Annotated in this window: 50 protein-coding genes, 1 tRNA gene, 1 other RNA gene and 1 pseudogene (1 of these 53 running past the window's edge); 27 read left to right on the top strand and 26 right to left on the bottom strand. The window is 64.0% G+C overall.

Going from position 1 to position 56,093, the window contains the following annotated elements:
* Positions 1-224 (top strand): annotated as a pseudogene (locus tag A3AU_RS1000000139490) (IS481 family transposase); the annotation flags it as partial.
* Positions 225-311: 87 nt separating this feature from the next.
* Here A3AU_RS1000000139490 and A3AU_RS0109085 read toward each other — a convergent pair.
* Together A3AU_RS0109085 and A3AU_RS1000000139770 are read right to left on the bottom strand one after the other, a co-directional pair.
* A complete protein-coding gene (locus A3AU_RS0109085; RefSeq protein ID WP_027052516.1) occupies positions 312-1,589 on the bottom strand; it encodes a 4-aminobutyrate--2-oxoglutarate transaminase in 1,278 nt (425 codons plus the stop codon).
* A 69-nt stretch (positions 1,590-1,658) separates the two neighbouring features.
* Complete coding sequence (locus tag A3AU_RS1000000139770) at positions 1,659-1,907, bottom strand: hypothetical protein (RefSeq protein ID WP_167335224.1); 249 nt, start codon at positions 1,905-1,907, stop codon at positions 1,659-1,661.
* On the opposite strand from A3AU_RS1000000139770, the gene A3AU_RS0109090 reads away from it, so the two are divergent.
* The 3 genes from A3AU_RS0109090 to A3AU_RS0109100 are packed head-to-tail and all read left to right on the top strand — an operon-like array spanning position 1,906 to position 7,120.
* Complete coding sequence (locus tag A3AU_RS0109090) at positions 1,906-2,952, top strand: efflux RND transporter periplasmic adaptor subunit (protein WP_245235447.1); 1,047 nt, start codon at positions 1,906-1,908, stop codon at positions 2,950-2,952. The two genes, A3AU_RS1000000139770 and A3AU_RS0109090, sit on opposite strands and share 2 nt — an antisense overlap.
* Positions 2,949-4,025 carry an efflux RND transporter periplasmic adaptor subunit gene (locus tag A3AU_RS0109095; RefSeq protein ID WP_027052518.1) on the top strand — a complete coding sequence of 359 codons (1,077 nt, stop codon included), beginning with the start codon at positions 2,949-2,951 and terminating at the stop codon, positions 4,023-4,025. The genes A3AU_RS0109090 and A3AU_RS0109095 overlap by 4 nt, the downstream gene beginning before the upstream one ends.
* Complete coding sequence (locus A3AU_RS0109100) at positions 4,025-7,120, top strand: efflux RND transporter permease subunit (protein WP_081709478.1); 3,096 nt, start codon at positions 4,025-4,027, stop codon at positions 7,118-7,120. Before A3AU_RS0109095 ends, A3AU_RS0109100 begins: the two co-directional genes overlap by 1 nt.
* 67 nt (positions 7,121-7,187) lie before the next feature.
* Here A3AU_RS0109100 and A3AU_RS0109105 read toward each other — a convergent pair whose 3' ends face one another.
* The 12 genes from A3AU_RS0109105 to ffs all read right to left on the bottom strand — a co-directional run bounded on the left by A3AU_RS0109105 (position 7,188) and on the right by ffs (position 18,701).
* The gene (locus A3AU_RS0109105) at positions 7,188-7,934 is read right to left on the bottom strand and encodes an ABC transporter ATP-binding protein (RefSeq protein WP_027052520.1); all 747 of its coding nucleotides are present in this window, start codon (positions 7,932-7,934) and stop codon (positions 7,188-7,190) included.
* The gene (locus A3AU_RS0109110; protein ID WP_027052521.1) at positions 7,931-8,764 is read right to left on the bottom strand and encodes an ABC transporter ATP-binding protein; all 834 of its coding nucleotides are present in this window, start codon (positions 8,762-8,764) and stop codon (positions 7,931-7,933) included. The genes A3AU_RS0109105 and A3AU_RS0109110 overlap by 4 nt, the downstream gene beginning before the upstream one ends.
* The gene (gene nikC, locus A3AU_RS0109115) at positions 8,761-9,681 is read right to left on the bottom strand and encodes a nickel transporter permease (RefSeq protein ID WP_027052522.1); all 921 of its coding nucleotides are present in this window, start codon (positions 9,679-9,681) and stop codon (positions 8,761-8,763) included. The genes A3AU_RS0109110 and nikC overlap by 4 nt, the downstream gene beginning before the upstream one ends.
* Entirely contained in the window at positions 9,678-10,739 is a 1,062-nt protein-coding gene (locus A3AU_RS0109120) for an ABC transporter permease (protein WP_027052523.1), read from the bottom strand. The genes nikC and A3AU_RS0109120 overlap by 4 nt, the downstream gene beginning before the upstream one ends.
* An 18-nt stretch (positions 10,740-10,757) precedes the next feature.
* The gene (locus A3AU_RS0109125) at positions 10,758-12,401 is read right to left on the bottom strand and encodes an ABC transporter substrate-binding protein (protein ID WP_027052524.1); all 1,644 of its coding nucleotides are present in this window, start codon (positions 12,399-12,401) and stop codon (positions 10,758-10,760) included.
* Positions 12,402-12,661: 260 nt separating this feature from the next.
* On the bottom strand, positions 12,662-13,909 hold the full coding sequence (locus A3AU_RS0109130) for a lytic murein transglycosylase (RefSeq protein WP_027052525.1): 1,248 nt from the start codon (positions 13,907-13,909) through the stop codon (positions 12,662-12,664).
* 26 nt (positions 13,910-13,935) lie between these two features.
* Entirely contained in the window at positions 13,936-14,541 is a 606-nt protein-coding gene (gene recR, locus A3AU_RS0109135) for a recombination mediator RecR (RefSeq protein WP_027052526.1), read from the bottom strand.
* 81 nt (positions 14,542-14,622) lie between these two features.
* Positions 14,623-15,624 (bottom strand): cell wall hydrolase, encoded by a 1,002-nt coding sequence (locus A3AU_RS0109140; RefSeq protein WP_027052527.1) that lies wholly within the window; start codon positions 15,622-15,624, stop codon positions 14,623-14,625.
* 222 nt (positions 15,625-15,846) lie between these two features.
* Positions 15,847-16,254 carry a hypothetical protein gene (locus A3AU_RS0109145; protein ID WP_027052528.1) on the bottom strand — a complete coding sequence of 136 codons (408 nt, stop codon included), beginning with the start codon at positions 16,252-16,254 and terminating at the stop codon, positions 15,847-15,849.
* 75 nt (positions 16,255-16,329) lie between these two features.
* Positions 16,330-16,653: a YbaB/EbfC family nucleoid-associated protein gene (locus tag A3AU_RS0109150; RefSeq protein ID WP_027052529.1), complete on the bottom strand. Its 324-nt coding sequence runs from the start codon at positions 16,651-16,653 to the stop codon at positions 16,330-16,332.
* Positions 16,654-16,676: 23 nt separating this feature from the next.
* Positions 16,677-18,500: a DNA polymerase III subunit gamma/tau gene (locus A3AU_RS0109155; protein ID WP_027052530.1), complete on the bottom strand. Its 1,824-nt coding sequence runs from the start codon at positions 18,498-18,500 to the stop codon at positions 16,677-16,679.
* Between the two features lie 104 nt (positions 18,501-18,604).
* Positions 18,605-18,701: signal recognition particle sRNA small type (ffs, locus tag A3AU_RS1000000137715), an RNA gene on the bottom strand.
* 155 nt (positions 18,702-18,856) lie between these two features.
* Between ffs and A3AU_RS0109160 the strand changes: the two genes are divergently transcribed.
* The 3 genes from A3AU_RS0109160 to A3AU_RS0109170 all read left to right on the top strand — a co-directional run bounded on the left by A3AU_RS0109160 (position 18,857) and on the right by A3AU_RS0109170 (position 20,643).
* Positions 18,857-19,276, top strand: coding sequence for an HIT domain-containing protein (locus tag A3AU_RS0109160; protein WP_027052531.1), 420 nt, complete (start codon positions 18,857-18,859; stop codon positions 19,274-19,276).
* 85 nt (positions 19,277-19,361) lie between these two features.
* Positions 19,362-20,306 (top strand): NAD(+) diphosphatase, encoded by a 945-nt coding sequence (gene nudC / locus A3AU_RS0109165; RefSeq protein ID WP_027052532.1) that lies wholly within the window; start codon positions 19,362-19,364, stop codon positions 20,304-20,306.
* Positions 20,307-20,337: 31 nt separating this feature from the next.
* Entirely contained in the window at positions 20,338-20,643 is a 306-nt protein-coding gene (locus A3AU_RS0109170; protein WP_027052533.1) for a Dabb family protein, read from the top strand.
* On the opposite strand, the gene A3AU_RS0109175 is transcribed toward A3AU_RS0109170, so the two are convergent.
* On the bottom strand, positions 20,640-21,503 hold the full coding sequence (locus A3AU_RS0109175; RefSeq protein ID WP_027052534.1) for a prephenate dehydratase: 864 nt from the start codon (positions 21,501-21,503) through the stop codon (positions 20,640-20,642). The genes A3AU_RS0109170 and A3AU_RS0109175 overlap by 4 nt on opposite strands.
* 39 nt (positions 21,504-21,542) lie before the next feature.
* Complete coding sequence (locus tag A3AU_RS0109180) at positions 21,543-22,271, bottom strand: 3-deoxy-manno-octulosonate cytidylyltransferase (protein WP_027052535.1); 729 nt, start codon at positions 22,269-22,271, stop codon at positions 21,543-21,545.
* Between the two features lie 193 nt (positions 22,272-22,464).
* On the opposite strand from A3AU_RS0109180, the gene A3AU_RS0109185 reads away from it, so the two are divergent.
* From A3AU_RS0109185 to A3AU_RS0109215, 7 genes are all read left to right on the top strand, one after another.
* Positions 22,465-23,112, top strand: coding sequence for a c-type cytochrome (locus tag A3AU_RS0109185; RefSeq protein WP_027052536.1), 648 nt, complete (start codon positions 22,465-22,467; stop codon positions 23,110-23,112).
* Positions 23,113-23,279: 167 nt separating this feature from the next.
* Entirely contained in the window at positions 23,280-25,157 is a 1,878-nt protein-coding gene (locus A3AU_RS0109190) for an extracellular solute-binding protein (RefSeq protein ID WP_027052537.1), read from the top strand.
* Positions 25,157-27,025, top strand: a complete 1,869-nt coding sequence (locus A3AU_RS0109195) for an extracellular solute-binding protein (protein WP_027052538.1) — start codon at positions 25,157-25,159, stop codon at positions 27,023-27,025. Before A3AU_RS0109190 ends, A3AU_RS0109195 begins: the two co-directional genes overlap by 1 nt.
* A 30-nt stretch (positions 27,026-27,055) precedes the next feature.
* Entirely contained in the window at positions 27,056-28,150 is a 1,095-nt protein-coding gene (locus A3AU_RS0109200; protein ID WP_027052539.1) for a microcin C ABC transporter permease YejB, read from the top strand.
* Positions 28,150-29,295 carry an ABC transporter permease gene (locus A3AU_RS0109205; RefSeq protein WP_027052540.1) on the top strand — a complete coding sequence of 382 codons (1,146 nt, stop codon included), beginning with the start codon at positions 28,150-28,152 and terminating at the stop codon, positions 29,293-29,295. The genes A3AU_RS0109200 and A3AU_RS0109205 overlap by 1 nt, the downstream gene beginning before the upstream one ends.
* The gene (locus A3AU_RS0109210) at positions 29,292-30,923 is read left to right on the top strand and encodes an ABC transporter ATP-binding protein (RefSeq protein ID WP_027052541.1); all 1,632 of its coding nucleotides are present in this window, start codon (positions 29,292-29,294) and stop codon (positions 30,921-30,923) included. Before A3AU_RS0109205 ends, A3AU_RS0109210 begins: the two co-directional genes overlap by 4 nt.
* A gap of 25 nt (positions 30,924-30,948) precedes the next feature.
* Positions 30,949-31,890, top strand: a complete 942-nt coding sequence (locus A3AU_RS0109215; protein ID WP_027052542.1) for a 2-hydroxyacid dehydrogenase — start codon at positions 30,949-30,951, stop codon at positions 31,888-31,890.
* Positions 31,891-31,911: 21 nt separating this feature from the next.
* On the opposite strand, the gene A3AU_RS0109220 is transcribed toward A3AU_RS0109215, so the two are convergent.
* The 3 genes from A3AU_RS0109220 to A3AU_RS0109230 form a co-directional block, all read right to left on the bottom strand.
* Positions 31,912-32,439, bottom strand: a complete 528-nt coding sequence (locus A3AU_RS0109220; protein WP_027052543.1) for a P-loop NTPase family protein — start codon at positions 32,437-32,439, stop codon at positions 31,912-31,914.
* 68 nt (positions 32,440-32,507) lie between these two features.
* Positions 32,508-32,870 carry a hypothetical protein gene (locus A3AU_RS0109225; protein ID WP_027052544.1) on the bottom strand — a complete coding sequence of 121 codons (363 nt, stop codon included), beginning with the start codon at positions 32,868-32,870 and terminating at the stop codon, positions 32,508-32,510.
* A 128-nt stretch (positions 32,871-32,998) separates the two neighbouring features.
* Complete coding sequence (locus A3AU_RS0109230) at positions 32,999-33,913, bottom strand: methyltransferase domain-containing protein (RefSeq protein ID WP_027052545.1); 915 nt, start codon at positions 33,911-33,913, stop codon at positions 32,999-33,001.
* Between the two features lie 151 nt (positions 33,914-34,064).
* Here A3AU_RS0109230 and A3AU_RS0109235 point away from each other — a divergent pair, with 151 nt between their 5' ends.
* Genes A3AU_RS0109235 through A3AU_RS01000000135215 form a run of 3 tightly spaced genes read left to right on the top strand, consistent with a single transcriptional unit; the run spans position 34,065 to position 37,541 of the window.
* A complete protein-coding gene (locus A3AU_RS0109235) occupies positions 34,065-35,072 on the top strand; it encodes a ligase-associated DNA damage response exonuclease (protein ID WP_027052546.1) in 1,008 nt (335 codons plus the stop codon).
* Positions 35,073-35,076: 4 nt separating this feature from the next.
* The gene (locus tag A3AU_RS0109240) at positions 35,077-36,678 is read left to right on the top strand and encodes a cisplatin damage response ATP-dependent DNA ligase (RefSeq protein ID WP_027052547.1); all 1,602 of its coding nucleotides are present in this window, start codon (positions 35,077-35,079) and stop codon (positions 36,676-36,678) included.
* Between the two features lie 44 nt (positions 36,679-36,722).
* Positions 36,723-37,541 carry an isocitrate lyase/PEP mutase family protein gene (locus A3AU_RS01000000135215; protein ID WP_032917101.1) on the top strand — a complete coding sequence of 273 codons (819 nt, stop codon included), beginning with the start codon at positions 36,723-36,725 and terminating at the stop codon, positions 37,539-37,541.
* A gap of 42 nt (positions 37,542-37,583) precedes the next feature.
* Here the strand turns inward: A3AU_RS01000000135215 and A3AU_RS0109250 are convergent, their stop codons facing one another.
* The gene (locus A3AU_RS0109250) at positions 37,584-38,720 is read right to left on the bottom strand and encodes a hypothetical protein (protein ID WP_027052548.1); all 1,137 of its coding nucleotides are present in this window, start codon (positions 38,718-38,720) and stop codon (positions 37,584-37,586) included.
* A gap of 288 nt (positions 38,721-39,008) precedes the next feature.
* Between A3AU_RS0109250 and A3AU_RS0109255 the strand changes: the two genes are divergently transcribed.
* The 10 genes from A3AU_RS0109255 to A3AU_RS0109305 all read left to right on the top strand — a co-directional run bounded on the left by A3AU_RS0109255 (position 39,009) and on the right by A3AU_RS0109305 (position 46,532).
* Positions 39,009-39,084: transfer RNA gene (locus A3AU_RS0109255), tRNA-Thr, on the top strand.
* 526 nt (positions 39,085-39,610) lie between these two features.
* Entirely contained in the window at positions 39,611-39,832 is a 222-nt protein-coding gene (locus tag A3AU_RS1000000139775) for a hypothetical protein (protein ID WP_027052549.1), read from the top strand.
* Between the two features lie 955 nt (positions 39,833-40,787).
* On the top strand, positions 40,788-40,976 hold the full coding sequence (locus tag A3AU_RS0109270) for a YodC family protein (RefSeq protein WP_019863018.1): 189 nt from the start codon (positions 40,788-40,790) through the stop codon (positions 40,974-40,976).
* A gap of 202 nt (positions 40,977-41,178) precedes the next feature.
* On the top strand, positions 41,179-41,607 hold the full coding sequence (locus A3AU_RS0109275) for an EF-hand domain-containing protein (RefSeq protein ID WP_032917133.1): 429 nt from the start codon (positions 41,179-41,181) through the stop codon (positions 41,605-41,607).
* Between the two features lie 45 nt (positions 41,608-41,652).
* Positions 41,653-42,189, top strand: a complete 537-nt coding sequence (locus A3AU_RS0109280) for an RNA polymerase sigma factor (protein ID WP_081709481.1) — start codon at positions 41,653-41,655, stop codon at positions 42,187-42,189.
* A 113-nt stretch (positions 42,190-42,302) separates the two neighbouring features.
* The gene (locus A3AU_RS0109285; protein ID WP_027052552.1) at positions 42,303-42,749 is read left to right on the top strand and encodes a hypothetical protein; all 447 of its coding nucleotides are present in this window, start codon (positions 42,303-42,305) and stop codon (positions 42,747-42,749) included.
* Positions 42,746-43,201, top strand: a complete 456-nt coding sequence (locus A3AU_RS0109290) for a periplasmic heavy metal sensor (RefSeq protein WP_027052553.1) — start codon at positions 42,746-42,748, stop codon at positions 43,199-43,201. The genes A3AU_RS0109285 and A3AU_RS0109290 overlap by 4 nt, the downstream gene beginning before the upstream one ends.
* 109 nt (positions 43,202-43,310) lie before the next feature.
* Entirely contained in the window at positions 43,311-43,589 is a 279-nt protein-coding gene (locus tag A3AU_RS0109295; RefSeq protein ID WP_032917103.1) for a GCG_CRPN prefix-to-repeats domain-containing protein, read from the top strand.
* A gap of 101 nt (positions 43,590-43,690) precedes the next feature.
* On the top strand, positions 43,691-45,205 hold the full coding sequence (locus A3AU_RS0109300) for a DUF1800 domain-containing protein (RefSeq protein ID WP_027052555.1): 1,515 nt from the start codon (positions 43,691-43,693) through the stop codon (positions 45,203-45,205).
* 46 nt (positions 45,206-45,251) lie between these two features.
* Positions 45,252-46,532: a DUF1501 domain-containing protein gene (locus tag A3AU_RS0109305; protein WP_027052556.1), complete on the top strand. Its 1,281-nt coding sequence runs from the start codon at positions 45,252-45,254 to the stop codon at positions 46,530-46,532.
* A gap of 87 nt (positions 46,533-46,619) precedes the next feature.
* On the opposite strand, the gene A3AU_RS1000000140940 is transcribed toward A3AU_RS0109305, so the two are convergent.
* The 6 genes from A3AU_RS1000000140940 to A3AU_RS0109330 all read right to left on the bottom strand — a co-directional run.
* A complete protein-coding gene (locus tag A3AU_RS1000000140940; RefSeq protein ID WP_418001065.1) occupies positions 46,620-46,832 on the bottom strand; it encodes a GCG_CRPN prefix-to-repeats domain-containing protein in 213 nt (70 codons plus the stop codon).
* A 154-nt stretch (positions 46,833-46,986) separates the two neighbouring features.
* On the bottom strand, positions 46,987-50,394 hold the full coding sequence (locus A3AU_RS0109310; protein ID WP_027052557.1) for an acyl-[ACP]--phospholipid O-acyltransferase: 3,408 nt from the start codon (positions 50,392-50,394) through the stop codon (positions 46,987-46,989).
* 270 nt (positions 50,395-50,664) lie between these two features.
* Positions 50,665-52,254 carry an indolepyruvate oxidoreductase subunit beta family protein gene (locus A3AU_RS0109315; protein WP_027052558.1) on the bottom strand — a complete coding sequence of 530 codons (1,590 nt, stop codon included), beginning with the start codon at positions 52,252-52,254 and terminating at the stop codon, positions 50,665-50,667.
* A complete protein-coding gene (locus A3AU_RS0109320; RefSeq protein ID WP_027052559.1) occupies positions 52,247-54,400 on the bottom strand; it encodes a thiamine pyrophosphate-dependent enzyme in 2,154 nt (717 codons plus the stop codon). Before A3AU_RS0109320 ends, A3AU_RS0109315 begins: the two co-directional genes overlap by 8 nt.
* A 107-nt stretch (positions 54,401-54,507) precedes the next feature.
* Complete coding sequence (locus A3AU_RS0109325; protein ID WP_023772620.1) at positions 54,508-54,990, bottom strand: MarR family winged helix-turn-helix transcriptional regulator; 483 nt, start codon at positions 54,988-54,990, stop codon at positions 54,508-54,510.
* A protein-coding gene (locus A3AU_RS0109330) for a phytoene desaturase family protein (RefSeq protein ID WP_027052560.1) crosses the window boundary here: on the bottom strand, positions 54,990-56,093 show its 3' portion. 468 nt of this gene lie beyond the right edge of the window; 1,104 of the gene's 1,572 nt are visible here — the last part of the coding sequence; its start codon lies beyond the right edge, outside the window; the stop codon is at positions 54,990-54,992. Before A3AU_RS0109330 ends, A3AU_RS0109325 begins: the two co-directional genes overlap by 1 nt.

Consider the following 56,093-nt stretch of genomic DNA (forward strand, 5'->3'; position numbering starts at 1 on the left):
AATATCGCGAAGCCATCGAGCCGTTCGACTATGCAACGGACGATCTTGTCCGCCGCGTCCAGCAGACCGGGGTTGTCAGCCTCCTCGGATGCGCCTTCAAGCTTGGCAAGGCATTTGCCAGGAAGGTCGTCGCCTTCCGGCCAACCGCAACAGACGGCGTCTTCGATGCTTTCTTCCGACACCAGAAAATAGAAACAATCGACCTCAATGCTCTCAAGCGATAACATCAAAAACTGTTCGCGATGTCTCCGAACACCTGTTCGCGATGTCTCCGGTCCAAACAATAGTGACGGGGAGAAGGCAAGCACTGCTCAGGCGGCGCAAACTTCGCGGATCGAGCTTTCCAGTATGTCGAGCGCCTCGTTCATCACCTCGTCCTGGATGGTGATCGGTGCCAGGAAGCGGATGACGTTGCCGTAGACGCCGCAGGTCAAAAGGATCAGGCCCTTGTCGAGCGCCTTCAGCCGGATGGCATTGGCGATCTCGGCCGAGGGCAGGCCCTTCTTGACGTCGTTGAACTCGACCGCATTCATGAAGCCGAGGCCCCTTATGTCGACGATCTCGGGCACGTCGTCGCGGATCGACTGCAGGCGCTGCTTCAGCCGCGCGCCCAGCGTGTTGGCGCGGTCGCAGAGCTTTTCGTCGTCTATCACGTCGAGCACGGCGTGTGCCGCGGCAACGCCGATGGGGCTGCCGCCATAGGTGCCGCCGAGGCCGCCGGGGCCGGGCGCATCCATGATCTCGGCACGGCCGGTCACCGCCGAGAGCGGGAAGCCGCCGGCGAGACTCTTGGCCATCGTGGTGATGTCGGCGGCGACCTCATGGTGGTCCATCGCGAACATCTTGCCGGTGCGGGCAAAGCCGGTCTGCACCTCGTCGGCGATCAAAAGCATGCCGTGCTGGTCGCAGAGCTTGCGCAGCGCCGTCAGGAATTCGCGCGGCGCCTCGTAGAAACCGCCCTCGCCCTGAACCGGCTCGACGATGATGGCGGCGACGCGGGCCGGATCGACATCGGCCTTGAACAGTCGGTCGAGCGCGGCCAGCGAATCGGCAACCGACACGCCGTGCAGCGGCACCGGGAACGGTGCGTGATAGACGTCGCCCGGCATGGCGCCGAAGCCGACCTTGTAGGGCACGACCTTACCGGTCAGCGCCATGCCCATGAAGGTGCGGCCGTGGAAGCCGCCGGCAAAGGCGATGACGGCCTGGCGGCCGGTGGCGTTGCGCGCGATCTTGATGGCGTTTTCGACCGCCTCGGCCCCGGTGGTGACGAAGATGGTCTTCTTCTCGAACTTGCCGGGCAGCATGGCGTTCAACCGTTCAGCCAGCCGCACATAGCTCTCATAGGGCACAACCTGGTGGCAGGTGTGGGTGAAGCGGTCGAGCTGCGCCTTGACCGCCTCGATCACCCTGGGATGGCGATGGCCGGTGTTGACGACGGCGATGCCCGAGGAGAAGTCGATGTAGCGGCGGCCCTCGACATCCCAGATCTCCGAATTCTCAGCCCGGTCGGCATAGATCTGCGTGGTCATGCCGACGCCGCGCGAGATCGACTGGTTCTTGCGTTCGGAAATGGCTGAATTCTTCATGATATCCCTCATCGGGCCGGCGCCCGTTCTCGTTGATCAGATGTCTTCTGACCTTATTTCACGTTTTCCTCAAGTCGGCACCACCGGCTGGCGATTGGGCCTGAATATCGGGGTCCCCCTTAACCAATCATGCGATACGCGTACGAGACCGGTTTCCTTTTTCCGGGGATTGATTATCCTCCTGGCATCCGCGAGGCATCGCGACCGGCGGCTGAGGGAGCCCATGAGCAGGAACGCGACATCGTCCGTCTCGCCGCCATCCGTCAAAACCTCCAGCCTTTTGTCTTTTCCAATCGCCTCGGCAATGTCAGTGTTCATGGCCGCGATCCTGCTGACCGGCTGCCAGAAGCAGGAGGCCGCGGACAAGAAACTGCCGGTCATGGTGCGCACCGAAACGGTGGCGATGGCCGACTATGCGCCGCGAACCTCACTGACCGGGGTGATCGCGGCGCGCACGCTGAACAATCTGTCGTTCCGGGTCGGCGGCCGCGTCGCCGAACGGCTTGTCGATATCGGCCAGCATGTCGACCAGGGCGCGGTGCTTGCCCGCATCGATCCGCAGGAGCAGGAATCCGACCTGCGCTCGGCACAGGCCGATCTCGACGCGGCACAAGCGCAGCTGACCCAGTCCGCCGCTGCCTTCGAGCGACAGAAGACGCTGCTTTCCCAGGGCTTCACCACCAGGCGCGACTATGATGCCGCCGACCAGGCGCTGAAGGTGGCGCAAGGCAGCGTCGATGCCGCGCAGAGCGCGTTCGCCAACGCCCGGCAAAACCTGTCCTTCACCGAACTCAAGGCGGGCGCCCCCGGCGTCATCACCGCCCGCCAGGTCGAAGCCGGCCAGGTGGTGCAGGCGGCGCAAACCATATTCACGGTCGCCGAGGACGGCGACCGCGATGCCGTCTTCAACGTGCAGGAGACCTTGGTCGCCAAGACGCCGCCATCGCCGGCGGTGACGATCACGCTGTTGTCCGATCCGCAGGTCCGGGCGACAGGCAAGGTGCGAGAAATCTCGCCGGCGGTCGACCAGGCCTCCGGTTCGATCCGGGTCAAGATCGGCATTCCCGACACGCCCGCCGGCATGCCGCTGGGGGCAGCCGTCATCGGCTCGGTCAGCGCCAAGCCGGAAAAGGCGGTCCTGCTGCCCTGGCAGGCGCTGACGTCCAGCGCCGGCAAACCGGCGGTCTGGATCGTCGACCCCTCGACCAAGGCGGTGGCGGCGGCGCCGGTCGAGGTCCTGGCCTTCAGTTCGGGTACGGTCGTCATCGCCAGCGGATTGACCGAAGGCCAAAGCGTCGTGACCGCGGGCGGACAGTTGCTCAGTCCCGGGCAGACGGTCGAGATATCGGGAGCGGGCCAATGAGACGCCTGCCGTACCTCATTCCTGGCCTGTTCGTACTCGGCGCGCTCGCCGCTTGCTCGAAATCCGAGGAAAAGCCACCGGAGATCATCCGGCCCGTACTGTCGGTGGTCATCGAGCCGCGCACCACGCAAACCTATGGTTTTGCCGGCTCGGTCGAGCCGCAGGTCAGCGCCGACCTCGCCTTCCGCCTGCTCGGCCGGGTCGTTTCACGCGACGTCAAGGTCGGCGACATCGTCAGCAAGGGCACGACGATTGCCGCGCTCGACCCGACCGCGCTGGAGCTGGCCGCGCAGGCCGCCAAGGCGGAACTCTCCAATGCCGAGGCACAGTTCGCCAACGCCGCCGCCAGCGAGGAGCGGCAGCGCCAGCTGCTCGCCTCGGCCAACGCCTCGCAGGCCGTCTTCGATGCCGCGCAGCAGGCAAGGAAGGCGGCCGAGGCCAATGTCGAGCGGGCCCGGGCGTCGCTTGCCAAATCGCAGGAGCAGCTTGGCTATGCCAGGCTGTTCTCGGATTTCGACGGCGTCGTCACCGCGGTCGGTGCCGAGGTCGGCCAGACCGTCTCGGCCGGCCAGACTGTCGTCACTGTGGCGCGCTCGGATCTGCGCGAGGCGGTGGTCGATATTCCCGATCAGTTGACCGGCGATCTCACGGCCGGCACACCGTTCCAGGTTATCCTGCAATCGCTGCCCACCATCCAGACCGAGGCCAAACTGCGCGAGATCGCGCCACAGGCCGAGGGCTCGACACGCACCCGGCGCGTCAAGCTGACGCTTACCGATCCGCCGCAGGCCTTCCGGCTCGGCTCGACGGTGACGGCGACCCGCATGACCAAGGTAGCGCCGACGATCGAACTGCCCCTCTCGGCGCTGCTCGAAAAGAACGGTGCCGATGAGGTGTGGATCGTCGATCCGCGGACCTCGAGCGTGAGCGCGAAAGAGATAAAGGTGGCCGCCAAGGGTGCCGCCACCTTCACCGTCGCCGAAGGGCTCGAAGCCGGCATGCGCGTGGTCACGGCGGGCGTCCACAGCCTGAGCGAAGGCCAGAAGGTCAAAGTGCCGGAGGGCGGCGTCTGATGAAGGGCTTCAACCTCTCCGACTGGGCGCTCAGCCACCGCTCCATGGTCTGGTATTTCATGCTGGTCTTCGTGGTGGCAGGCATCTTCTCCTACCTCAATCTCGGCCGTGAGGAAGACCCCAATTTCACCATCAAGACGATGATCATCCAGGCCAACTGGCCGGGCGCGTCTGTCAAGGAGACCGTGCAGCAGGTGACCGACCGCATCGAGAAGAAGCTCGAGGAGCTCGACAGTCTCGACTACACCAAATCCGTCACCACCGCCGGCCAGACCGTCATCTTCGTCAACCTGAAGGACACCACCAAGGCGCGCGATGTCGTGCCGAACTGGATTCAGGTGCGCAACATGGTCAACGACATCAAGGCGCAGTTTCCGCAAGGCGTTCAGGGACCGTTCTTCAACGACCGCTTCGGCGATGTCTACGGCAACATCTACGCCTTCACATCGGACGGGCTGACGCCGCGCCAATTGCGCGATTATGTCGAGGATGTCCGCACCAAGATCCTGACTGTGCCCAATGCCGGCAAGGTCGATCTGGTCGGCGCGCAGGACGAAGCCATCTATCTCGAATTCTCGACCCGCCAGATCGCCGCCCTTGGCCTCAACCAGCAGGCGATCGTGGCTAGCCTGCAGGCGCAGAACGCGATCACGCCGTCAGGCGTCATCCAGTCCGGGCCGGAGCGCATCAGCGTGCGCGTCGGCGGCCAGTTCACCTCCGAGGACAGCCTGCGCGCCATCAATCTGCGTGTCAACGATCGCTTCTTCCGGCTGAGCGACGTGGCGACGATCACGCGCGGCTATGTCGATCCGCCGACGGCGCTGTTCCGCTTCAATGGCCAGGACGCCATCGGGCTTGCCATCGGCATGAAGCCCAACGCCAACCTGCTCGAATTCGGCAAGGCGCTGCACGTGGAGATGAACAAGGTGCTGGCCGACCTGCCGGTCGGCGTCGGCGTGCATCTGGTCGCCGACCAGCCGGTCATCGTCGAGGAGGCCGTCTCGGGCTTCACGCGCGCGCTGTTCGAGGCGGTGGCCATCGTGCTCGCCGTGTCGTTCATCAGCCTTGGCATGCGCGCCGGTTTCGTCGTGGCGCTGTCGATCCCGCTGGTGCTGGCCATCACCTTCACGGTCATGGAATATCTCGGCATTTCGCTGCAGCGCATTTCGCTCGGCGCACTGATCATCGCGCTCGGGCTGCTGGTCGACGACGCCATGATCGCCGTCGAGATGATGGTGGCGCGGCTGGAGGTCGGCGACAATCTGCGCAAGGCAGCGACCTATGTCTACACATCGACCGCCTTTCCGATGCTGACCGGCACGCTGGTGACCGTCGCCGGCTTCATCCCGATCGGCCTCAATTCGAGTGCGGCCGGCGAATACACCTTCACCCTGTTCGTCGTCATCGCCGTGTCGCTGCTGGTGTCATGGATCGTGGCGGTGCTGTTCGCGCCGCTGCTCGGCGTCACCATCCTGCCGGCGACGATGAAGGCCAAGCATCACGACCAGCCGGGACGCTTCACAGCGCTGTTCCGGCGCGTGCTTGTCGGCTCGGTGCGCCATCACTGGCTGACCATCATCGTCACGGTGCTGCTGTTCGCCGGCTCGATCGCCGGCTTCGGCCTGGTGCAGCAGCAGTTCTTCCCCCCGTCCGACCGGCCGGAGCTGATTGTCGACTGGAACCTGCCGCAAAATTCCTCGATCGCCGACACGCGCGACCAGATGCAGCGCTTCGAGCAGCGGGCGCTGGTCGGCAATCCCGACATCGACCATTTCTCGTCCTATATCGGCCAGGGCGCCGTGCGCTTCGTGCTGGCCTATGACGTGCAGCCGGCCAACCCCTATTTCGGCCAGACGGTCATCGTCACCAAGAGCATCGAGGCCCGGAACCGGGTAAAGCCGGCTTTGGAAAAGCTGCTGCGCGCGGAGTTCGTCGGCACCGACGCTTTCGTCAAGCCGCTGGAACTCGGGCCGCCGGTCGGCCGCCCGGTGCAGTACCGAGTCGGCGGACCCGACATCCAGATGGTACGCGAGTTGGCCCAGCAATTCGCCGGCGTGATCTCGGCCAACCCAAGGTTGGCAGCACCCACCTTCGACTGGAACGAGCCGCAGCGCGTGCTGAGGGTCGACGTGCTGCAGGACAAGGCGCGCCAACTCGGCATCACCTCCTCCGATATCGCCAGCGCGCTGAACAGCACGGTCGGCGGCGCCACGATCACGCAGGTGCGCGACGCCACCTATCTGATCGATGTCGTGGCGCGCTCACGCGATGCCGAACGCGGCTCGATCGGGACGCTGCAGAACATGCAGCTGCCGACCAGCACCGGCGAAGCGATCCCGCTCGCGGCCGTGGCCAACTTCCGCTACGAGCTCGAGCAGCCGACAGTGTGGCGGCGTGACCGCATTCCGACGATCACCGTGCGCGCCGGCTTGGTCGGCGACGTACTGCCAGCCACGGTCGTCAACGAACTGAAGCCGTCGGTCGAAGCCTTCATCGCCAAGCTGCCGCCGGGCTATTCGGTCGAGACCGCCGGCTCGGTGGAGGAAAGTGCCAAGAGCCAGGGGCCGATCGCCGCCGTGGTGCCGTTGATGCTGTTCGTCATGGCGACCATCCTGATGATCCAGTTGCAGAGCTTCCAGCGCCTGTTCCTGGTCGTGGCGGTGGCGCCGCTCGGGCTGATCGGCGTGGTGGCGGCCCTGGTGCCGAGCGGCGCGCCGCTCGGTTTCGTCGCCATCCTCGGCGTGCTGGCGCTGATCGGCATCCTGATCCGCAACTCGGTCATCCTGATCGTGCAGATCGAGGATCTCGTCCGGGAGGGCAAGGACCGCTGGGCGGCGGTCATCGAGGCGACCGAGCACCGCATGCGGCCGATAGCGCTGACCGCGGCCGCAGCCAGCCTGGCACTGATCCCGATCGCCCGCGAAGTGTTCTGGGGCCCAATGGCCTATGCGATGATGGGCGGTATCATCGCGGGCACCGCGATCACGCTGCTGTTCCTGCCGGCGCTGTATGTCACGTGGTTCAGGATCAAGGAGCCGGGTGGGAATGGCGAGGCCGCAGACAGCGAAGCGGTGGCGGAAGCCAGTACAGCCTGAGCCTATTGAGATCGGAAAGGCTGGCGGGACAGAGGGGGGCGCCAGGGAACTCGACGCTGGCAGCCTTCTACACCCGCACAAATCCTTCGCTCGCCCTGAGCAGATTGCGCGTATAATCCTCTGTCACGCGGTGCGCGACAAGTTGGGCCGCCGTCAGATTTTCCACCGCCTCGCCGCCCTGCATCACCATCAGCCGCTCGCACATATGGGTGACGATGGCGAGGTCGTGGCTGACCATCAGGAAGGTCAGCTTGCGCCGCCGGCGGACCTCTTCCAGGAGGTTGAGCACTTCCGCCTGCACCGAGGCATCGAGCGCCGAGGTTGGCTCGTCGAGCAGCAGGATCGACGGTTCGAGGATGAGCGCACGCGCGATCGCCACGCGCTGGCGCTGGCCGCCCGACAATTGGTGCGCGTAGCGGAAGCGGAAGCCATTGCCGAGGCCGACCTCGTCCAGCGCGCGTTCGATGCGCTTTTCGCCATCGGCGAAGCCATGGATGGCGAGCGGCTCCTGCAGCAGGCGGTCGACAGTCTGGCGCGGATGCAGCGAGCCATACGGGTCCTGGAAGACCATCTGCACTTCGCGGTAGAAAGCCTTGTCGCGGCGCGCGCCGAGCGTCTTGCCATTGACGGTGATGCTGCCCGAGGCGACGGACGCAAGGCCGGCGATCGCCCTGAGAAGCGTCGATTTGCCAGAACCGGATTCGCCGACCAGGCCGAAGGATTCGCCTGACCTGACTTCGAGGCTGACGCCTTTCAGCGCCCGAAACCGGTCGAAGATCACTTCCAGCCCGTCGACGGTGATCGCAGAAGTCATGCCGCCCACTCCGGCTTGCGGTCGAGCACCGGCAACGGATGGCGCTCGAAGCCGATTCTGGGCATGCAGTTGAGCAAGCCGCGCGTATAGGGATGCTGTGCCTGGCCGAGTTCGGAGGCCTTGAGTTGCTCGACCACCTTGCCGGCATACATGACGATGACGCGGTCGCAGAAGGATGAGACCAGGCGCAGATCGTGCGAGATGAAGATCAGCCCCATGCCGCGCTCGCTGACGAGCCGGTCGAGAATGCCGAGCACGTCGAGTTGCACGGTGACGTCGAGCGCCGAGGTCGGCTCGTCGGCGATCATCATCTCCGGTCCGGCGATCAGCATCATGGCGATCATGGCGCGCTGGCCCATGCCGCCTGAGACTTCATGCGGATGCAGGTCGAAGACGCGTTTGGGATCACGTATCTGCACCGCTTCCAGCATGGCCAGCGCGCGCTCGCGCGCCTCGGCCTTGGAGACCTTCTCATGCGTGCGCAGCGTTTCGACGATCTGCCGGCCGATGCTCATCACCGGGTCGAGCGAGTATTTCGGATCCTGCAGGATCATGGCGATGCGATTGCCCCGCAGCGACCGGCGTTCACGCGGCGAGATGCCGAGCAGGTCGATACCATCGAAGGCCAATTTCCGGGCCGATATCCGGGCCTGCGGGGGCGTCAGCCCCATGATGGCGCGGCCGGTCTGCGACTTACCCGAGCCGGATTCGCCGACGATGCCGAGCCGTTCGCGCCCAAGTGAGAAGGAGACACCGCGCACCGCCTCGATCAGCCCGGTGCGGGTCGGGAAGGTGACACGCAGATCCTCGACGTCGAGAAGCGCGCTCATTGGTCACCACTGCGGGGATCGAGGGCGTCGCGCAGGCCGTCGCCGAGCAGGTTGAAACCGAGGCTGACGATAAGGATGGCGAAGCCCGGGGCGCCGGCCACCCACCATTGGTCGAGGATGAAGCGGCGGCCCGATGCTATCATGGTGCCCCATTCGGGCAGCGGCGGCTGTGCGCCGAGGCCGAGGAAACCGAGGCCGGCGGCGGTCAGGATGATGCCTGCCATGTCGAGCGTCACGCGGACAATCAGCGAGGAGATGCAGAGCGGCATGATGTGGCGCAGCACGATGCGGGCGGGCGAAGCGCCCATCAATTGCACGGCCTTGATGTAATCGGAATTGCGCACCGTCAACGTTTCGGCGCGGGCAATTCGAGCGTAAGGCGGCCAGGAGGTGATGGCTATCGCCAGCACCGCGTTTTCGATGCCGGGCCCGAGCGCCGCGACGAAAGCCAGCGCCAGGACCAGCTTGGGGAAGGCAAGGAAGATGTCGGTGACGCGCATCAGGATGGCATCGGTCCAGCCGCCGGCGTAGCCGGCAACGGTGCCGACCAGCAAGCCGATCGGGGCCGCGATGATGGCGACCAGGATGACGACATAGAGAGTCCAGCGCGAGCCGTAGAGGATGCGCGAATAGATGTCGCGGCCAAGGTCGTCGGTGCCGAACCAGTGCTCGGCGCTCGGCGCCAGCAGCCGCGCGTTCTTCAGGTCGCCGAAGGTCGGCGAATACGGCGCCAGCACGCCGGCAAGGGCGGCGATGACCAGCAGCGCGATGATGATGAGCAGGCCAACCAAAGCCAGCCTGTTGGCGGAAAAGCGCCGCCACGCGACATAGGCGCGGCCGAGCCTGGCCTGCATGCGCGAGGCCGGCCGCTCGCTGAGCAGCCAGTCGCGCCGGCTCTGGATCGCTTCGGCGCTCATGCGGATTTCGTCCTCGGATCGAGCACACGGTAGAGCAAGTCGGACAGAAGATTGATGCCGATGAACACCGAGCCGATGACGATGGTGCCGCCGAGCACGGCGTTCATGTCGGCGTTCTGCAACGAGTTGGTAATGTAGAGGCCGATGCCAGGCCAGGAGAAGACGGTCTCCGTCAGCACCGAGCCTTCGAGCAGCCCGGCATAGGAGAGCGCGATCACCGTGACCATCGGCACGGCAGCGTTGCGCAACGCGTGGCCCCAGATGATGCGGGTCTCCGACAGGCCCTTGGCGCGCGCGGCGACGATGTATTCCTGCGCCAGTTCGTTGAGCATGAACGAGCGCGTCATGCGGCTGATATAGGCGAGCGAGAAATAGCCGAGCAGCGAGGCCGGCAGGATGATGTGCCGGAAGGCGTCCCAGAAGACATCCCACTGACCCTGCATGGCCGCATCGAGAAGATAGAACCCGGTGATCGGCGTGAAAGTGTACTCGTAGACGACGTCGAGCCGGGCTGGGAAAGCCACCCATTGCAGCTTGGCGTAGAACAGGACCAAGCCCAGCAGGCCGAGCCAGAAGATCGGCACGGAATAGCCGATCAGGCCAATGACGCGCACGACCTGGTCGATGATGCTGCCGCGCCTGACGGCGGCCAGCACGCCGAGTGGCACGCCGAACAGCGCGCCGATCAGCGTTCCCAGCGTCGCCAGTTCCGTGGTTGCGGGAAGCGCGCGACGGATGTCGGTCATAACCGGGTTGGTGGTCAGCACCGAAGTGCCGAAATCACCGCTCAGGGCATTTTTCACATAGATGTAGAACTGCTCGACCAACGGCAGGTCGAGGCCCATCTCGCGGCGCGTGCGCTCGACGACATTAGCCGGCGCCCGGTCGCCCAGAACGGCGAGAACCGGATCGATCGGGATGACACGGCCGATGAAGAAGGTGACCGCGAGAAGACCAAGATAGGTCGTTATCGCGATGACCAGGAAACGGCCGAGCGATGATGCAAGGGCAACTGCGCGGGCGCTGCCGCGCCCGCTTTCGTTTTCAACCGCGCTCATGCGGCGTGTCCGCGGGCGCTATTCTTTCGAGACCGGCCCGACGAAGTTGGTGTCGAAGCTCGGACCGAGCGCGAAGCCCTTGAGGTTCTTGCGCAGGCCGGCGACTTCCAACTGCTGATGGATGATGACGAAGGGACTGGTGTCGAGAATCTTCTTCTCGAGATCCTTGTACATATCCGCGCGCTTGCCGGCGTCCTTCTCCAGCAACGCTGATTCCGTCTCCTTGGTCAGGTCCGGAATGTCCCAGGCATTGCGCCAGGCGAGCGTGTGGGATTTACCGGCATCCGAATTGTCCGGATTGGAGGCAAAAGTCTGGGCGTTTGAGTTCGGATCGAAATAGTCCTGGCCCCAATTGCCGATATAGATGTCGTGGTTGCGGGCGCGGTACTTGGTCAGCGTCTGCTTGCCGTCGCCGGGGATGATCTCAAGCTTGATGCCGGCCTGGCCCAGCGTCTGCTGGATCGACTCCGCCATGCCGGTGGTCGGCTGGCCCGTGCGCACATCCATGGTCACGCTGAAGCCGTCCGGCAGGCCGGCCTTGGCCAACAGTTCCTTGGCCTTGGCCACATCGAGCTTGAAGGGGTTGTCGTCCACGGCGCCAAGGTCACCCTTGGGCAGGAAAGACTGGTGGATCTCGCCAATGCCCTTGAGGATGGTCGTGCTCAAAGCATCGTAGTCGACCAGATATTTGAATGCCTGGCGCACTTCCGGCTTGGCGAGATTCGGGTTCTTCTGGTTCAGGCTGATGTAATAGACCGTGCCCTTCGGCGCGCTGGTCGAGGTGAGGTCGGCGTTCTTGGCGATGGCGTCGAGGTCGTTAGGCTCGAGGTTGCGGGCGACGTCGATGTCGCCGGCTTCGAGCGCCAGGCGCTGGGCCGAGCTTTCCTTCATGTTGCGGTAGATGACGCGGGCAAGCTTGGCCTTGTCACCGTGATAATTGTCGTTGCGCTCCATGACGACGGCTTCGTTGGCGCGCCATTCGCGCAGCTTGTAGGCACCGGAACCAGCATAGCCGGTCTTCAGCCAGGCATTGCCGAAGTCGTTATCCCATTTGTAGTCGGCGCTCGGCGTGACGGCCGCGACATGCTCCTTGACCAGCTTGGCATCGACCACCGAAGCGACGGTCGCCGACAGGCAGTTCAGCACGAAGCTCGGCGCATAGGCCTTGTCGACGGTGAACTGGAAGGTGGTGTCGTCGACGGCCTTGGCCTTTTCGGTGACGTTGTCGCCGCTGATGCCGAACTGGTCGATGATGAAGGCCGGGCTCTTGTCCAGCTTGACGGCGCGTTCAAAGGAATAGGCGACGTCGGCCGCGGTGATCGGGTTGCCCGAGGCGAATTTGAGGCCGGGCTTGAGCTTGAAGGTGTAGGTCAGGCCATCGTCGGAGACGGTCCAGCTTTCGGCAAGATCAGGCTTGACCTTGGAGGTGTCGCTGAGGTCGAGACGGACTAGCAGGTCATAGGTGTTGCCGGTGACTTCGGCGGTCGACAATTCGAACGCCTCGCCCGGATCCATTGAGATGATGTCGTCGATCGCGAAGCCCTCGACCAGCGTGTCGGCGGGGGTGACGGCGCCGGCAGGCGCTCCAGCCAGAAGCAGTGCCGACATGGCGGCGCCCGCAAGCAGGATGCGGGATCGTAGAGCAAGCTTTTCCATCATCATGGTGATTGTTCCCTGTTTTGTTGTTTGTTGACCTGAGTTCCCGGCTCAGGATTGCGGCATTCTTTCAAGGCCTGAAGACGGCCCCACGACCTCTTACCGTTGCGGTTTTTGTCCAGTTGGTCAACACCATATCCGGCGACCTCGTGGCCGGCAACGAGCATTTATACGACGGCTCATTGGAGCAGAAAGGTGGCAGGCGCGTCGACGCATATACCGGCCAATCGAGGCGGCCGATCGAGAAAAATCTGCTAATTCTCGCGCTATTTCAGCGCGGCAACCAGGCCGGCGTCTGGAAAACAGGTTGCGGCCTGGCCGTTCTTCGTCTGCCACTTGCCGATCGAGCGGCGGGTCTTGAAGCCGGGCAGGCCGTCGGCACTGCCGACATCATAGCCCTTGGCTTCCAGGGCCCGCTGCAGCGCGGCGATGTCGGAGCGGTGGAGATCGCCGACCGCGCCCCAGCTGCCGGAAAAGCTCTGATCGCCATGCGCGATGCGGTCGGCGCCATGGCCGATGAACAGCGCGTAGAGGTCGCTCGTGTTGTATTCCTTCAGCACGTAGAAATTGGGCGTGGCGATGAACGCCGGCCCGCTGCGGCCTGCGGGCATCAGCAGGAAGCCTTCCGCCTTCAGCTCACTCGCCGGAAACGGCTTTCCGCCGACACGCTTGATGCCCATGTCGGCCCATTGCGATATCTTCTTTCCTTGGTCAGGGCCTTCCAGGGAGCAGGAGACGCTCTCGGGCACGGTCACCTCGAACCCCCAGCCGCGCCCCCGCACCCAGCCATAATGGACGAGATAGTTGGCGATCGAGGCGAGCACGTCGGGTGTCGAGTTCCAGATGTCGGGCCGCCCACCACCGTCGAAGGCGACCGCATGCTTCAGGAAAGAGGTCGGCATGAATTGCGGCTGGCCGAGCGCACCGGCCCATGACGATTTCATGGCGCCGACCGGCGCCAACCCACGTTGGACGATTTCCAGCGCGGCCAGAAGTTCGGTGCGGAAGAAATCCTTCTTCGTCGACATGAACGCCTTGGTGCCCAGCACCTCGAAGGCGTCGTAAGGCATCTTCGCCGCGCCGAAACCGGTTTCACGGCCCCAGATCGCCAGAAGGATTTCGCCGGGCACCCCATAGCGCTTTTCGATCGCGGCCAGCGTCCTGGCATTGGCGGCTTCGCGCGTGCGGCCGCCCGACGTCACCGCACGAACGGTCTTCTCGGCGAAATAGGCGCCGGGCGAGCCGAACTCGGCCTGGTGCTGCTTCTGCGGCGTCTTGGGCTTTTCGCCGGGCATGACCAGGTCGGGCAGCTTCAGATTGGGTTTTATGCCGTCGAAGGCGGCGTCAAAAGTCTGCTTGGAGATACCGTTGGCCTTGGCTTGCGGCCAGAGATCGCTCTGCAGCCAGGCACGGAACTGGTCGTCGATCTTCGCGGACGAAGCGGGGGTGACGAGAAGGACGCCGAGAGCCGTCGCGACAAAGGCGAAGGTAATTGTGCGAAGGAACGCGTTCATCCCGGCAAAGATCCCCGCCAATCTTGTCAAAACGCCGTCCGCGAGCGCAACGCCGCGGCGAGCGTACCTTCGTCGAGATAGTCGAGTTCGCCGCCGACCGGCACGCCATGCGCCAGCCTTGTCACCTTGATGTCGAAGCCGGACAGCTGGTCGGTGAGGTAATGCGCGGTGGTCTGCCCCTCGACCGTCGCATTGACGGCGAGGATGATTTCCTTGACCTCGCCGCCGGCGACCCGGTCGACCAATGAGCGGATGTTGAGCTGTTCAGGGCCGATGCCGTCGAGCGGCGACAGCGTGCCGCCGAGCACATGGTAACGCACGTTCATCGCCGCCGCCCGCTCCAAGGCCCAGAGATCCGAGACGTCCTCGACGACAATCAGGGTGGCGGCGTCCCGCCGTGGATCGGTGCAGATCATGCAGGGGTCCGACGTGTCGACATTGCCACAAGTGGAACAGATGCGCACCTTGTCGGCAGCCTCGCCCATGGCGGCGGCCAGCGGCGACAGCAACTGCTCCTTCTTCTTGATCAGATGGAGGGCGGCGCGCCTGGCCGAACGGGGGCCAAGCCCCGGCACCTTGGCCAGGAGCTGGATCAGGCGTTCGATCTCGGGACCGGCGATTCGTTTCGACATCGCCTTGATCTAGGATTTTTCCGAGCGGTTTGGAACAGTCTGCGGCAGCATGATCGCCATGCTGCCATGGCGAGGCCTGGATCAGTTCACCTCGAGCGGGCGGCCCTGGCTGACGATCATCGCGCCAATGGCGTCCGTGTTCTCAGGCGTCGACTGGAATCCCATCGCCGCTTCCTGCGGCGCACCACCCTGAATCGAGGAGATGACCCGGGTGTTCAAGGTTCCGCCGAAACGGGCGGCATCCGGTTCTTCCATCGGCTCCTGCATCGCAACCATCGTCTGCTTGGCCTGGACGCGCGCCGACTTTGCCGCCGGCGCCGCGGATGCTGTCACATAGGTCTGCTCGGCAGGGGTAACTCGAACTTTCGTCGCCTTGGTCGGGCGTTCCGGTTCCACCGAGGCGGTCATGAACACCTGCTGTGCCGGGGCATTGCGGACAGCGGTCTTGGCGGGGCGCACCGACTCGGCCGAGGCAACCATCGTCACGGGTGCCGCCGGCTTCACCACTTCCGTCGCGACCGAAGCAACCATCGGCTCATCGGGCAGCGGCTGCCAGTTGCGGCCGCGCTTCTCGTAAAAGGCGTTGCCGCCGGCAACCATGGTGTAGTGCATGTTCTTGTAGGGGAAATGCAGGCCGGCCGTGTGGAAATACATCGTATTCTTCAGCTTGGCCTTGCGCTCGCCCTTGAGCACCGCGTCGGCCGCTTCCTCGACATCGGGCATTGCGCGCGAATTCATCGGCCTGGTCATGACGCCCGGCGCGAACTGCCCGGGTTCACCCACCACGTCACAGATGGTGCTGCCATGGTTGCCTGAACGCAAGCGGTTCATCACCACGGTGCCGACGGCAATCATCCCGTCGCGGCTCGACCGGTTCGATTCGAAGAACATTGCCCGTTCCAGGCATTCCCGATCCTTCGGCGTATGGCTCGTGGCGCGCGAGGTGAGAAAGCTCGGCGTGATGGCGTCGGTCAGGCTGGAAACCGACATGCCATGCGAGGTGGTCTGGCTGCAGGCAGCCAGAAACAAGGGAGACGTCATGACGCCGAGCAACAGCGGCGTCTTCCATCGCGTTACGATCAACAGGCTACCCTCTCACTTCATTCCCGCCCCAGGCTGCGGCAAGAATGAGACACTTTCGGGCAAAATGATGGCTAAAACGTTATTAGTGATGAACTGTTACCGAATAGACACAAATCGTGACTTTCCAGATAGATCGCGCCATCGTCTCACAAACGCGATGATGGCCCTCTCTTTGTTTCGCCGCAATTGCGGCGACCGGGCGGCTGGTTCTCTGAAACAACGCTACCGCCCGGCCACGATCGCGACCGGCTGACCGGGCTCGCTCTCTTCGATTTTCTCGGAGAACAGCCCGCGCCGGAGGAAAACCGCCCGCGCGGCCCTGGCCGTCGGAGCGATCTTCCCCGGCCAGTCGCTGTCGATGAACTCGGCCTTGGTGAAATCCGGATTCGTCTCTGCGGCCGCCTCGAGGAATTCGGCGATTTCGAGCACGATCGCGCGCTCCTCCTTCGACAGCGCCGACGAGCCGGCCTCGATCGACGGGCGATGCACGAAGTCCTCGAACAGATTGAAGTAGCCCTTGATGCCGACAATATCGACGCCGGCATCGCAATCGGCCAGGATTTCCAGGATCTCATAGAGCCTGTTGCGGATACGCTGCTCGATCAGTCTTTCCGAAGGTTCGTCGGCCATGGGCGCACCGCCGCCTTGTTAACGTTCATGCATGTCGTTGCCCCAAAACCGCTGCACACTTTTGGGCGACATGCATCAGAACGGCAGTTTCATTCCCGGCGGGATCGGCAGGCCGGCGGTGAGCGCCTTGGTCTTCTCCTGCATGATCTGCTCGACCTTGGTCTTGGCGTCATTGTGGGCGGCGAGAATGAGATCCTCGAGGATCTCGACATCGTCCTCCTTGAACAGAGACGGGTCGATCTTCAGGGACTTCATCTCGAATTTTCCGGTCAGCGTCACGTTGACCAGACCGCCGCCGGCCTGGCCGGATGCGTCCAGAGTGGCGATCTCGTCCTGCATGGCCTGGAACTTGGCCTGCATTTCCTTCGCCTTGCCCATCAGGCCGAGAAGATCTTTCATGGTCCGATCCTTGTCTTGGTTTATCAGGTCTCGTCGTCGTCCGCCGGCGGCTCGACCGGCATATCGGCCTCGGTCGTGTCCGCCTCCGGCGCATCGGGGATGCGTACGTCGATGATCTTGGCGCCAGGAAAGCGCGCCAGGATGGCGGCAACCGTCGGATCGCTCCTGGCATCGAGGAAGGCGTTCTCGCGCTTGGTCGATTCCATTTCGGCGAGCGTCTGGCCGCCCTCTTCCTTGGACAGCGACACCAGCCAGCTGCGGCCGGTCCAGGCGCGCAGTTTCGTCGTCAGATCATTGAGCAGCAGCTTCGGCGCATCGTCGGTCAGGCTGACGTCGATGCGGCCGGGCTCGAAGCGCACGGGACGGATGCAGCGCTTGACCAGCACCTTGAAGGCGATGTCGCGCTGCGCATCGGCAAGAGCGACAATGTCGGCAAGCGATCTGACCGGCACTTGCTGCGGCTCCGACACCGGCGCGGGCGGCGCAACGAAGGCGGCCGGCGCGGGCCTGGCCTCGACCAGCCGCATGGTCTGCGCGCCCCCGGCCCCCGAGGGCATGCGTGTCTGCGCCACCGCGCTGGCCCCACCGCCATTGCCGTTGTCGAAGCCCGCGGGCACGCCATTTGGGCGCGATGCACCATTTTGCGCCGATGTCGTGCCGTCGAGCGACCGCAGCGCCTCGTCCAGCGTCGGCAGGTCGGCGGCATGCGCCAGCCGGATCAGCACCATTTCGGCGGCGCTCACCGGCCGGTTGGAGGACTGCACCTCGGGAATGCCCTTGAGCAGCATCTGCCAGGTCCGCGACAGCACACGGACCGACAGCGCCCTGGCGAAATCGGCGCCGCGCTCACGCTCGTCCTGCGACAGCGAAGCGTCGTCCATGGCGCTTGGCACGAAACGCAGCCGGGTGACGAGATGGTTGAACTCGGCAAGATCGGTGAGCACGGCGGCCGGATCGGCACCGGTGTCGTACTGGGCGCGGAATTCGCCCAAGGCCGCGGCCACATCGCCCTTCATCACATGTTCGAACAGATCGACGATGCGAGCGCGGTCGGCTAGGCCCAGCATGGCGCGCACCGCCTCGGCGCCGACGGAGCCGGCGCCATGCGCAATCGCCTGGTCGAGGATGGAGAGCGAATCGCGGGCCGAGCCTTCGGCCGCGCGCGCGATCATCGCCAGCGCGTCGTCGTCGACCGAAATGCCCTCCTTGGCGGCGATCGAGGAAAGATGCGCGACCAGCGCGCCGGCATCGATGCGCCTCAAGTCAAAACGCTGGCAGCGCGACAGGACGGTGATCGGAACCTTGCGGATTTCGGTGGTGGCGAAGATGAATTTCACATGCGGAGGTGGTTCCTCCAATGTTTTCAGCAGGCCGTTGAAGGCCTGCGTCGACAGCATGTGCACTTCGTCGATGATGTAGACCTTGTAGCGCGCCGAGACCGGTGCGTAGCGCACGCGTTCGATGATGTCCCTGATGTCGTCGATGCCGGTGTGGGAGGCGGCGTCCATCTCGATGACGTCGACATGGCGGCCTTCCATGATCGCCTGGCAATGCTCGCCGAGCACGGCAAGGTCGACCGAAGGCTGGTCCACGGTCGATGTCTTGTAGTTTAGCGCCCGCGCCAGGATGCGCGCGGTGGTGGTCTTGCCGACACCGCGCACGCCGGTCAGCATCCACGCCTGGGCAATGCGGCCGGTGGCGAAGGCGTTGGTGAGAGTGCGCACCATCGGCTCCTGGCCGACCAGTTCGGAAAAATTCGACGGACGGTATTTGCGCGCCAGCACGCGGTAGGCTGCGGCCTTTCCATCGTCCAGGCTTTTTGGCCCTGAATTTCCGGCTTCGCTCATTCGCCCGTTAAGCTCCAAAAGGCCGCCACCAGAGGCGCCGATTCCTGCGCATAATCTCGCCCGCGCTGCAATGCGTCGTCAATGTCGCGAGGAGGGCCGATGAGGTGGGAGGCTGGAACAATGACCCGTTCCGGGCTCGTTAGGGCTGCTTCCTTCCGGACCTGACCCGGTTGGCGAGTGGATCGTCCACCACCAACCTCCCGCCGTCCATATCGGCAATTGCGCGACGAAATGCAAGTGCGCAGGCGATTTGGCGCGCCAAACCGTGTGAGGAACAATGATTCGCTTGCAGCCCCCGGGCCACCGCTCTAGCGTTCATGAGTTTGAGGAAACCAACAAAAGCAAGGGAAACGCCGATGCTGCCGGGCCTGAAGGCCGGATTCACGCTGGATGCCCGGCTGGAGGCGGACAGCGAGCAGTTGATGTGGCTTGGGCTGTGCGAATTGCGGGTGATGAACGATCGCCGCTGGCCGTGGCTGCTTTTGGTGCCGCAGAGGCCTGGCGCGGAAGAAATCCACGACATGACGCCGCTTGACCAGGCCATGCTGACCTTCGAGACCAATATGGTGGCGCAAGCGCTGAAGAAAGTCAGCGGTTGCACCAAGATCAACACCGGCGCGCTCGGCAACATCGTGCGCCAATTGCATATCCATATCATCGCACGGTCCGAAGGCGACCCCGGCTGGCCGGGGCCGGTATGGGGGCACGGCCTGCGCGAACCCTATCAGCGCTCCGATTTGCGCCGGTTTGCCGAAACGATACGGGCGGCGCTATAAGCCTTCCCCTGTGTCCGCCCCAAAACATGTCCGTCCCAAACATGTTCATCCCAGAACGGGTCAATCCCAAAACACCAGGGTCCGCATGAGTTTCCGCCTGTTTGACGCGCCTTTGCGCGAGCCGAGCCAATTCGTCGGCTTCGCCGGCAACATGATCGACCGGCAATCCGAGAATCGAGCCGACGATTCGGTCGACAAGGCGCTGGCCGATCCGACGACGCGGCTGCTGTTGATGAATGGCGGCCGGCTCCACCTGACGCTTGGGACGAGCGGCACTCTCTATCCCTGGTTCGGCGCCGCCGAGAGCGAGCCGTTCAAGCCTTCCTTCGCCGAGGGCGTCCTGCTCGGTTTTTCCGAACAGGGGCCGGTGTTGGCGATGCCCGTCCAGATCGACGCCGAAGAGTTGCCCGAGACCGTCAAGGCGATCGACTACCGGTCGGTCTATATGCAAGGGCTGATCGACGAGGCGGCCGCCGGCGCGATGGCGCAAGGTGCTGCCCTGCTCGCCTGGCATGCCAGCCATCGTTTCTGCAGCAAATGCGGCACCGAGTCACAAATGCGGGCCGGCGGCTACAAGCGGCACTGCCCGAATTGCGGCACCGAGCATTTCCCGCGCACCGATCCGGTGGCGATCATGCTGACGGCGACGCGCGAGAAATGCCTGCTCGGGCGCGGGCGGCATTTCGCGCCGGGCATGTATTCCGCACTTGCCGGCTTCATCGAGCCGGGCGAGACGATCGAGGCGGCGGTGCGCCGCGAAACGCTGGAGGAGGCTGGCATCCGGCTCGGCCGCGTCGTCTATCATGCCAGCCAGCCCTGGCCGTTTCCCTATTCGCTGATGATCGGCTGCTTCGGCGAGCCGCTCAACGAAGACATCCAGGCCGACCTCAACGAACTGGAAGACTGCCGCTGGTTCTTACGCGACGAGGTGCGCCTGATGCTGGCGCGGGAGCATCCCGGCAATCTGGTCACGCCGCCGAAAGGGGCGATCGCGCATCACCTCATCCGTGCCTGGGTCGACAGCGAATAGCCGATACTGAAAGTCATTGCAGGAGAGACAAATGATCCGTCACACCGTCGTCTTCACGCTGAAGCACCCGCCGCATTCGATCGAGGAAAAGCGGTTTCTCGTCGACGCCAAGAAGATACTCACCGCGATCAAGGGCGTCACTCATTTCGAACAGCTGCGGCAGATCAGCCCCAAGAACGACTATCAGTTCGGCTTCTCGATGGAGTTCGCCGACCAGGCCGCCTACACCAGATACAACGACCATCCCGACCACGTCGCCTTCGTGCGCGACCGCTGGGTGCCGGAGGTCGAGAAATTTCTCGAGATCGACTATGTGCCGCTGGGCGCGGTGATCTAATCCGCCACATTCCACTGCTCCCGCGACTCGCTGGCCGGGTAGACGCCCAGAATCCGCACTTCGCGCGAGAAAAAGCGAAGCTCGTCCAGCGCCAGCTTGACCAGCGGATCGTCGGGGTGGCCCTCGATGTCGGCGTAGAACAGCGTCGCCGTGAAAGCCCCAAGCTGGTAGCTCTCCAGTTTGGTCATGTTGATGCCGTTGGTGGCAAAGCCGCCCATGGCCTTGTAGAGCGCGGCCGGCACGTTGCGGACGCGGAAGATGAAGGTGGTCATCATCTTGACGCCCGTTGACGGACGTTCCGCCCACTGCTTGCTCTTGGTCAGGACGACGAAACGGGTGACGTTGGAATCGGTATCCTCGACGTTCTCCTCGATGATATCGAGCCCATAAAGCGTCGCGGCCAGCGCCGGCGACAGCGCCGCCATGGTGCGATCCTTGACCTCGGAGACCATCCTGGCGGCACCCGCCGTATCGCCGGCAACCACGCCCTTCCAGCCATTCTTGCGGATGTATTTGCGGCACTGGCCAAGCGCGTGGATGTGCGTGTGCACGGTCTTGATCTCGTCGCGCCTGACGCCCGGCAGCACCATCAGCTGGAAATGGATCGGCAGGAAATACTCGCCGATGATGTGCATCCGCGATTCGGGCAGCAGATGGTGGATGTCGGCGACGCGTCCGGCGATGGTGTTCTCGATGGGAATCATGGCGAGATCGGCCTTGCCGGTCTCGACCGCGTTGAAGGCATCCTCGAAGGTCGGGCACGGCAACGGCTCCATATCGGGATAGACGTTGCGGCAGGCGGTGTCGGAATTGGCGCCCGGTTCGCCCTGGAAGGATATTCTGTTGGTTTTCTCAGGCATGGGCCAAGTCTCGATTCACAGTGTCTCGGTTCGAATTTCTCAATTTGAAAGGATGGTTCTGGCGCGCTCGAGGTCTTCCGGCGTGTCGACGCCAAGCGGCAGCGACTGGACGATCTCGGCGTCGATGCGCATGCCGGCTTCCAGCGCGCGCAGCTGCTCCAGCCGCTCGCGGCGCTCCAGCGGCGACGGCTTCAGCGCGACGAAGCGCTCGAGCGCCGCGCGCCGGTAAGCATAAAGGCCGACATGGTGATAGAGAGGCCCCTCGCCCCAAGGTGCCGTGGCGCGGGTGAAATAGAGCGCCCGAAGCCGCGCAGCAGACAGTGGCGAACCGATGATCTTGACGACGTTGGAATTGGTCTTTTCTTCCTCCCGGACGATCTCGACCCCAAGCGTGGCGATATCCACGGCCCTGTCCTCGAGCGGTCTCAGCGAAGCGGCGATGATGCCGGGATCGATGGTCGGCAGGTCGCCTTGCACATTGACGATCGTTTCGACCTTGCGCTGCGGGTCGAGCGCGACCAATGCCTCGTGAATGCGATCGGAACCCGACTCGTGATCGATGCGCGTCATCACCGCCTCGAACCCATGCGCATGCACCGCTTCGGCCACGCTTTGGGTGTCGGTAGCCACCACCACCCGGCCGAGGCCGGCTTCTGCCGCACGGCGGGCGACATGGACGATCATCGGCACGCCGGATATGTCGGCCAGCGGCTTGCCCGGCAGCCGGGTCGAGGCCATGCGGGCCGGGATCAGGATCAAGGTGGACATCGCTATGGCAAGGCGTTCGAAAAGAGGACAAGGAAAGTGGCAAAAGGTCTCACTGGCAGCGCCCTTATAGGTGTTGCAACGCCCGAGCAAAAGACCTAGTTTCCGCCCGATTTGACCGGCTCTGGAGGGCAGGTCTCGATACCGACGGACGGAGTGGACGGTTCGGTCCGCCGGAAAAGGGAGCAAGGGGCGTATGGATTCCAACGAAGTCAACAAACTGCTCGCCGGATTGCTCGGAACCGTTTTCGTCGTCTTCTCGGTCGGCCTGGTGTCGGACGCGCTGTTTGCCTCGCCGGCTCCTGAAAAGCCCGGCTTCGCCATCGAAGCCACCGAGCCCGCCGAAGGCGGCCCGGCGGCACCCGCCGCGGAAGCCAAGCCGATCGCCGATCTCTTGCAGACCGCCAATGCCGAGGCGGGCGCCGCCGTGTTCAAGAAGTGCCAGGCCTGCCATTCCGGCGAAAAGGGCGGCCCCAACAAGGTCGGCCCGGATCTGTGGGATCTCGTCGACCGTCCCGTCGCCGCACATGAAGGCTTCGCCTATTCGGCCGGCATGAAGGAATTCTCCAAGGGCGGCACCGAGAAGTGGACCTACGACAACATCAACCACTTCATCACTTCGCCGAAGAAGTTCGTGAAGGGCACGGCCATGGGCTTCGCCGGCCTGCCCAAGGACGAGGACCGCGCCAACGTCATCGCCTATCTGCGCACGCTGTCGGACAACCCGAAGCCGCTGCCTACGCCAGGCGCCGCCGCCTCGGCGCCCGCCAAGCCAGCTGACGGCGCGGCACCTGCCAAGCCAGCCGCGCCAGCGGCACCTGCACCGGCCGCGCCAGCCAAATAACCGAATTGTCATCGACGCGTTCATAGAAAAGCCGGGTTCAGCCCGGCTTTTTTGTTGGGAAAATGCACGCTGCGGCGACAAAGCCGCGCATGGCGGTTTTCACGAGCGCTAAATCATCTAGGATTGCGTCCCGGATGATCTGGCAAGCTTCACGAAGAGGATAGTGCATGACGGTTGGCCGAACGCTTCTCAAGTCGCTGCTGGCGGCGGCCCTGCTGGCGGCGGGGCTGCAGACGAGCCGGGCCGACGAGTGGCGCACCACCTCATCGCTAATCGGCCAATCCAAATACGGCGATAATTTTCAGCACTACGACTACGTCAACCCCAATGCGCCCAAGGGCGGCACGTTGAATTCGGTGCTGCTCGGCACCTATGACAGTTTCAACCCCTATATCGTACAGGGATCGCCAGCCGCGGGTTTTGTCGGCTTCGGCGGCGGTCTCCTCTACGACACTCTGATGGAACAGGCGACCGACGAAGGCAGCACCAGCCACCCGCTGATCGCCGATGCCTACAAATACCCCGCCGACTACTCCTCGGCGACCTATCGGCTCGATCCGCGCGCGAAATGGCATGACGGCCAGCCGATCACCGTCGACGACGTGATCTGGTCGTTCCAGGTGCTCAAGGCGAACAGCCCGCAATACAGCCGCTATTTCGAGAATGTCACCGATGCGGTGGCGATCTCCGACCGCGAGGTCGAGTTCCATTTCAACCAGAAGGGCAACCGGGAACTGCCGAAGATCCTCGGCGACCTCGCCGTGCTGCCAAAACACTGGTGGGAAGGCACCGATGCCAAGGGCCGGAAGCGCGACATCACCAAGGGGACGCTGGAAATTCCGCTGGGCTCGGCGGCCTACAAGATCGCCAGCTTCAAGCCAGGCTCGGAAGTCGTCTGGCAACGCGTGCCGGACTATTGGGCGGCCAAGCTGCCGGTGAAGATCGGCCGCGAGAATTTCGACACGCGCCGATACACCTACATCCTCGACGACAATGCCGCGTGGCTGGCCTTCACCAAGGGTGGACTGGAAGACATCAACCGCGAATACAGCTCGCGCAAGTGGGCGACCGCCTACAATTTCCCGGCTATCCAGGCCGGCGATGTCATCAAGAAGGAGTTCCAGACGCAGTCGCCGCAGCCGATGCAGGGCTTCGTCCTCAACCAGCGGCGGCCGTTATTCCAGGACCGGCTGGTCCGCGAGGCACTGACCATACCGTTCGATTTCGAGAGTATGAACCGAACCCTGTTTTTCGGCTTCAACACCCGCACATCGAGCTATTTCCAGGGCACCGAACTGGCGTCGAGCGGGTTGCCGCAAGGCAAGGAGCTGGAAATCCTGGAAAAATACCGCGACAAGCTGCCGCCCGAACTCTTCACCCAGGAATTCAAGCTGCCGGTCTATGACACGCCGCAAGCTGAGCGAAAGTACCTGAAACAGGCGGTCGATCTCTTCGCCAAGGCCGGCTGGGTGATCAAGGGCGGCAAGATGGTCAATGCCAAGACCGGCGTGCCGTTCAAGTTCGAAATCCTCGGCTGGAACGACACCGACCAGGTGATCGCCAGCCCCTACATCGCCAATCTTCGCAAGATCGGCGTCGACGCCTCGCTGCGCATCATCGACCAGACGCAGTACATCAACCGCGTCAACAACTTCGATTTCGATGTTGTCACGGGCCTGTTCGGCCAGTCGGAATCGCCCGGCAACGAGCAGCGCGATTTCTGGAGTTCGAAGGCCGCCGACGCACATGGTTCGCGCAATCTGATGGGCATCAAGGATCCGACCGTCGATGCGCTGGTCGACCGCATCATCTTCGCCACGGACCGCGAGGATCTCGTCGCCGCCACCCATGCGCTCGACCGGGTGCTGCTGTGGAACTTCTACGTCGTGCCACAATATCACCGGTCGGCGGTCTGGCTGGCCTATTGGGACAAGTTCAAATTCCCCGACAAGCAGCCTGCCTATGTCGGCACCGATATCGATTCCTGGTGGATCGACCTCGACAAAGAGAAGGCGCTGGCGGCGAAATACAAGGGCAGCAATTGATGGCTGCCCTACCCCGCCGCGATTTCCTGGCATTGGGCGGTGCCGCCGCTGCCGTCGCCTTGCTGCCCGGCAAGGCCTTTGCCGACATTGCGACCGGTGTGAAATTGCATGGGCTCTCCGCCTTCGGCGACCTCAAATATAGACCGGATTTCACCCATTTCGACTATGTGAACGTCAATGCGCCACCCGGCGGGATCTTCAATTTCTCGCCACCGAACTGGGGCTACAATCAAGACACGCAGACTTTCAACACGCTGAACTCTTTCGTCGACAAGGGCGACGCGCCGCCGCGCATGGAGATGTGCTTCGACGGACTGATGGTGCGCGCTCTCGACGAGCCCGACGCCGTGTATGGCCAGATTGCCGACAGCGTGACGCTGTCGGACGATCGCAACAGCTTCACCTTCTCGCTCCGCCCTGAAGCCCGGTTCCATGACGGGTCGCCGCTGACGGCGCAGGACGCCGCCTTCACTTTCCAGCTTTACAAGGAAAAGGGGCACCCGGACCTGTCGCTGTCACTGACACATATGACCGAGGCGGTTGCCGTCGACGACCGAACGCTTCGGCTTACTTTTTCCGGCAAACAATCCGCCCGCACCGTGCTCAACGTCGTGGAATTCCCGATCCTGTCGAAGGCTTTTTACACTGCCAATCGATTCGACTCTTCACAGTTGAATCCCCCGCTCGGCTCCGGTGCCTACAAGGTCGACCGCTTCTCGGCGGGTGCATGGATCGAATACGACCGCGTGGCGGACTATTGGGGCCGAGATCTGCCGGTCAATCGCGGCCAGAACAATTTCGACCGCATCCGCATTGAATTCTATCAGAATCGCAACGCCGGCTTCGAAGCCTTCAAGAAGGGCGAAATCACGTACCGCGAGGAATTCACCTCGCGCGTCTGGGCGACCGCCTACGACTTCCCCACGCTGACCGCCGGCAAGGTGGTCAAGCACGAATTCCCGGCCGAGAAGCGGCCGACGATGCAGGGAACGGCGGTCAACCAGCGGCGCGAACAGTTTCGCGACGCTCGCGTGCGCCAGGCGATCGCGCTCTGCTTCGATTTCGAATGGACGCGGCGCAACTTCTTCTACGGCTCCTACGAGCGCTCGCAATCCTGCTTCGAGAAATCGGATTTTCGCGCCGAAGGTGTGCCATCAACACAAGAGCTGGCGCTGCTCGAGCCGTTGCGAAGCCAGGTGCCGGCTGAGGTCTTCGGCCAGGCTGTGGCCCAGCCGGCATCCGACGGTTCCGGTCGCGACCGCAAGCTGCTTGGCCAGGCGGCAAAGCTTCTGGCCGCAGCCGGCTGGAAACGGTCGGGCGATTTCGTTGTCAGCGGCAAGGGCGGCCGGCTTTCGGCCGAATTCATGGTCGACGACGACACTTTCGTGCAGGTCTATTCGCCCTGGGTCGCCAACATGAAGGCGATCGGCATCGATGCCACGATCCGGCTGGTGGATTCGGCACAATACCAGGCCAGGCAGGCGACCTTCGATTTCGATCTGCTGTCAGCTGCTTTCTCGTTCAGCGCGACACCGACGCGTGACGATCTCGAAGGCTTCTTCCATTCCAGGACGGCCAACCTCTCCGGCTCGCGCAATTTGCCGGGCGTGGCAGACCCCGCGATCGATGCGCTGATCGACATGGTGGGCGCGGCAAAAGATCGTGAAAGCCTGACGGTCGCGATGCGAGCGCTCGACCGGGTCTTGCGCGCGCGGTGCGATTGGATTCCTAGTTGGTTCCTGGCGAATCACCGAAGCGCCTATTGGGACATGTTCGGCTTTCCCGAGCAAAAGCCCGATTTCGGCTTTCCGGTCGAGGCGCTGTGGTGGTTCGATAAGGGCAAGGCGGCAAAAATTGGCAAAGGCTGAGATATCGGTCCGCAGAGGGCGGGAAGCCTGATGGGCGCCTATATACTGCGCCGCATCCTTTTGATGATCCCGACCCTGCTCGGCATCATGGCGATCTCCTTCGCCGTCATCCAGTTCGCGCCGGGCGGCCCGGTCGAGCAGGTCATCGCCAAGCTGACCAATCAGGGCGGCAGCGATCGCCTCGGCGGTGGCGGCGGCGACGCGGGCGGCTCCAACTTCGACGTCGCCGGTGATGTCAGCTCGAAATATCGCGGCGCGCAGGGCCTCGATCCGGAATTCATCAAGAAGCTGGAAAAGCAATTCGGCTTCGACAAGCCGCCGCTCGAACGCTTCGGCATGATGCTGTGGAACTATGCAAGGTTCGATTTCGGCAACAGCTACTTCCGCGACATCTCGGTGCTCGACCTGATCCTGGAAAAGATGCCGGTGTCGATCTCGATCGGTCTTTGGATCACGCTGCTGTCCTATCTGATTTCCATCCCGCTCGGCATCCGCAAGGCGGTGAAGGATGGCTCGCCTTTCGACGTCTGGACCAGCGGGGTCGTCATCGTCGGCTATGCCATTCCCGGCTTCCTGTTCGGCATCATGCTGATGGTGCTGTTCGCCGGCGGCTCGTTCTGGGACTGGTTCCCATTGCGCGGCATCGTCTCGGACAATTGGGACCAGTTGTCCTGGCCGGCCAAGATCGCCGACTATATCTGGCACATGACCTTGCCGCTGACGGCGCTGGTGCTGTCGGCCTTCGCCACCACCACGTTGCTGACCAAGAACTCCTTCCTGGAGGAGATTCGCAAGCAATATGTGGTGACGGCGCGCGCCAAGGGCCTGTCCGAACGGCAGGTGCTTTACGGCCACGTCTTCCGCAATGCCATGCTGATCGTCATCGCCGGCTTCCCCGGCGCTTTCATCTCGGCCTTCTTCACCGGTTCGCTGCTGATCGAGAACATCTTCTCGCTCGATGGCCTCGGCCTGCTCGGCTTCCGGTCGGTGGTCGAGCGCGACTATCCCGTGGTGTTCGCCAATCTCTACATCTTCTCGCTGCTTGGGCTGTTCGTCGGGTTGCTGTCCGATCTGATGTACACCTGGGTCGATCCGCGCATCGATTTCGAGCGGAGAGACATCTGATGTCGGAGGCAAGCGTTACAGCCGGCGTTGTGCCGGAGCGGATGCCACGGCCATTCCTGTCGCCGCTCAACAAGCGCCGCCTGCAGAATTTCAAGGCCAACCGACGCGGCTACTGGTCGCTGTGGATTTTCCTCGTCCTGTTCGTGCTGTCGCTGTTTGCCGAATTGATCGCCAACGACAAGCCGATCATCGTTTCCTACAAGGGCGAGATTCTGTTTCCGGTGCTGGTTGCCTATCCCGAGGAAAAGTTCGGTGGGTTCTACGCCGTCACCGACTATCGCGACCCGGTGATCCAGGATGAGATCAACGCCAATGGCTGGATGATCTGGCCGCCGATCCGCTACTCCTACCAGACCGTCAACAACGCCATTCCGGAAGCGGCACCCGCCAAGCCGTCGTGGGAATATGACGCCAAGATGCGCTGCAACCAGTATCCGCAAGGGGCCGCCGACCCGGCCTGCATCGTCGGCAACTGGAACTGGCTGGGCACCGACGACCAGGCGCGCGACGTGCTGGCCCGCGTCATCTACGGCTTTCGCATTTCGGTGCTGTTCGGGCTGATCCTGACCTTCGGCTCGGCTCTTATCGGTGTCGGTGCTGGCGCCTTGCAGGGCTATTTCGGCGGCTGGACGGATCTTTTGTTCCAGCGCTTCATCGAAATCTGGTCGGCGATCCCGGTGCTCTATCTCCTGCTCATCGTCGCCGCCATCCTGCCGCCCGGCTTCTTCATCCTGCTCGGCCTGATGCTGCTGTTCTCCTGGGTGGCGCTGGTCGGTGTGGTGCGGGCGGAGTTCCTGCGCGCCCGCAATTTCGAATATGTCAACGCCGCCCGCGCTCTCGGCGTGCCCAACCGCACCATCATGTTCCGGCATCTGCTGCCCAACGCGATGGTGGCGACGCTGACCTTCCTGCCCTTCCTGCTTTCGGGCTCGATCTCGACGCTGACCTCGCTCGACTATCTCGGCTTCGGCCTGCCGCCGGGGTCCGCCTCGCTGGGCGAGTTGCTCAAGCAGGCGCAGCGCAACCTCAATGCGCCGTGGCTGGGCATTTCCGGCTTCGTCGTCATCTCGCTGATGCTGTCGCTGCTCGTCTTTGTCGGCGAGGCAACGCGCGACGCCTTCGATCCGCGCAAGACGTTCAAATGAGCGAAGCGCCTTTGCTCAGCGTACAGGACCTCAGCGTCGCCTTCAGCCAGGGCGGCGGCCAGTCGACAGCCGTCGACCACATCTCCTTCGACATCGCCAAGGGCGAGACCGTGGCGCTTGTCGGCGAGTCCGGCTCCGGCAAATCGGTCTCGGCGCTGTCGGTGCTGAAGCTGCTGCCCTACCCCAGCGCCAGCCACCCGTCGGGGAAGATCCTGTTCCAGGGCGCCGATCTGCTGTCCATGAGCGAGAAGCAGCTGCGACAGGTGCGCGGCAACAAGATCACCATGATCTTCCAGGAACCGATGACATCGCTCAATCCGCTGCACACGATCGAGCATCAGATCGTCGAGATCCTGAAACTGCACCAGGGCATGACCGACCGCGCGGCCAAGGCGCGCACCCTGGCCATGCTCAACGAGGTCGGCATCCGCGACCCGCAGAAGCGCCTCGATGCCTATCCGCACCAGCTGTCCGGCGGCCAGCGCCAGCGCGTCATGATCGCCATGGCGCTGGCCAATGAACCGGAACTGCTGATCGCCGACGAGCCGACGACGGCGCTCGACGTCACCGTGCAGGCGCAAATCCTCGAACTGCTCGCCGGGCTGAAGAGCCGCAAGGGCATGTCGATGCTGTTCATCACCCATGATCTCGGCATCGTGCGCAAGATCGCCGACCGGGTCTGCGTGATGACCAAGGGCGAAATCGTCGAGACCGGGCCAACCAAGGACATCTTCGCCAACCCGCAGCATCCCTATACGCGGCACCTCCTGGCGGCCGAGCCGAAAGGCAAGCCGCCGGCCGCCAATGCCGATGCCAAGCCGGTGATGACCGGCAAGGACATCAAGGTCTGGTTTCCGATCAAGCAGGGCTTCTTCCGGCGCACGGTCGATTATGTGAAGGCGGTCGACGGCATCGATGTCACCGTGCGCGCCGGCCAGACGCTTGGCGTGGTCGGCGAATCGGGCTCCGGCAAGACGACGCTCGGCCTGGCGCTGGCGCGCATGATCTCGTCGACCGGAGCCATCCAGTTCAACGGCCGCGACATCAACCAACTCACCTTCAACGCCATGCGGCCGCTCAGGCGCGAATTGCAGATCGTCTTCCAGGATCCGTTCGGTTCGCTCAGCCCGCGCATGTCGATCGCCGAGATCATCGAGGAAGGGCTAAGGATTCACGAGCCGCAGCTGTCTCCCGACGAGCGCGACGACAAGGTAGTCGCCGTGCTGAACGAGGTTGGCCTCGATCCGGCGACACGCAACCGTTATCCGCACGAGTTTTCCGGCGGCCAGCGCCAGCGCGTCGCCATCGCGCGCGCCATGGTGCTCAACCCGCACTTCGTCATGCTGGACGAGCCGACATCGGCGCTCGACATGAGCGTGCAGGCGCAGGTCGTCGACCTCCTGCGCAATCTGCAGGCCAAGCACGACCTCGCCTATCTCTTCATCAGCCATGACCTCAGGGTCATCCGTGCGCTGGCCAATGACGTCATCGTCATGCGCAATGGCCAGATTGTCGAAGCCGGTCCGTCCCAGCAGATTTTTGAAAACCCGCAAACGGACTATACTCGGGCACTGATCTCGGCCGCCTTCAAGATAGAGACGGCGCCGGTCGGCATTGTCAGCCAGTGATTAAACAGGGACTAGACGAACCGCGATGGAAAAAGGCCGCATCCTGCTTGCCGTCACCGGCTTTCATCCGCAGCGCTGGCGCGAGCTGCTGTCGGCCGAGCGCGAGGTGGTGCTTGAGCCGGACGGCGCCAAGGATCCGTCGATCACCTATGCGGTGGTGTGGAAGCAGAAGCCTAACTTGTTGTCGTCGCTGCCCAATCTGCGCGCCATCTTTTCGATCGGCGCCGGCGTCGACCACATCTTCGCCGACCCCGGCTTGCCCGATGTGCCGATCGTCAAGGTGGTTGCTGACAACCTCACCCAGTACATGACCGAATATGTCGTCTGGCGGGTGCTCGACCATCATCGCCAGGGCCTGCTCTATCGACAGCAACAGCCGAAGAAGATCTGGCACGAGCCGCAGCAGAGACCGGCCGGCGACATTTCCGTCGGCATCATGGGGCTCGGCACTCTCGGCCGCGCCGCGGCCTCGGTGCTGCTGTCACTCGGCTTTGCGGTCAACGGCTGGTCACGCAGCGAACGACCGATGGACGGCGTCGCGACCTATGCCGGCGAAGCCGGGTTGATCCCCTTCCTCAAGGCCACCGATATACTGGTCGTGCTGTTGCCGCTGACGCCGGACACGAAAGGCATCATCAACTATGGCGTGCTGAAGGAGCTGCGCAAGCGCAATGGCCTGGGCGGCTCGGTGCTGATCAACGCCGGACGCGGCCGCCTGCAGAAGGACGCCGATATAATACGGGCGCTGGACGACGGCACGCTGAAGGAAGCCAGCCTCGACGTGTTCGAGGTCGAGCCGCTACCGAAGACCAGCCCGCTGTGGAACCATCCAAAGGTGTTCGTGACACCGCACGCTGCGGCGACCTCCGATCCGATGCATCTGGCGCCGGGCATGCTGCGCCAGATGGATGCTTTCGAGCGCGGCGAAAAGCTCGACAATCTGGTGGACCGCAAGGCGGGATATTAGAGCACCCAGGACAGCGTGGAACTACCTGGCCAGGTCCCAGTCCCGAAAGCACTTCTTGATCGCCCGCGGTGAGGACAGCCGCAGCTTTGGCAGATCAATCTGCTCGAACATCGCCTGGTAGCGCTTGCGGTTCTTCGGCGTGGTCACGGCAATGTGGTGGATCATGTCCCATTTGACGCTGTCGCGCCCGCCTTCCAGGGCACCGCGCCTCTCCGTCTCGAACAGGGTACGCCTGAAATAGCGCAGCAGACTTGCCGGCGTGGAGATATCGAGCAGGATCAATCCCGTCGCCCGCCGAAAGCGTTGCGGCATGCCGATCGAGTAATTTCCATCCATCACCCAGCGCTCGCCGGCGATTGCGGCGTCGTGCAAGGCAATGAACTCGTCCTTTGGACGCGGCTCCCAGTCGGTGTTGGGCAGATGAAAAAGCAGATCGAGGTGAACGGGCTGCAGGCCACGCTTGCGGGCAATCGCGTCGGCCAGGGTCGACTTGCCGCTGTTGGAGGGTCCCAGGATGCAGATGCGGTCGCCAAGGTCCGAGAGTTTCATCCGATAGTACCCTCGCGACGAAATAGCCTGGCACCTGCGATTTCTCGACCGGTAGCCGTGCCGAACCTTTAACTCGGCAGAGCAAACTTCTTCTTCTGATTGTCCGGCTTCCCGCAGTCGCGGCGTTCGATGGAGCGGTTCATGGCATCGATCTCGCCTGACGCCTTGTCGCTGTCGCGCTGCGCCTTGGAGCGGATGTCGGGCGTGAACGGGCCGAACCCCATCGCGGGATTGGAGAAGGTCGGCTTTGCTGTCACCGGAAGGTTGTTCTGCTGCGCCAGGCCATTGCGCTGCGCCAACAGTTGATCGCATGGCACGGTGTCGTATTGCAGGGACGACTCTATGTTGGCGTCCTGCCGCTCGGACATCGAATTGCCGACGCAGCCGGCCGTCGCCAGGCAAGAGGCCAAGATCACCATGTTCCAGCGCATCCGATATGCTCCTCCTGATATCCCGCCCTGATACGACCAGATCGCAAATATCAGTCGCGCACGCAAATCGGACTTTTTCGCAGCAGCGCTGAGCCGTGGAAGCACCACCGCACGATGATCCGGCCACTTCAAGCGGCGTGAGCCTTGCGTGCCACAATGGCCAGCCCTTTGACAGGCTCGCGGCGATCCTGCCGGATTGTCGTCGGCTCCAGCGCCCGAATCGAAAGCCCGTTGGCCTCGAGGATCCGCCTGACATAGGGCTCCGAATGGGCGTAGCGTCGGGAAGGTTGCAGCGCGAAGTCGCCGCTTGCCAGGCTCTCGACGGAGAAGGCAAACAGGCCGCCATCGACGAGCAGGCCGGCCACCGTCCCGAACAGGCCTTCCAGCGCGCCGACATAGATCAGCACATCGGCCGACGTCACCAGATCGGGCTTTTCGCCTGGATGGGAAAAGCCCTGCAGATCGGCTTTTGTGAGCGCGTCATAGATGCCTTTCGCCCGCGCCTTCTTCAGCATCCTGGCCGAGATATCGACGCCTTCCAGCCGCTCGACGATCGGCCTCAGCCTCTCGCCCATCAGGCCTGTGCCGCAACCCAGGTCGAGCGCCAGGCGGAAGCGACCCGGCTTTGCCTTGCGAATCATCTGGTCGAGGAATTGCGGCAACCGGTAGTCGAGCTTGCCGACGAGCATCTCCTCGAACGTCTCGGCATAGTGGTCGAACAGCGTTTCGACAAAGGCGCTGGGCGGCGCCGCGGCAGCCGGACCCTTGCCGATCAGCTGTAATTTGAGGGCCGCGCCCTGGCGATCGGCCGGATCGAGTTTCAGCGACATGGCCCAGGCCCGCGCCGCCAGGTCGAGCCTGCCTGATGCCTCCTGCATCTCGCCAAGGCGAAACCAGCCCATCGCCCATTGCGGCGCCAATTCCAGCGCGCCAAGCAGCAACTCGGCCGCGGCAGCATGGTCGCCGGAGGCAAACAGCATCTCGGCATAGTCGGCACGGCGATCGGCGTTCAGATCGCCCGATGAGGTCTGGAGCGGCTTCATGGTGATGGTTCCGCCGGCGAAGGCAGCCGGGCCGCCATCTCTGTAAAGCAAAGGATGCGAAAGCTGAACCGAATTGAGCGTCCGTTGCGGGGAGTCAGCAGTCTGTGACGACAGGCTTCCCGCGGCGGAATTATATCCTATCTTGGGGACCATGCGCGCCAGCGACCTGCTTCATCCCCGGCCCGAAGGCCTCTATTGCCCGCCGGGCGATTTCTTCATCGACCCGGTGCGGCCGGTGAACCGGGCGCTGATCACCCACGGCCATTCCGACCATGCGCGTTCCGGCCACCGCTCGGTGCTGGCGACGCCGCAGACGCTCGACATCATGGGTCTGCGCTATGGCGAGGATTTTGCTGGCGCCACGCAGCCAGCACGGCTCGGCGAGACGATCGTCATCAATGGTGTCAGCGTCAGCTTCCATCCGGCCGGCCATGTGCTGGGCTCGGCCCAGATATCCGTCGAACATCAGGGCATGCGCATCGTCGCCTCCGGCGACTACAAAAGGCGAAAGGATGCGACCTGCGCGCCATTCGAGCCGATACAGTGTGACGTGTTCATCACCGAGGCGACCTTCGGCCTGCCGGTGTTTCGCCATCCACCCGACACGGAAGAGATCGCCCGCCTCTTGAAGTCGGCAGCACAGTTTCCCGAGCGCTCGCATTTGGTCGGCGCCTACGCGCTGGGGAAAGCACAGCGGGTGATGCGGCTGTTGCGCGACGCCGGCTATGACAGGCCGCTCTATATCCATGGCGCGCTGGCCAGGCTCAGCGAGTACTATCAGAGCCAGGGCGTCGATCTGGGGATACTTGAGCCGGCGACGGTCGAGGGCGGCAAGCAGGATTTCGCCGGCGCCATCGTCGTCGGCCCGCCATCGGCCTTCGCCGACCGCTGGGCACGGCGCTTTCCCGACCCGATCTCGTGCTTTGCGTCGGGCTGGATGCGCATCCGCCAGCGCGCCAAGCAAGGCGGCGTCGAACTGCCATTGATCATCTCGGACCATGCCGACTGGGACGAACTGACCGCCACCATCAAGGAGACCGGCGCCGAGGAGGTCTGGGTGACGCATGGCCGCGAGGAAGCGCTGGTGCGGTGGTGCGAGCTGGAAGGCATTGCCGCTCGGCCGCTGCATCTGGTGGGCTATGAGGACGAGGGCGATTGAGGGAATGAACCGCTTCGCCGAACTTCTCGACCGCCTGGTGCTGACGCCGTCACGCAATGGCAAGCTCACGCTGCTGGTCGACTATTTCCGCAGTGTCGAGGATCCGGATCGCGGTCTGGCGCTGGCCGCCATCACCGGCGATCTGAATATCGCGGCGGTGAAGCCGGCGATGCTGCGCATGCTGGTCACCGAACGCATGGATCCCGTGCTGTTCGGCTATTCCTACGACTATGTCGGCGACCTCGCCGAGACGGTGTCGCTGGTCTGGCCGCAAACGCCGGGAAACATCCCCAACCGCGAGCCGACGCTCGGCGAAGTCGTGGCAAAACTGCAGGCGGCAAGCCGCTCCGACGGACCCAAGGTGCTGGCTGGCTTGCTCGACAACGCAGGCATCTCGGCGCGCTTCGCCATCATCAAGCTGGTCACCGGCGGCCTGCGCATCGGCGTCTCGGCGCGGCTCGCCAAACAGGCGCTGGCGGATTTCGGCAAGGTCGACGTCGCCGAGATCGAGGAGCTTTGGCACGGCCTGTCGCCACCCTACATGGGCCTGTTCGCCTGGCTCGAGGGCAAGGCCGACAAACCCCGCAACACGGCGATGGCCTTGTTCCGCCCGGTGATGCTGTCGAACCCGGTCGGCGATGGCGACCTCGAAAAACTCGATCCGGCGGATTACGCGGCCGAATGGAAATGGGACGGCATTCGCGTCCAGGCGGTGGCCGAAGGCGGCGTCCGCCGGCTCTATTCGCGCACCGGCGACGATGTGTCCGGCGCCTTTCCCGATCTCGCGGATGCCATGCACTTTTCCGCCGCCCTCGATGGCGAACTGCTGGTCGGCGACCCGCGACAAGCGACCGGGACCTTCTCGGACCTGCAGCAGCGGCTGAACCGCAAGACGGTGACGCCGAAGATGCAGCAGCAATACCCGGCCTTCATGCGCTGCTACGACCTGCTCCAGCTCGGCGACGAAGACCTTCGCGCATTGCCATTCCGGGAACGGCGTGGCCGCCTCGAGGCCTTCGTGAAGACGCTCGACCCCGGCCGTTTCGACCTGTCGCCCTTCGTCGCCTTCGCGGACTGGCAGGCACTGGAGAACCTGCGCCGCGCGCCGCCGCACCCGATCATCGAAGGCGTGATGCTGAAGCGCTGGGATACGCCCTATGTCGCCGGCCGACCGAAAGGTCCGTGGTTCAAGTGGAAGCGCGATCCGCACACGGTGGATGCGGTGCTGATGTATGCCCAGCGCGGCCATGGCAAGCGCTCGAGTTTCTACTCCGACTACACGTTCGGAGTCTGGTCTGGAGCTGAGGGCGAGGAGGAACTGGTGCCGGTCGGCAAGGCTTATTTCGGCTTCACCGACGAAGAGCTGAAGCAGATCGACAAATATGTCCGGGATAACACCGTCGAACGCTTCGGGCCGGTGCGTTCGGTGCGGGCGGACCGTGACAATGGCCTGGTGCTGGAAGTCGCCTTCGAGGGGCTCAATCGTTCGACCCGGCACAAGTCGGGTGTGGCCATGCGCTTTCCCCGCATTTCACGGCTGCGCTGGGACAAGCCGGCCAACGAGGCCGACCGCATCGAGACGCTGCAGGCGCTGCTCGATGGCTAGACCGAAATCCCGACCCGAAAGTTCCATTCCAGGCAGGAGCGCACATGGTTTCCCGATCCGACAAGGTTGAATGTTTTCGCGCTCTTCACAAATCCGGCTGCTTCGTGGTCCCCAATCCTTGGGACATAGCTGGCGCTCGGATGATGGTGGGCTTGGGTTTTAGGGCTTTGGCAACGACATCGTCGGGCTATGCGTTCTCAAAGGGCAGGAGAGACGGAGCGCTGGAAGTCAGCCGCGACGAGAGCCTGACGTATGCCGCCGAGATAGCAGCTTCGACCGATGTTCCGGTCACTGCTGATTTGGAGGACGGGTACGCGGATACTCCCGAAGGCATTGCCGAGACCGTTCTGCTCGCGGCGAAGGCTGGATTGGCGGGGCTGTCCATCGACGACCGGCAGCCGAGATCGAATTTGCCGATACGCGATTTCGATGACGCAGTCGCGCGTGTAGCCACCGCGACTGATGCCGCGCGAAAGCACAACATCGTACTTACCGCGCGCGCCGATGGCCTCGGCAAGGGGACATATGATCTCGAAGAGGCCATTCGCTGCCTCAAGGCCTTCGAGACGCTCGGCGCTGAGGTCGTTTATGCGCCCGGAGTGCCGGATCTGGCATCCCTCCAGAGGCTGTGCCGCTCGGTCAGTGCTCCTGTAAATCATGTGATCGGCCAAGGTGTCGCCGGATTGACCCTTGACCAGATTGCGCAAGCGGGCGTGCGACGGATCAGTGTTGGCGGATCGCTTGCCCGCGCGGCCGGCGGAGCGCTGATGTCCATCTGCCAGGATATTGCGACAGGCGACTTCACCGCACTGGAATCTGCTCCCGGCTGGGGTGATCTACGCAGCCCAAAGCCAGTGATGTAAGTCCGTAAGGGCGCGCCATCCGGTGTTCCGCCAGGGTTTGACTTACGGCTCGATCGAGACGCGGATTTCGTAGATGTTGACCGCCTTGCCCTGCTTGTCGAAATCGGAATTGACGGCGATGGTTCCGGCCGAGCCCGGACGCTTGTCGGGGAACTGCACGTCGAACAGATATTCGTTGCGCTGCTGGCCGACCGCGTAGCGCTTGCGGCCGCAGTCGCCGAGTTCGCCGAAATTGCAGTCGACGGAGATCTGGGTGTCCTTGCCGTCCTCGGCGCGGGCGATGATGTCGAAGACGGCGTGCTTGCCGGCGAGCTTCTCCAGCACGCCCTGTCCGACATCGAAGGCGACCGCCGAGCCGGAGGGCCCGGACTGGATGCGCAGGAACGGCCCGCTGTCATCCTTCATCGCCTCCGCCTTGGCGTCCGACGGGGCGGCGACATGCGTCGGGTCGGTCGGCGAGAACACATTGATCCAGTTGCGCGACTGGTCCGCGCTCCCGGGCTTTGCCGGCGCGTTGGCGCCATCGGCCGGGGTGAAATCGTCGTCCTCGACGGTTGGTGGCGCCTCGGGCGGCGCCGTATCGAGCTGTGCCGCCGTCTTGAACACGCCGGTCTGGATGGCGAAGAACGCGCCGATGCCGATCGCCGCAAGCAGGGTCACGGTGAAGAAAATGGCGGTCAGCGGCAGGCGGCGTCCGCGAATGCGCCGCTCATCGCGATCGGGCGCCACTTCCGCCGCGGCACCAGACATGGCCGGAGCGGACATGTCGATGGCCGGTGCACCGGGAAGGGTCGCGTCCGGCATGATGTCGGGAACGACCGGCAGCACGCGCGAGCGCGGTTCGTCGGATGCGGGGCCGTCGACGGCGACGGCAACGGCTGGCGATGGCGTCTTGTCGCCGATCTCGATCGCAGGCGCCGCGCCGGCCGCGGCCGCCGGGGCGTCGACCTGTGGGCCACCGTCCGGCACCGCCGGCAGGAACTCGGATTCGATTTCGGTGATCTTCTCCTGGATCGCCTTGCGGCGCTTGATGGCGACTTCCACGGTCACGCCGGGATTGGCCTGGAGCGCACGGTCGAGCGCGGCAAAGGCTGACCGATAGACCCTCTCGCGGAACGCGCGGTCCTCGGCATTGCCCTTTTCCAAGGCGTTCCGGATCGCTTTTTCGATCGCGTCCAACGAGATCCCTCTACAAACTGCCCCAATCTTGACTGATGGTTAGCCGTAGGCGACCAATCAATCAACGGGCGGGCGGTCGCATTCTGCCTCGACGGGCAGTCCAAAGTCCATCTTGGCGATATTCCGGCGAACAAAATCGGACTGTGTCCGCGATTTTGGCGCGCAGGGCGGCGCGAACCCTGGTTTCGACCGTGCCGGGCGCTCATGCATGATTTGCCAAGTCGCATCTTGAATTCGCGGCCGGTTGAGTCTATCACCCAGCCCATCTTGGAGGTCTTGACCTCCCGGGCCGCTTTAGCTCAGTTGGTAGAGCACATCATTCGTAATGATGGGGTCAGGTGTTCGAGTCACCTAAGCGGCACCAAATTTCCCTCATGAATACAGTATGTTAGTTTTCTAACCCGCCACGTTGGCGGACGATTTGGTCATCGGGGCACTCCCCGGGCGCCCCGGCAGCAATTTCGCGACGTTCACGAAAGCATGGAGAGTTGCCGGATCGGCTTCAGTTCCTTGCGACGTGGCGAAGGCCAAGCCTGCCGCGAAGAACGTGCCGGGGCCGCGATAGCCAACGCAAGTCAGGACAGGTCATCTGCTTCCGCCAGTCTAGGCCGAGCGCAAAGTGTACAGGAAATGCTTGCGCACGCTGAATGTGCTGTGTTTCATGGCCTCTAGGTTGAAAGCGAAGTGGGAGCCGCAACGCTAATTCGACGGAGGCGCGATCCACCCTGAGGCTCTGAAGAAGTTGTTCACGAGAGGAAGTTAGTAGGCCAACCGGTTCGCTTAGTCTGTCCAGTTCCATACGGTTTTGTAAGCATACCGCCATGCTGGCGCCCAAGTCGTTCACGAACTTGGAGAGTGTAGGGACAAGGTCGCCGAATGGAGGAATGAAAATGTTTCGCAAATTAGCCATTGCCACTGCACTCGTAGCTGTTTTCAGCATGCCCGCATTTGCTGCCACGGAGTATTGGGTGGCAAAAGATGCCACCACGAAGAAGTGTGAGGTCGTGACGAAAAAGCCGGACGGCACGAAGTTGATGGATGCCGGTAAGAAAACCTACGCCACGAAGGGCGATGCCGACAAAGCCTTGAAGCTTCTGGCCGATTGCAAATAGCATTTCAACTGGCAAGCGCTCTCGGGCGCAATGTCCATGACCCGTCCCAGACCGCCCTGGGACGGGCTTTTTGAAGCGCAAACCACCCGCCATGCCCCAGGGGGCTGAAATCTAGGTGGCGGCAAATGGAAGCCCGCGTGAGCCGGCGGGTACTCCTTCAATGCGCGTCGCGGTCGCTGCCCGGCATGAACTGAAAGCCGTTGCGCGCCCATCCGTCCCGTCCTTGGCTGCATGCCTCGGGCCAGCCAAGGGAAAGCTCACGGTCGCCACTTTCTTCCGAATCGCAATCGTATGCATCAAACTCGCTGCTGTCCCCTTCCCTGTCATCGGTCCCAGCCACTTCTATGCCCCCGGCCAACCACGGCTCTAAGTCTGCGTCCGGCTCCAGCAGATCCAGCAGCGAGACAACCCTTCAATTTTGTCCTCGATTGAACGGCGGACCGCCGGGTCAGAAAGACGCGTATGCGAATTCACGGCCGCACCGCCTTCCGGTTTGCCTTTCGCGTCGCCTGCTGGCGGGCGTGGAGTTCGATACGCCCCGCGAAGGCCGCTTCATCGTGCGCTATGGCCAGCCCGGTTTCGGGCGTGCCGCCCCATTCCGCCGTAGATCATACGCTGTCTGGTATCCGCTTGCCTCGATAACGGCTTCCTGCTCCCGCAGCGAGGCCACGCCTTTGCCTCCCTCGTCGTTCGGTCCATGCATCCACCGTTCATACGCGGGCCGGATCATATTGCCGGCGGCAAAGCACTGTTCAACCTGCTCCGGCTTGCGAGCAATCTCGGTTTCGAGTTCCGATGAGGAACGGAATGGCTTCGGCCAGTGCGACCAGATGGAGGTCAACCCACCTGGCGACGGCACCTGCGCGGTGGATCGCTACGCCGCCGAGCCATATCCGCCATTGTCGAGACTCAGCTTTGGTGGGAAACTCGCGGGCCTCAGCATGGGAGGTCCAAAATGCCCAACACTTTCAAGACCGGAGACGTCGTCAAGCTGAAGTCCGGAGGACCGAAGATGACGGTCAGCGACGGTGCCGCTTCCGGCATGTATCTCTGCCACTGGTTCAACCGCGAGGGCGATGTCTGGATCCCGCAGCATGCGGGCTTCAAGCCGGACCAGCTGGTGGCCGCCGACCCATCGGCGTAGCGCCTGGCCCGTTCGCCAGGGTTGGTGGTGCCGGGTGATGCGTCACGCGGTCGCCCGCGGGACGGATACCGGGTCGGCATCGCCGACAAATCGCAAGGATCTGCACAGGCGACCGACGGATTTCCGTCGTCGCGGCGTTTAACGGTTGAAGCGTGACCAGGGCATGAGCCGTGGCCGACGCGCCAACCGGAGACGTGGAAGCATGATAAGCCGTTCGATCCTTGCCGCTGCCTTGAGCCTGTTAACTGTCGCGGCTGTCGCCCAGACGACGACGCAGCCCCCCGCCGCCACGCCGCCGACCGCCGCTCCCGCCCCGCAAGGGGCCAAGTCGGATATCACGCTGGCCAAATTCCAGAAGCGGCGGGAGAAAGCGATCATGGCCGCCGATACGGATGGCGACGGCAAGATCAGCCTGCTGGAGTGGGAGGCCTTCCAGGCCAAGCGCAACGCCAAGGGCGACCCCGCCAAATCCTTCGCCCGCATCGATTCCAACCATGACGGCTTCATCGATCGCGCCGAGCTCGATGCGTTCTTCGCCAAGCGCTTTGCCAGGCTGGACAAGAATGGCGACGGCGTGCTCAGCGCCGACGAGATGCCAAGCCATAAATCCGCTCCCAAGCCGGAGCAGTGACCAAGAGGCCATGAAGCGTGATGGATATCGGGAGTGCGCCAGCCGATGAGCGCCGATCCGGACGAGGAGCTGGTTCGTCGGGTCGGTGCCGGCGACCCGGCGGCAGTGCAGACGCTCGTCGCGCGCAAATTGCCGCGCATCCTTTCGCTTGCCGCGCGTATGCTGGGCGACGCGGCGGAGGCCGAGGACGTCGCGCAGGAAACCTTCGTGCGCATCTGGCGTCACGCCTCGAGCTGGCGGCGCGGCAACGCACGCTTCGACAGCTGGATCCACCGGGTGACGCTCAACCTGTGCTACGACCGGCTGCGCCGGCGTCGGGAGTTGGTGACCGACGATCTGCCGGAAATGGTCGACCCCGCGCCGCTTCCCGATGCCAGCGAAGAGCCGCGGGGGATCGAGCAGGCCCTGCAGTCGATCGCGCCACGCCAGCGCGAGGCGATCATCCTGGTCTACTATCAGGAGATGTCCAACATAGAGGCGGCCGCGACCCTGGAGATCAGCGTCGATGCGCTGGAGAGCCTGCTGGCGCGCGGCCGGCGGGCCTTGCAGATGATACTGGTCAGGGATGGGGTCCATGACTGAGAAAAGGTCGATCATGAATGGCGCACATTCACCGCGCCTAGCGGGCGTCAGGCGGGGCTGCCTGGTTTGCAACCGGCGTGGGCACGCGGCACCAAGGGGCAAGGGGAAAACACATGGCTGAAGACATCGAGGACGGTCCGGCAATGGATGCCAGACGTTTCGCGGCGCTCGCCGAGGCCTATGGCGGCGATTTGCGGCGCTGGCCGCAAGCGGAGCGTGCGGCAGCCTCGAGCTTTGCTTCAAGCGAGACGGGCCAGGCCATTTTGCGGCACGCCGGCACGCTCGACGCCATGCTTGACGGTTACGGCATCCGGCACCCCGGCAAGGCGCTGCACGACACGATCCTGCGCACCGCCAACCGGCACATGGTCCGGCGCCGGCGCCAGCGGTTCTGGTGGCTGGGGCTGGGGCTTGCCGGCATCGGGCTCGCCGGCGCCGTCGCCGGATTGGCTCTGGTGACCGTCGTTACACCAGAGGTTCAGCCAGACCATTACGTGCTCGATGCCAATGCGACGTCGTTCGGCGATGCCGGACCCGACACGATCGAGGAAGACCTATGAGCACGAGCCGCAACCTCCTCATCGCATCGGTGGTGGCGAACGTCTTCCTGGCCGGTGCGCTTGCTGGCGGGGCAGTCTGGATAAGAAGCGGCAAGCCGGCCCAGGGCTATTCGCTGGAAGCGGCCGGGGTCCGGCTTCCCGACCAGCAGCGCATGCTGTTCCGCAAGGCGTTGCGCGAGGTTCGCCGCGAATCGCATGACATCATCCTCGCCGGCCAGCAGGCGAGGCGCGAGGCGGCGGATCTGCTGCGGCAGCCTGTCCTCGACACGGCGGCCCTTTCGGCCGCGCTCGAGCGGGCCCGCAATGCCGACGTCACCGTGCGCACGCGGCTGGAGCAGCGCATCGTCGAGTTCGCCGCGACGGGGTCCGCCGAGGATCGCAGCGTGCTGGCGGAGGGCCTCGCAAGACGCAGCGGGCAGCAATCATCCACCGCGCCAAAAAAATCGCCGTGACCACCGACGGAAAATGCCGACAGCGCCCGTTTAACGAGATGAAGGGCAGGATCTGCCGGACCAACCGGTGCCGACAGGTTTCAACCTCGGACAACTTCGGAGTTTGGTCATGAACTATCTCGCAAAATACGCAGTCACCGCCGCTCTCGCGGTGACCGGAACGGCTGCGACCGTTGCTGCATCCTCGGCGATGCCGCTGGCGCCGCTTGCCGCCCCGGCGCTGGTAGAGCACGTCGCCTGGGGTTGCGGGCCGGGCTGGCATCCCAACCATTGGGGCCGCTGCGTCCCCAACCGTGTGGTGGTCTACCCCCGTTACTATTATTGGCACGGCCCGGCTTACTACGCCTGGCATCCGCACCACCACTGGCACCGCTGGCATCGCTGGTAGGCGTGCACGGGCCGGGCGGCGCGTTGCCAGCCCGGCCCTCGTCGCGAGTTTGAGCGTTCAGGAAACAGCCTGATCGGACCACCCAATCATGGAGCGCTGACATGGCTGTCCCGGTCAAAGGGCCTACGGCGCCAGATCCCGTGCTGGTCGCATTCAACCGCTTCGGACTTGGCGCCCGGCCCGGCGACCGCGACAGGCTGGCCGGCGATCCACGCGGCTATCTCAAGGCGGAACTTCGACAGCCGGATATCGCCATGATCACTTATGACGACCCGGACTATGCCGACCTCTTGGGCAGCACGCCGGCCATCCAGGCCAGCATGGCGGCACGCTTTCAGCGAAAGCTCGACAGAGGCGTGGCGAAGGCCGCCGCGCAGGCAGCGATGCCGAACGCTCCGGCCATGGCGAATGCGCCCGCGATGCCGAACGCTCCGATGGAGGCGAACGCGCCCGCCGCACCGCCGCCGGCAGCGCCCGCCAAGCCACCGCCCGCGACGCCACCGGTCGAAGCCACGCTGTTCCGGGCCGAAGCCCAGGCGCGCTTCGACAAGGCGGTGCGGGCCGAGGCCGGCTTCGTCGAACGCCTCGTCTATTTCTGGTCGAACCATTTCTGCGTTTCGGTGGCGAAGGACAATTTCGTGCGGGCAAGCGCCGGCGCCTTCGAACGGGAAGCCATCCGGCCCTTCGTGCTCGGGCGTTTCGCCGACATGCTGTTGGCGGTGGAGCGGCATCCGGCGATGCTGTTCTATCTCGACAACCAGCAGTCGATCGGCCCGGACTCCCGCGCCGGCAAGAACCGCCAGCGCGGCCTCAACGAGAACCTTGCCCGCGAGATCATGGAGTTGCATACGCTGGGCGTCGGCAGCGGCTATACTCAGGCCGATGTCACCAGTTTCGCGCGCATTCTGACGGGCTGGACGATGGCCGGACGGGAAGGTCGGCTGGGCGAACCCGGCAGTTTCGTGTTCAACGCCAATGCGCATGAACCGGGCGACGCGGTGCTGCTGGGAAAGACCTATCCGGCCGGCGGCATGGGCCAAGCCGAGGCGGCGCTCAACGACATCGCCAGACATCCGGCGACGGCGCAGCACATCGCCACGCAGCTCGTCCGTCATTTCATAGCCGACGATCCGCCACCGGCAGCGGTCGCGCGCCTGGCCAAGGTGTTCGCCAAGAGCGACGGCAATCTCCGGGCCATGGCTTCGACCCTTATCGACATGCCGGAGGCCTGGTCGACGCCCTTGGCCAAGATGCGCTCGCCCTTCGACTACATCGCCGCCATCCGCCGGGCAGCCGGGCCGGGTCCGGCGAACGATGCCGGCCAGTCGCTCAACTGGCTCAACGCGCTGGGCGAGCCGCTCTGGCAGCCGCCGGGGCCGAACGGCTTTTCCGACCAGGCGGACGCCTGGGCCTCGGCGGAAGGCATGAAGATCCGCCTCGACATAGCATGGCAGGCGGCCCGCCAGGTCAAGGACATCGGCAACCCCAACGACATGCTCAACGCCGTCATCGGTCCTTCCGCCTCGCCGGAGACGCGGCAAGCGGTCGCCCGAGCCGAATCCAAGCAGCAAGGCCTGTCCCTGCTGCTGATGGCGCCGGAATTCCAGCGACGATAGTTCGGGCGACAGGTCCAGCGCCATCAACTCCCATGGAGACCACGTCATGAACCTGCTGTGTGAGATCCCTCATCCCTCCCGTCGCGCCATTCTGGTGACCGGCGGCGCGCTGTTTGCCTGGGCCTATCTGCCACGTTTCGCCCGCGCCGCCGACAATCGCGACCCACGCCTGATCGTCATCGTCCTGCGCGGCGCGCTCGACGGCCTGTCGGCGGTTGGCCCGGTCGGCGATCCCGACTATGCCGGCCTGCATGGCGACATCGCGCTTTCACTCGCCGGGCCGCACGCGGCGTTGCCGCTCGATGGTTTCTTCGCGGTCAATCCGGCGATGCCGGTCTTCGCCAGACTGTTCAAGGCGAACCAGGCGGCAGTGGTCCATGCCGCAGCGACAGGCTATCGCGAACGCTCCCATTTCGATGGCCAGGATGTCCTCGAGAGCGGCTTCGCCGGCCCCGGCCATGTCGCCACCGGATGGCTCAACCGGGCACTGGAAAGCTTGCCGGCGGGCGATCGTGTGGCGACGCTTGGCGGTCTCGCCGTCGGCCCGTCGACGCCGCTGGTGATTCGCGGCGCCGCCCCGGTGCTCGGCTGGGCGCCGCAATCGCTCCCGGAGCCGCAAGGCGACCTCGCAGCCCGGGTGCTCGACCTCTACCAGCATCGCGACCCGGTGCTGGCGGTAGCCCTGCAAAAGGGCCTCGACGCCGATCGCATGGCCCTCGACGACCAGATGGGCGCCAATGCGATGAAGCCTAAAGGCGGGGCGATGAAGCCTAACGGCGGGGCAATGAAGCCGAAGGGCGGTCTCGACAGCGCCGCCGGCATGCGGCAGGCCGCGCAAGGCGCCGCCAGGCTGATCGCGGCCGATGACGGGCCACGCGTTGCGGCACTCGCTTTCGACGGCTGGGACACGCATGTCAACGAAGGTGGCGCGACCGGCCGGCTCGCCACGCTGCTCGGTGGCCTAGACGGCGCCTTCGAGGAATTCGAGACGGGCCTTGGCGAGCGCTGGAAGGACACGGCGGTCGTCGCCATTACCGAGTTCGGACGCACGGCACAAATCAACGGCACGGTCGGCACCGATCACGGCACCGGCACGGTGGTGCTGCTCGCCGGCGGCGCGATCAAGGGCGGCCGCGTCATCGCCGACTGGCCGGGCCTGAAGCCCGCCCAGCTTTACCAACAGCGCGACCTGGCGCCGACCAGCGATGTCAGGGCGGTGCTGAAAGGCCTGCTCGCCGACCAGTTCGGACTCTCGGCCGCCGTGCTCGGCGACAAGGTGTTTCCGGAATCCGCCGCCGTGAAGCCAATGCGCGATCTTGTCGCCTGACGAAGTCTGATGGCGTCACAGGGATGCCAACTTTAGCAAAACGCCGACACCGCTTCGCAGCGGAGGCCGTGTCGGTCCGCTCGGTGATCACCAGTGGCGATGCCAGCGGTGGTGGTGCCGGTTGGGCACGCAACGTCCCCACCGGTTCATGTGCCAGCGAGGGCCGCATCTCCAGCCGACGCGTTCGATTTGCAACGGACTGGCGGTGGGCTTTGCCACGGGCAAGGCCTGCGAACCAACGCTCGATAGCACCAACGTACCTGCAGCGACCGCGATAGGCAGAATGTATCTGGTCAGCATCATCGTGTCCTCCATGGTTCCACATTCACCAGAACAGCATGGCACTCAGCCGGCCAAAGCCGCGTGAGGGGTCCGATCACATACTCGTCAGCGGGCAAGGCGCTCGCCAAGCAGCGCCACGGCCTTCGCGGCGGCGCCTTCTCGTGACGCTTGATCAGGCGGCCTCGACCTTGGTGGCCGGCGCGTCCTCTCCACGCACCAGCTTGGTCACGCCGGCGAAGTCGAGCTTGCCGGAGCCGAGCACCGGCACTTTCTGGACGACACGCACTTCGGCGGGCACCATCAGGTCCATGGCGCCATTGGCCTTGGCGAAGGCCAGGAAATCCGCGCGTGTCGCGCCGGGAGCCTCGGTGATGAGAATGAGCTTCTCACCCTTGCGTGCATCCGGCACGGAGGCAACGGCCGACAGCGAGCCTTTCCACAATTCACCCGCCAGGGCCTCGACGGCGGCGAGCGAAATCATCTCGCCACCGATCTTTGCGAAACGCTTGGCGCGGCCGCGAATGGTGATGAATCCCCCCTGGTCGACCGACACGACATCGCCAGTGTCATGCCAGCCATCATGCAGTGGTTCCAGCACGCCGGGCTTCTCGGCGCGCAGATAGCCAGCCATCACGTTAGGCCCGCGGACATGCAGGCGCCCGCCCTCATCGACACCAGGCACCGGATCAAGGCGATATTCCATGCCGGGCATGATTTTGCCGACGCTGCCCGAGCGGTTATACATCGGCGTGTTGATGGAGATCACCGGCGCGGTCTCGGTGACGCCATAGCCTTCCAGGATGCGCACGCCGAACTTTTCCATATAGGTCATGCGCGTCGACGCCTTGACCGGTTCCGCGCCGGCAAAGCAATAACGTATCGAGCGGAAGTCGTAGGGGTGCGCGGTGCGCGCATAGCCCGATAGGAACGTGTCGGTGCCGAAGATGATCGTCGCGTTGGATGCGTAGATCAGTTCCGGCACGATGCGGTAGTGCAGCGGCGACGGATAGAAATAAACCGCCACGCCCGAGATCAGCGGCAGCACCGTGCCGGCCGTCATGCCGAATGAATGGAAGATCGGCAATACGTTGAACACCTTGTCGCCCGAATGGAAGTCGATGCGCGAGGCCGCCTGCGCGGCATTGGCCAGGATGTTGCGGTGAGTGAGCACCACGCCCTTCGGCGTGCCTTCGGAACCCGAGGTGAACAGGATCACCGCCGGATCGTCGGGCTTGCGCGGCGCACGCGGCGCCGACTTGCGCAGCAAGCCGAGCAGCTTGTCCTTGAGACCAATGGTCTTGCGCAGATCGTCGAGCCAGACAATCTCGACCGAGCGGCCGATCTCCTCGACCACCGGGCCAAGCTTGGCCTGTTCGACAAAGGCACGCGAGGTGAGCACGGTCTTTACCTCGGCCGCCTTGCAGGCGGACAGGATGTTGGCGGCGCCGGCGGTGAAGTTGATCATGGCCGGCACCTTGCCCGCCGACATCACGCCGAGCAGCGTGGCGCATGAGCCATTGGCGTTGGGCAGCATGATGCCAAGCGTCTGCCGATCGGCATAAAGGTTCTGGAATTTTTCACCGAGTACGGCGGCCGCCGTCAGCAGCTTGCCATAGCTGAGCGACCCGGTGACCGGATCCTGCACGGCTAGCCGTTTCATGCCGCGCTCATTCGCCGTCAGGATGATCTTTTCCAGCACCGTCTTGTCGATGTCCTGGGTGCGGAAGACGAGATCCGACATGACCTGGTAGAGGGCAGCACCCGCCGCGGAGCGACGCTGGCGGCCTTTCAGTTCAGGCGACACTTGCAGCTTGACCGGCTCCAGAATGGTGACCTTGACCTTCGGGAACAGGCGGCGGCGCACATGCTGCGACGTCAGCCGGGAGAACGGGCTTTTCTCCAGCCCGTCGATGCGGATCGGCACCACCATCGAGCCGGTCTTGTCCGCCACCATGGCAGCGCCGTCATAGACCTTCATCAGCCCGCCGGTGACAGTGATGCGGCCCTCGGGGAAGATGACCAGCGGATCGCCGCCCTGCACGACCTTGATCAGCGTGCGGGTCGACATCGGCTTGGCCGGGTTGAGCGGCAGAGCGCGCGCGAGCTTCATGAACGGCCTCATCCACCAGGCCTGTGCGATGGTGTAGTCGATGGCGAAAACCGGCTCCTCATCGGTCAGCGTCAGCGCCAGCGGACCGTCGAGGAAGCTGACATGGTTGAGCGCCAGGATCGGCGCCTTGCCGGCCGCCTTGAGGTTGTCCATGCCCTCGACCTCCAGGCGCAGGAAGGCGCGGAACAGGATGGAGACGAAGTCGCGGAACGCATTGGTCGGCAGGAATTTCAGCATCAGCCAGGCGGCGACGGCGTTCGCCGCGGCGAGGCCGAACAGGATGCCGCCAGTGGAGACTTTGGTCTGGATCACGGCGACAACAATACCGCCGACCGTCATGAAGCCGGCATTGACGATGCTGACGGCGGCGACGACGCGGGCGCGGCGCGCTTCAGGCGACCATGCCTGTACGGCGGCAAAGGTCGGCACCACGAGGAAGGCGCTGGCGATGGCCATGGCGGCGAGGTCGATCGCGACACGGATCGTATTCGGCCCGGCGAAGAACAGGCCGAGGGTTTCCGCCTTTGGCGAAGGCTGCATGCTCCAGATGGTCCAGGCCAGATGCAGGCCGAACAGCGCCAGCAGCGCCGTGCCGACCGGCGCGGGCAGAAGCACGATGCGCCCCTGCGACATCCATGCGGCAATCGCCGAGCCGATAGCGATCGAGACGGCAAAGACGGCGAGATAGACGGTGACGGCGATCTCGTTGCCGCCGAGCGAATCCTTGATCAGCGTCGGCAGGATCGAAAGAACGATGGCGCCGATCAGCCAGAACCACGACGTCATCAGGCCGGCGCGCCAGATACGCGTGTCGGTGCGCAATTCGCTGACCTGGCGCCAAGTCGAGCGAAAGACGTTCTTGTCGATGACGAGGTCGGGCGCCGCCGAACCGGTGGGCGGAATATAGCGGCTGACGAACCAGCAGCCGACGGCCAAGGCCATCATGATCGGTCCGAACACCATGACGCCGATGCCATCGGCCGAGACGACGCCGCCGGCAATGGTGCCGCCGAGAATGGCGGCGAAGGTCGCCGACTCGATCCAGGCGTTGGCCTTGGGCAGTTCCTTGCGCTCGAGGTGATCCGGCAGGATGCCGTATTTGATCGGGCCGAACAGTGCCGAGATGATGCCGAACATCAGCAGCGCCGTCATCAGCACCGGGATCGACGACAGCGCGATGCCGACGACGGAGACCCCCGCTGCGGTGATTTCGGCGAATTTCAGCCGCCGGGCGATCAAGGCCTTGTCGAAACGGTCGGCGATCTCGCCGCCAAGCGCGGACAACAGCAGGAAGGGGGCCATGAAGACGGCACCGGCGAGGGTGACCAGCGAAGCGGCCTGATCGGCGGCCAGCGTGAAGAGGATCAGGAACACCAATGTGTTCTTGAGGAAATTGTCGTTGAAAGCGGACAGGAACTGCGTCCAGAACAGAGGCGCAAAGCGCCGGGACAACATCAGATGCGTGTTCATGGCGATTTCCATTTGGCGGGACCCTACGACCGTGCCGGTAGGGCCCGCAGGTTGCAGGCGCTGTTTCAGTCTCAGTGATAGTCTTGAGCTGGTTAAACTTCCTTACTGTGCTTGATGATCATCCCTGGCTTTCCGCCTAGCGGCCGCCTATCGGAGATGAACATCGTTCACAAGCGCACTGTACTACATTTTGAACATTGTTCAAGAGAAAAATGAACAGCGTTCACAGAGCCTGCCAACGAGGCAGGTGACGATTGACCTCTGTCCGTGTCAGGAGGATCCGGTTGCGGGAGCTGGTCCGAGCGTCGCCACGGTCTTCAGAGCTCCGTCGAGCATGTCGCCCTTCTCGTCCTTCAACGCGGCCTCGCGCAGGCGGCGGATCCAGTCGGCGGCATCGTCGCGGCCCTTGAGCAGGTCGAGCGCTGACAGCACGCGGTCGAATTTCGACTGGGCGCGGACATGGGTGTCGCTGTAGCCCTTGATCAGCCGGCGGCAGTTGAGGATTTCGACGGCGAGCGCGTAGTCTGCAGGCACATGGCCGAGCGCCAGCGCGTACCAGCGATCGAGATGGGTCATCTCGACCTTGTGGCGCAGCAGGCTGCGACGCCAGCGACGCAGGCCGCCGATGAACCAGAGCGCGGCGAAGCCGGCAAAGCTGTCGGTACGGATGCGGCGGCCATGGTTGATGCGACGGTCGAGGAAGGCGGCGAGTTTCGGCCGGCTCTCGATGTAACGGCCGAGTCCCGCCGGCAACGTGCCGCAGAATTCCTCGATGCGCGGATGGAAATACTCCGTCACCTGCAGGATCGAGCCATCCTTGACGCCGACCTCCTTGCGCACACGCCTGTCGCGCGTCGAGCGCGTTTTCAGGTCGGCGACGCGGATCATGTCGTCATAGCAGAGCGCGTTGGCGAGATGCTTGGCGGCGGCAATGGACAGCGCATGGGCATGGTCGGCGCTGTCCAGCGCGACAGCCTTGTCCAGCCGGTCGAGATAGTCGCGCCCATAGGCGATGTCCTGATAGTCGACGACCTTTTTCAGGCCGCGCAGCGCCATGTCGCGCACCGCCACCGGCATCAGGTCGACGCGGGTGGCGAGCGCCTGCCAGCCTTGCAGCAGGTTTTGCGGGCCGGTTACGCGCCCTGCACCCAGGCCGGATCCGACAATTACCGCCTCAGCCGGCTTTGACGCCGGCGCGGCCGTGCCGCGCGCGCGGTCGAACGCGGCGCCGAACGCGGCAAGGCTGGCCTTGACACCGCGACCGCCGGCACCGATCGACTGCTCATAGCTTTCGCGGTTGAACGGCAGCGCGCCGGATCCTGCCAGCGCGCCAAGCAGGCTGGCCGAGATCATCGAGCCATTGTCGGCGGCGATCTTTTCCATGTCGAAAGCGATGAAGCGTTTGGATGCCGCTTCCGCCGTCGCATGCACCTTGGGCGACGAGGCCCGGCCATCGCCCGGCTCGATCTTTTCCGACACGGCGGCGATGCGGTGCGAGGAGGCGATCAGCGTGGTGCGCTCGGGCGTGACGAAGCCACGGATGATGGCGCGGCCGGCTTCCATCAGTTCGGCGGCGATCAGGATGTCGACATCGCCCTGTGACGGCGACAGCGCGAAGACCGGCAAGCGGCCCGTGTCGCGGGCCATCTCGATATAATAGATGGTGGCGCCGGTGCGCTGGGCGACACCGGCGACCGAGGTCGATTGCGCGACGTAGCCATTGCGCTCGGCAACGTCGGTGATCCAGTCGGCGAGCACGCCACCGCCCTGGCCGCCGACCGCCAGCACGGCGAGTTTTATCACACGCTCGTCGTCCTGGGCGCCAGCCTTGGCGCGGAATGGCGGGACGGCGTCAAGCATCGGCAAAGGTCAGGCGCCGGCTTTCGCGGCGACGCTGCAGCATGCTGATGACGGCGCGGCGCGCAGATTCGAGGAAGCGGTCCCAGCGGCTCGGATTGTGGACGACGTCGGCACGATAGAATGACGGGCAGAGCAGAGCGGCGTCCGCCACCTCGCCGCAATTGCCGCAGCCGACACAGTTCTGGTCGATGGACGCCACCGGATCGTCGCGCAAGGGATCCTCGAGCGACTTCACCGACAGTGACGGGCAGCCCGACAGCCGCATGCAGGCGTGGTCGCCGGTGCAGATGTCCTCGTCAACGCCGAACTTCGGTTTGATCACCCGCTCGCCGCCCTTGATCGCCTTGTCGACCAGCGGCTTTTCACGACGCTGTCGGTTGAGCATGCATTCCGACGAGGCGACGATCACCTTCGGGCCCTTCTCTTCCGTCGTTAACGCCTCACGCAGCGTGTCCTGCATCTTGCCGACATCGTAGGTGCGGTCGACATGGCGCAGCCATTTGACGCCCATGCCTTTCACCGCCTCGGTGATCGGATGCTTTGTCGACTTGGTCTTGTTGCCCGCGCGGGATGAGAGAATGTCCTGGCCTCCTGTCGCCGCCGAGTAGAAATTGTCGACGATGACGATGACGCCGTCATTCTTGTTGAACACGGCATTACCGATCGAGGACGTCAGGCCGTTGTGCCAGAAGCCGCCGTCGCCGACGAAGGAGATCGAGCGGCGCTTGGCGTCGGGCGAATTGAACGCCGAGGCCGAGGCCGGGCCGAGACCATAGCCCATCGTGGTGGCGCCCAGTTCGAAAGGCGGCATGATCGAGAACAGATGGCAGCCGATGTCGGAAGCGATGTGGTGCTTGCCGAGTTCCTGCTCGACCAGTTTTGTCGCGGCAAAGATCGGCCGTTCCGGACAGCCGATGCAGAAGCCCGGCGGGCGGCCCGGCACGACATTGATCAGGTCCGCCGTGTCGACGCCGTCGCCGACCTTGTTGGGCGCGCGCACTTCGCCCGGCAAGAGATGCGGCGCCTCGGCGCGCAGGAAAGCGCCGAGGCCATCGAGCATGACCTGCCCGGTGTATTCGCCGGCCATCGGCAGATATTCCTTGCCGACAAGCCTGGTGCCGCGCCCGGCCTTGTGCAGCATCGCAGCAAAGGCCTGTTCGATGTAGTTGGGCTGGCCTTCCTCGACGATGAGCACGGCCTGCTTGCCCTCGCAAAAGGCGAGAAACTCGTCGTCGATCAGGGGATAGACGGCGTTGAGCACATAGAGCGGCACATCGGTGTCGCCATAGGTGTCGGCGAGGCCGAGACGCTGCAAGGCACGGATGACCGAATTGTACATGCCGCCCTGCATGACGATGCCGACCGAGCCGTGGTCCGAGCCGAAGAACTCGTTGATCCTATTCTTGCGGATGAAGTCCACCGCAGCCGGCCAGCGCTTCGCCACCTTCTCCTTCTCGTGCAGGAAGGAGGCGGGCGGCAACACGATGCGGCCGGTGTCGCGGCGCGGGGCTTCCAGCGCATCGGCGACCGTCATTGGCGGGCGCTTGTTGTCCTTGGCGATGAAATGGCCGTGGACATGGCAACAACGGATGCGCACCTGCAGCATGACAGGCGTGTTGGAAATCTCCGACAACTCGAAGCCATCCTCCACCGCCTTGACGATCGACGGCAGATTGGGGCGCGGGTCGAGCAGCCAGACCTGGCTCTTCATGGCGAAGGCATGGCTGCGCTCCTGCATGATCGACGAGCCCTCGCCGTAGTCCTCGCCGACGATGATCAGCGCGCCGCCGGTGACGCCGCCGGACGCCAGGTTGGCCAGCGCATCGGAGGCGACATTGGTGCCGACGGTCGACTTGAAGGTCGCGGCACCCCGGATCGGATAATGCACCGAGGCGGCGAGCATGGCGGTGGCGGTGGCTTCCGAGGCGCTCGCCTCGAAATGCACGCCGAGCTCGCTCAGAATGTCCTGCGCGTCGGCCAGCACATCCATCAGATGGCTGATCGGCGCACCCTGATAGCCGCCGACATAACCGACGCCACATTGCAGCAGCGCCTTGGTGATGGCGAGAATGCCCTCGCCCGCGAATTCCTCGCCGGCACCGAGCCTGAGTTTTTCGACTTCCTTGGCAAAAGACCGTTCGGCCATCTCTGCCTCCTTCCGTTACCGCCGACAGCCGGCGGCGCGTAGATTCTAGAGTCCTTGTTTATGCATGTCGTTTCCCCAAAACCGGGTCCACCTTTGGGCGACCTGCATTAGATGTCATGCTTGCGAATGTTCTTCAGCATCTTCAAAAGCGTGGCGATGAGCGCTGCATATTCGGCGTCGTCGATATCGTCGAACATCGCCTCGAACGCGTCGTGCATGGCCGGCCAGGCGCGAGTGAATTCGGCGCGGCCCTCGTCGGTCAGGAACACGTGGCGGATGCGGCTGTCGGTGACGCCCTGCTCGCGCCGCACGAAGCCTTGCCCCTCCAGCGTGTCGAGGGTGCGGCTCAAGGTCGACTGTTCGATGACTGTGTAGACCGAGAGGTCGTTGACGGTGACGCCATCGGTGACCGACAGCACGGCCAGTGTGCGCACCTGTGAAATGGTCAGCCCCTGTTTGCGGAAATCGTCGCGCAAGGTGGCGTTGTAGCGGCCCATGATGCGGTTCATCAGATAGGGCGCGAATTGTTGCAGGCCGATCTGGCCGAGGGTCGAAATTCGCTGGCGCTTTTCCGCGACTTTCTGCTCCATCACAGCCTCCCCGCCAGGAGGAAGCCGGAGCCGCCACCGAGGCCGGCGCCCGGATGGGTCGAGGCGCCGATATGGTAGAGGTTCTTGATACCGGTCTGATGGTTGCGGCTGGTCTTGAACGGCCGCCACAGGAACGATTGATCGATCGTGGATGAGCCGCCATAGGGGTCGCCGCCGACCAGATTGATGTTCATCGCCTCGAGATCGGCCGGGCAATAGGCGCGGCGCGCGATGACGCTGTCCTTGAAGCTGTCGATGTGGCTGGCGAGGATGGCTTCGGCACGATCGGCATAGGCCTCGCGCAGCGCTTCCGTCCATTGCCCGTCAGTGGGCGCCTCAAGCTTGCCGGCGGCGTCGCCGTTGATGTGGCGCGGCGCCTCGGGCAGTTGCAGCCAGAGGATCGCCTTGCCTTCCGGACAGCGAGACGGGTCGAGCGCATGCGGCTGGCCGACGCAGATGGTCGGCACTTCCGGCAGCATGCAGCGCGCCGCCTCGTTGCAGGCCTTCGAGACGCCGTCGACGCCCGGGGTCAGATGCAACAGCGCGACCTTGTCCAGCCCCTCGCCGCGCCATGCCGGCGACTTGTTCAGCGCATAGTGTATCTGGAAATTGCCCTTGCCGTACCGATATTTCCGCGTCGCCTCGACATCGTCTTTGGGCGCATCCGCGCCAAGCAAGCGGCCATAAAGCTGCGTTGGCGTGACCGAACAGATGACGCTCTTCTTCGCATGAACCGTTTCGCCCGAGGCCAGCCGCACGCCGGTGGCGCGGCCTCCAGCCACGATGATGGAAGCAACGTCCGCTCCCGTGGAAATGACGCCGCCGCGCTCGGTGATCAAGGCCTCGAAAGCCGACAGCAGGTTCTTGGCCCCGCCCTTGACGATCGGGGCGCCTGCTGCTTCGAGCGCGAAGGCGATAACCTTGGCGATCTGGCCGGAAAATGCATCCTCCGGTCCAAGCCCGGCATGCAGCACCCAGGGCGCCCAGAGCGCGCGGATGGTTTCGGACTGGTAGGTGCTTTCCAGCCAGCCACGCGCCGGCACCAGGGCGTCGCCGAGAAAGGCGGCGAGTCCGCGCGAACCGCGCCGCCACGCGTCGCCGGC

This window comes from Mesorhizobium erdmanii USDA 3471 (genome assembly GCF_000472705.1).
Taxonomy (GTDB): domain Bacteria; phylum Pseudomonadota; class Alphaproteobacteria; order Rhizobiales; family Rhizobiaceae; genus Mesorhizobium; species Mesorhizobium erdmanii.

Bases quoted from the DNA above. Each gene is read 5' to 3' on its own strand.
- A3AU_RS0109085 (WP_027052516.1), bottom strand. From the start codon at position 1,589: ATGAAGAATTCAGCCATTTCCGAACGCAAGAACCAGTCGATCTCGCGC.
- A3AU_RS0109090 (WP_245235447.1), top strand. From the start codon at position 1,906: ATGGCCGCGATCCTGCTGACCGGCTGCCAGAAGCAGGAGGCCGCGGAC.
- A3AU_RS1000000139770 (WP_167335224.1), bottom strand. From the start codon at position 1,907: ATGAACACTGACATTGCCGAGGCGATTGGAAAAGACAAAAGGCTGGAG.
- A3AU_RS0109095 (WP_027052518.1), top strand. From the start codon at position 2,949: ATGAGACGCCTGCCGTACCTCATTCCTGGCCTGTTCGTACTCGGCGCG.
- A3AU_RS0109100 (WP_081709478.1), top strand. From the start codon at position 4,025: ATGAAGGGCTTCAACCTCTCCGACTGGGCGCTCAGCCACCGCTCCATG.
- A3AU_RS0109105 (WP_027052520.1), bottom strand. From the start codon at position 7,934: ATGACTTCTGCGATCACCGTCGACGGGCTGGAAGTGATCTTCGACCGG.
- A3AU_RS0109110 (WP_027052521.1), bottom strand. From the start codon at position 8,764: ATGAGCGCGCTTCTCGACGTCGAGGATCTGCGTGTCACCTTCCCGACC.
- nikC (WP_027052522.1), bottom strand. From the start codon at position 9,681: ATGAGCGCCGAAGCGATCCAGAGCCGGCGCGACTGGCTGCTCAGCGAG.
- A3AU_RS0109120 (WP_027052523.1), bottom strand. From the start codon at position 10,739: ATGAGCGCGGTTGAAAACGAAAGCGGGCGCGGCAGCGCCCGCGCAGTT.
- A3AU_RS0109125 (WP_027052524.1), bottom strand. From the start codon at position 12,401: ATGATGATGGAAAAGCTTGCTCTACGATCCCGCATCCTGCTTGCGGGC.
- A3AU_RS0109130 (WP_027052525.1), bottom strand. From the start codon at position 13,909: ATGAACGCGTTCCTTCGCACAATTACCTTCGCCTTTGTCGCGACGGCT.
- recR (WP_027052526.1), bottom strand. From the start codon at position 14,541: ATGTCGAAACGAATCGCCGGTCCCGAGATCGAACGCCTGATCCAGCTC.
- A3AU_RS0109145 (WP_027052528.1), bottom strand. From the start codon at position 16,254: ATGGCCGACGAACCTTCGGAAAGACTGATCGAGCAGCGTATCCGCAAC.
- A3AU_RS0109150 (WP_027052529.1), bottom strand. From the start codon at position 16,653: ATGAAAGATCTTCTCGGCCTGATGGGCAAGGCGAAGGAAATGCAGGCC.
- A3AU_RS0109155 (WP_027052530.1), bottom strand. From the start codon at position 18,500: ATGAGCGAAGCCGGAAATTCAGGGCCAAAAAGCCTGGACGATGGAAAG.
- A3AU_RS0109160 (WP_027052531.1), top strand. From the start codon at position 18,857: ATGCTGCCGGGCCTGAAGGCCGGATTCACGCTGGATGCCCGGCTGGAG.
- nudC (WP_027052532.1), top strand. From the start codon at position 19,362: ATGAGTTTCCGCCTGTTTGACGCGCCTTTGCGCGAGCCGAGCCAATTC.
- A3AU_RS0109170 (WP_027052533.1), top strand. From the start codon at position 20,338: ATGATCCGTCACACCGTCGTCTTCACGCTGAAGCACCCGCCGCATTCG.
- A3AU_RS0109175 (WP_027052534.1), bottom strand. From the start codon at position 21,503: ATGCCTGAGAAAACCAACAGAATATCCTTCCAGGGCGAACCGGGCGCC.
- A3AU_RS0109180 (WP_027052535.1), bottom strand. From the start codon at position 22,271: ATGTCCACCTTGATCCTGATCCCGGCCCGCATGGCCTCGACCCGGCTG.
- A3AU_RS0109185 (WP_027052536.1), top strand. From the start codon at position 22,465: ATGGATTCCAACGAAGTCAACAAACTGCTCGCCGGATTGCTCGGAACC.
- A3AU_RS0109190 (WP_027052537.1), top strand. From the start codon at position 23,280: ATGACGGTTGGCCGAACGCTTCTCAAGTCGCTGCTGGCGGCGGCCCTG.
- A3AU_RS0109195 (WP_027052538.1), top strand. From the start codon at position 25,157: ATGGCTGCCCTACCCCGCCGCGATTTCCTGGCATTGGGCGGTGCCGCC.
- A3AU_RS0109200 (WP_027052539.1), top strand. From the start codon at position 27,056: ATGGGCGCCTATATACTGCGCCGCATCCTTTTGATGATCCCGACCCTG.
- A3AU_RS0109205 (WP_027052540.1), top strand. From the start codon at position 28,150: ATGTCGGAGGCAAGCGTTACAGCCGGCGTTGTGCCGGAGCGGATGCCA.
- A3AU_RS0109210 (WP_027052541.1), top strand. From the start codon at position 29,292: ATGAGCGAAGCGCCTTTGCTCAGCGTACAGGACCTCAGCGTCGCCTTC.
- A3AU_RS0109215 (WP_027052542.1), top strand. From the start codon at position 30,949: ATGGAAAAAGGCCGCATCCTGCTTGCCGTCACCGGCTTTCATCCGCAG.
- A3AU_RS0109220 (WP_027052543.1), bottom strand. From the start codon at position 32,439: ATGAAACTCTCGGACCTTGGCGACCGCATCTGCATCCTGGGACCCTCC.
- A3AU_RS0109225 (WP_027052544.1), bottom strand. From the start codon at position 32,870: ATGCGCTGGAACATGGTGATCTTGGCCTCTTGCCTGGCGACGGCCGGC.
- A3AU_RS0109230 (WP_027052545.1), bottom strand. From the start codon at position 33,913: ATGAAGCCGCTCCAGACCTCATCGGGCGATCTGAACGCCGATCGCCGT.
- A3AU_RS0109235 (WP_027052546.1), top strand. From the start codon at position 34,065: ATGCGCGCCAGCGACCTGCTTCATCCCCGGCCCGAAGGCCTCTATTGC.
- A3AU_RS0109240 (WP_027052547.1), top strand. From the start codon at position 35,077: ATGAACCGCTTCGCCGAACTTCTCGACCGCCTGGTGCTGACGCCGTCA.
- A3AU_RS01000000135215 (WP_032917101.1), top strand. From the start codon at position 36,723: ATGGTTTCCCGATCCGACAAGGTTGAATGTTTTCGCGCTCTTCACAAA.
- A3AU_RS1000000139775 (WP_027052549.1), top strand. From the start codon at position 39,611: ATGTTTCGCAAATTAGCCATTGCCACTGCACTCGTAGCTGTTTTCAGC.
- A3AU_RS0109270 (WP_019863018.1), top strand. From the start codon at position 40,788: ATGCCCAACACTTTCAAGACCGGAGACGTCGTCAAGCTGAAGTCCGGA.
- A3AU_RS0109275 (WP_032917133.1), top strand. From the start codon at position 41,179: ATGATAAGCCGTTCGATCCTTGCCGCTGCCTTGAGCCTGTTAACTGTC.
- A3AU_RS0109280 (WP_081709481.1), top strand. From the start codon at position 41,653: ATGAGCGCCGATCCGGACGAGGAGCTGGTTCGTCGGGTCGGTGCCGGC.
- A3AU_RS0109285 (WP_027052552.1), top strand. From the start codon at position 42,303: ATGGCTGAAGACATCGAGGACGGTCCGGCAATGGATGCCAGACGTTTC.
- A3AU_RS0109290 (WP_027052553.1), top strand. From the start codon at position 42,746: ATGAGCACGAGCCGCAACCTCCTCATCGCATCGGTGGTGGCGAACGTC.
- A3AU_RS0109295 (WP_032917103.1), top strand. From the start codon at position 43,311: ATGAACTATCTCGCAAAATACGCAGTCACCGCCGCTCTCGCGGTGACC.
- A3AU_RS0109300 (WP_027052555.1), top strand. From the start codon at position 43,691: ATGGCTGTCCCGGTCAAAGGGCCTACGGCGCCAGATCCCGTGCTGGTC.
- A3AU_RS0109305 (WP_027052556.1), top strand. From the start codon at position 45,252: ATGAACCTGCTGTGTGAGATCCCTCATCCCTCCCGTCGCGCCATTCTG.
- A3AU_RS1000000140940 (WP_418001065.1), bottom strand. From the start codon at position 46,832: ATGCTGACCAGATACATTCTGCCTATCGCGGTCGCTGCAGGTACGTTG.
- A3AU_RS0109310 (WP_027052557.1), bottom strand. From the start codon at position 50,394: ATGAACACGCATCTGATGTTGTCCCGGCGCTTTGCGCCTCTGTTCTGG.
- A3AU_RS0109315 (WP_027052558.1), bottom strand. From the start codon at position 52,254: ATGCTTGACGCCGTCCCGCCATTCCGCGCCAAGGCTGGCGCCCAGGAC.
- A3AU_RS0109320 (WP_027052559.1), bottom strand. From the start codon at position 54,400: ATGGCCGAACGGTCTTTTGCCAAGGAAGTCGAAAAACTCAGGCTCGGT.
- A3AU_RS0109325 (WP_023772620.1), bottom strand. From the start codon at position 54,990: ATGGAGCAGAAAGTCGCGGAAAAGCGCCAGCGAATTTCGACCCTCGGC.